The sequence below is a fragment of the Sphingomonas radicis genome, from assembly GCF_051400635.1.
Classification (GTDB): domain Bacteria; phylum Pseudomonadota; class Alphaproteobacteria; order Sphingomonadales; family Sphingomonadaceae; genus Sphingomonas.
Genome location: NZ_JBLFFG010000002.1, coordinates 1,077,036 through 1,134,706 on the forward strand (window position 1 = coordinate 1,077,036; position 57,671 = coordinate 1,134,706).

General features: G+C 67.4%; 46 protein-coding genes and 1 tRNA gene (2 of these 47 cut by a window edge). 17 read left to right on the forward strand and 30 right to left on the reverse strand.

The annotated features are described in order from the left end of the window. The 5 genes from ACMGDH_RS12035 to ACMGDH_RS12055 all read right to left on the reverse strand — a co-directional run. A protein-coding gene (locus ACMGDH_RS12035; RefSeq protein ID WP_436828163.1) for a M16 family metallopeptidase crosses the window boundary here: on the reverse strand, positions 1–36 show its beginning. It extends 1,383 nt beyond the left edge of the window; only the first 36 of its 1,419 coding nucleotides appear in the window; the start codon lies at positions 34–36; its stop codon lies beyond the left edge, outside the window. Beyond that, a complete protein-coding gene (locus tag ACMGDH_RS12040) occupies positions 36–1,445 on the reverse strand; it encodes a M16 family metallopeptidase (protein WP_436828164.1) in 1,410 nt (469 codons plus the stop codon). Before ACMGDH_RS12040 ends, ACMGDH_RS12035 begins: the two co-directional genes overlap by 1 nt. 75 nt (positions 1,446–1,520) lie before the next feature. Next, positions 1,521–2,387 (reverse strand): energy transducer TonB, encoded by an 867-nt coding sequence (locus tag ACMGDH_RS12045; RefSeq protein WP_436828165.1) that lies wholly within the window; start codon positions 2,385–2,387, stop codon positions 1,521–1,523. 66 nt (positions 2,388–2,453) lie between these two features. Next, positions 2,454–3,656: a S41 family peptidase gene (locus ACMGDH_RS12050; protein ID WP_436828166.1), complete on the reverse strand. Its 1,203-nt coding sequence runs from the start codon at positions 3,654–3,656 to the stop codon at positions 2,454–2,456. Positions 3,657–3,721: 65 nt separating this feature from the next. After that, on the reverse strand, positions 3,722–5,644 hold the full coding sequence (locus ACMGDH_RS12055; protein ID WP_436828167.1) for a CocE/NonD family hydrolase: 1,923 nt from the start codon (positions 5,642–5,644) through the stop codon (positions 3,722–3,724). 339 nt (positions 5,645–5,983) lie between these two features. On the opposite strand from ACMGDH_RS12055, the gene rpoB reads away from it, so the two are divergent. The 3 genes from rpoB to ACMGDH_RS12070 all read left to right on the forward strand — a co-directional run bounded on the left by rpoB (position 5,984) and on the right by ACMGDH_RS12070 (position 15,903). Next, positions 5,984–10,168 (forward strand): DNA-directed RNA polymerase subunit beta, encoded by a 4,185-nt coding sequence (gene rpoB, locus ACMGDH_RS12060; protein ID WP_436828168.1) that lies wholly within the window; start codon positions 5,984–5,986, stop codon positions 10,166–10,168. Between the two features lie 80 nt (positions 10,169–10,248). Continuing rightward, positions 10,249–14,532, forward strand: a complete 4,284-nt coding sequence (gene rpoC / locus ACMGDH_RS12065; RefSeq protein WP_436828169.1) for a DNA-directed RNA polymerase subunit beta' — start codon at positions 10,249–10,251, stop codon at positions 14,530–14,532. A gap of 339 nt (positions 14,533–14,871) precedes the next feature. Then, positions 14,872–15,903, forward strand: a complete 1,032-nt coding sequence (locus ACMGDH_RS12070) for an aldo/keto reductase (protein ID WP_436828170.1) — start codon at positions 14,872–14,874, stop codon at positions 15,901–15,903. Between the two features lie 13 nt (positions 15,904–15,916). Here the strand turns inward: ACMGDH_RS12070 and ACMGDH_RS12075 are convergent, their stop codons facing one another. The 6 genes from ACMGDH_RS12075 to lepA all read right to left on the reverse strand — a co-directional run bounded on the left by ACMGDH_RS12075 (position 15,917) and on the right by lepA (position 21,379). Beyond that, entirely contained in the window at positions 15,917–16,639 is a 723-nt protein-coding gene (locus ACMGDH_RS12075; RefSeq protein WP_436828171.1) for an SDR family oxidoreductase, read from the reverse strand. A 58-nt stretch (positions 16,640–16,697) separates the two neighbouring features. Continuing rightward, a complete protein-coding gene (locus ACMGDH_RS12080; protein ID WP_436828172.1) occupies positions 16,698–17,309 on the reverse strand; it encodes an ATP-binding cassette domain-containing protein in 612 nt (203 codons plus the stop codon). Next, the gene (modB, locus tag ACMGDH_RS12085; RefSeq protein ID WP_436828173.1) at positions 17,299–17,988 is read right to left on the reverse strand and encodes a molybdate ABC transporter permease subunit; all 690 of its coding nucleotides are present in this window, start codon (positions 17,986–17,988) and stop codon (positions 17,299–17,301) included. Before modB ends, ACMGDH_RS12080 begins: the two co-directional genes overlap by 11 nt. Before the next feature lie 2 nt (positions 17,989–17,990). Then, the gene (gene modA, locus ACMGDH_RS12090) at positions 17,991–18,743 is read right to left on the reverse strand and encodes a molybdate ABC transporter substrate-binding protein (protein ID WP_436828174.1); all 753 of its coding nucleotides are present in this window, start codon (positions 18,741–18,743) and stop codon (positions 17,991–17,993) included. Between the two features lie 126 nt (positions 18,744–18,869). Beyond that, complete coding sequence (locus tag ACMGDH_RS12095; protein ID WP_436828175.1) at positions 18,870–19,436, reverse strand: hypothetical protein; 567 nt, start codon at positions 19,434–19,436, stop codon at positions 18,870–18,872. 134 nt (positions 19,437–19,570) lie between these two features. Then, positions 19,571–21,379 carry a translation elongation factor 4 gene (gene lepA / locus ACMGDH_RS12100; RefSeq protein WP_436828176.1) on the reverse strand — a complete coding sequence of 603 codons (1,809 nt, stop codon included), beginning with the start codon at positions 21,377–21,379 and terminating at the stop codon, positions 19,571–19,573. A gap of 137 nt (positions 21,380–21,516) precedes the next feature. Here lepA and ACMGDH_RS12105 point away from each other — a divergent pair, with 137 nt between their 5' ends. From ACMGDH_RS12105 to ACMGDH_RS12115, 3 genes are all read left to right on the forward strand, one after another. After that, complete coding sequence (locus tag ACMGDH_RS12105) at positions 21,517–22,494, forward strand: beta-propeller fold lactonase family protein (protein ID WP_436828177.1); 978 nt, start codon at positions 21,517–21,519, stop codon at positions 22,492–22,494. A 13-nt stretch (positions 22,495–22,507) separates the two neighbouring features. Then, positions 22,508–23,812 (forward strand): FAD-dependent oxidoreductase, encoded by a 1,305-nt coding sequence (locus tag ACMGDH_RS12110; protein WP_436828178.1) that lies wholly within the window; start codon positions 22,508–22,510, stop codon positions 23,810–23,812. Between the two features lie 79 nt (positions 23,813–23,891). After that, a tRNA-Pro gene (locus tag ACMGDH_RS12115) sits at positions 23,892–23,968 on the forward strand. Positions 23,969–24,086: 118 nt separating this feature from the next. On the opposite strand, the gene ACMGDH_RS12120 is transcribed toward ACMGDH_RS12115, so the two are convergent. From ACMGDH_RS12120 to ACMGDH_RS12145, 6 genes are read right to left on the reverse strand one after another with little or no spacing between them, the layout of a single operon-like run. Continuing rightward, complete coding sequence (locus tag ACMGDH_RS12120; RefSeq protein ID WP_436828179.1) at positions 24,087–26,597, reverse strand: ABC transporter permease; 2,511 nt, start codon at positions 26,595–26,597, stop codon at positions 24,087–24,089. Between the two features lie 10 nt (positions 26,598–26,607). Then, complete coding sequence (locus ACMGDH_RS12125) at positions 26,608–29,067, reverse strand: ABC transporter permease (protein WP_436828180.1); 2,460 nt, start codon at positions 29,065–29,067, stop codon at positions 26,608–26,610. A 2-nt stretch (positions 29,068–29,069) separates the two neighbouring features. Further along, entirely contained in the window at positions 29,070–31,580 is a 2,511-nt protein-coding gene (locus ACMGDH_RS12130; protein WP_436828181.1) for an ABC transporter permease, read from the reverse strand. 40 nt (positions 31,581–31,620) lie between these two features. Beyond that, positions 31,621–32,301: an ABC transporter ATP-binding protein gene (locus tag ACMGDH_RS12135; RefSeq protein ID WP_436828182.1), complete on the reverse strand. Its 681-nt coding sequence runs from the start codon at positions 32,299–32,301 to the stop codon at positions 31,621–31,623. 20 nt (positions 32,302–32,321) lie between these two features. Further along, positions 32,322–33,611, reverse strand: coding sequence for an efflux RND transporter periplasmic adaptor subunit (locus tag ACMGDH_RS12140; RefSeq protein ID WP_436828183.1), 1,290 nt, complete (start codon positions 33,609–33,611; stop codon positions 32,322–32,324). A 17-nt stretch (positions 33,612–33,628) separates the two neighbouring features. Further along, complete coding sequence (locus ACMGDH_RS12145) at positions 33,629–33,874, reverse strand: hypothetical protein (RefSeq protein ID WP_436828184.1); 246 nt, start codon at positions 33,872–33,874, stop codon at positions 33,629–33,631. A gap of 147 nt (positions 33,875–34,021) precedes the next feature. Between ACMGDH_RS12145 and ACMGDH_RS12150 the strand changes: the two genes are divergently transcribed. The 3 genes from ACMGDH_RS12150 (at position 34,022) to ACMGDH_RS12160 (ending at position 37,179) form a co-directional block, all read left to right on the forward strand. Next, positions 34,022–35,413, forward strand: coding sequence for a sigma-54-dependent transcriptional regulator (locus tag ACMGDH_RS12150; protein WP_436828185.1), 1,392 nt, complete (start codon positions 34,022–34,024; stop codon positions 35,411–35,413). Further along, positions 35,403–36,728 carry a sensor histidine kinase gene (locus ACMGDH_RS12155; RefSeq protein ID WP_436828186.1) on the forward strand — a complete coding sequence of 442 codons (1,326 nt, stop codon included), beginning with the start codon at positions 35,403–35,405 and terminating at the stop codon, positions 36,726–36,728. Before ACMGDH_RS12150 ends, ACMGDH_RS12155 begins: the two co-directional genes overlap by 11 nt. Before the next feature lie 133 nt (positions 36,729–36,861). Beyond that, entirely contained in the window at positions 36,862–37,179 is a 318-nt protein-coding gene (locus ACMGDH_RS12160) for an endonuclease domain-containing protein (RefSeq protein ID WP_436828187.1), read from the forward strand. Between the two features lie 455 nt (positions 37,180–37,634). Here ACMGDH_RS12160 and ACMGDH_RS12165 read toward each other — a convergent pair whose 3' ends face one another. From ACMGDH_RS12165 to ACMGDH_RS12175, 3 genes are read right to left on the reverse strand one after another with little or no spacing between them, the layout of a single operon-like run. Further along, the gene (locus ACMGDH_RS12165; protein WP_436828188.1) at positions 37,635–38,513 is read right to left on the reverse strand and encodes a type II secretion system minor pseudopilin; all 879 of its coding nucleotides are present in this window, start codon (positions 38,511–38,513) and stop codon (positions 37,635–37,637) included. Beyond that, the gene (locus tag ACMGDH_RS12170; RefSeq protein ID WP_436828189.1) at positions 38,510–39,106 is read right to left on the reverse strand and encodes a PulJ/GspJ family protein; all 597 of its coding nucleotides are present in this window, start codon (positions 39,104–39,106) and stop codon (positions 38,510–38,512) included. Before ACMGDH_RS12170 ends, ACMGDH_RS12165 begins: the two co-directional genes overlap by 4 nt. Before the next feature lie 16 nt (positions 39,107–39,122). Continuing rightward, a complete protein-coding gene (locus tag ACMGDH_RS12175; protein WP_436828190.1) occupies positions 39,123–40,166 on the reverse strand; it encodes an ABC transporter substrate-binding protein in 1,044 nt (347 codons plus the stop codon). 23 nt (positions 40,167–40,189) lie between these two features. Between ACMGDH_RS12175 and gspN the strand changes: the two genes are divergently transcribed. After that, positions 40,190–40,882, forward strand: a complete 693-nt coding sequence (gene gspN / locus ACMGDH_RS12180; protein WP_436828191.1) for a type II secretion system protein N — start codon at positions 40,190–40,192, stop codon at positions 40,880–40,882. Here gspN and ACMGDH_RS12185 read toward each other — a convergent pair whose 3' ends face one another. From ACMGDH_RS12185 to gspL, 4 genes are read right to left on the reverse strand one after another with little or no spacing between them, the layout of a single operon-like run. After that, entirely contained in the window at positions 40,883–42,100 is a 1,218-nt protein-coding gene (locus ACMGDH_RS12185) for a type II secretion system F family protein (protein WP_436828192.1), read from the reverse strand. Next, entirely contained in the window at positions 42,100–43,593 is a 1,494-nt protein-coding gene (gene gspE, locus ACMGDH_RS12190; RefSeq protein ID WP_436828193.1) for a type II secretion system ATPase GspE, read from the reverse strand. Before gspE ends, ACMGDH_RS12185 begins: the two co-directional genes overlap by 1 nt. Next, positions 43,590–44,087 carry a type II secretion system protein M gene (locus tag ACMGDH_RS12195; RefSeq protein ID WP_436828194.1) on the reverse strand — a complete coding sequence of 166 codons (498 nt, stop codon included), beginning with the start codon at positions 44,085–44,087 and terminating at the stop codon, positions 43,590–43,592. Before ACMGDH_RS12195 ends, gspE begins: the two co-directional genes overlap by 4 nt. Continuing rightward, positions 44,084–45,193, reverse strand: a complete 1,110-nt coding sequence (gene gspL, locus ACMGDH_RS12200) for a type II secretion system protein GspL (RefSeq protein WP_436828195.1) — start codon at positions 45,191–45,193, stop codon at positions 44,084–44,086. Before gspL ends, ACMGDH_RS12195 begins: the two co-directional genes overlap by 4 nt. 45 nt (positions 45,194–45,238) lie before the next feature. Here gspL and gspG point away from each other — a divergent pair, with 45 nt between their 5' ends. The 5 genes from gspG to gspD are packed head-to-tail and all read left to right on the forward strand — an operon-like array spanning position 45,239 to position 49,408. Continuing rightward, on the forward strand, positions 45,239–45,709 hold the full coding sequence (gspG, locus tag ACMGDH_RS12205) for a type II secretion system major pseudopilin GspG (RefSeq protein ID WP_436828196.1): 471 nt from the start codon (positions 45,239–45,241) through the stop codon (positions 45,707–45,709). Positions 45,710–45,714: 5 nt separating this feature from the next. Further along, positions 45,715–46,197 carry a prepilin-type N-terminal cleavage/methylation domain-containing protein gene (locus ACMGDH_RS12210; protein WP_436828197.1) on the forward strand — a complete coding sequence of 161 codons (483 nt, stop codon included), beginning with the start codon at positions 45,715–45,717 and terminating at the stop codon, positions 46,195–46,197. After that, complete coding sequence (gene gspI, locus ACMGDH_RS12215) at positions 46,194–46,544, forward strand: type II secretion system minor pseudopilin GspI (RefSeq protein ID WP_436828198.1); 351 nt, start codon at positions 46,194–46,196, stop codon at positions 46,542–46,544. The genes ACMGDH_RS12210 and gspI overlap by 4 nt, the downstream gene beginning before the upstream one ends. Then, the gene (locus tag ACMGDH_RS12220) at positions 46,541–47,341 is read left to right on the forward strand and encodes a type II secretion system protein N (protein WP_436828199.1); all 801 of its coding nucleotides are present in this window, start codon (positions 46,541–46,543) and stop codon (positions 47,339–47,341) included. The genes gspI and ACMGDH_RS12220 overlap by 4 nt, the downstream gene beginning before the upstream one ends. Before the next feature lie 12 nt (positions 47,342–47,353). After that, entirely contained in the window at positions 47,354–49,408 is a 2,055-nt protein-coding gene (gspD, locus tag ACMGDH_RS12225; protein WP_436828200.1) for a type II secretion system secretin GspD, read from the forward strand. Positions 49,409–49,414: 6 nt separating this feature from the next. Here gspD and ACMGDH_RS12230 read toward each other — a convergent pair whose 3' ends face one another. From ACMGDH_RS12230 to ACMGDH_RS12240, 3 genes are read right to left on the reverse strand one after another with little or no spacing between them, the layout of a single operon-like run. Beyond that, positions 49,415–49,831, reverse strand: a complete 417-nt coding sequence (locus tag ACMGDH_RS12230) for a hypothetical protein (protein WP_436828201.1) — start codon at positions 49,829–49,831, stop codon at positions 49,415–49,417. Next, on the reverse strand, positions 49,828–50,292 hold the full coding sequence (locus tag ACMGDH_RS12235; protein WP_436828202.1) for a hypothetical protein: 465 nt from the start codon (positions 50,290–50,292) through the stop codon (positions 49,828–49,830). The genes ACMGDH_RS12230 and ACMGDH_RS12235 overlap by 4 nt, the downstream gene beginning before the upstream one ends. Beyond that, complete coding sequence (locus tag ACMGDH_RS12240; RefSeq protein ID WP_436828203.1) at positions 50,289–50,837, reverse strand: hypothetical protein; 549 nt, start codon at positions 50,835–50,837, stop codon at positions 50,289–50,291. Before ACMGDH_RS12240 ends, ACMGDH_RS12235 begins: the two co-directional genes overlap by 4 nt. Before the next feature lie 159 nt (positions 50,838–50,996). Between ACMGDH_RS12240 and ACMGDH_RS12245 the strand changes: the two genes are divergently transcribed. Next, on the forward strand, positions 50,997–53,462 hold the full coding sequence (locus tag ACMGDH_RS12245; RefSeq protein ID WP_436828204.1) for a PhoX family protein: 2,466 nt from the start codon (positions 50,997–50,999) through the stop codon (positions 53,460–53,462). A gap of 199 nt (positions 53,463–53,661) precedes the next feature. Here ACMGDH_RS12245 and ACMGDH_RS12250 read toward each other — a convergent pair whose 3' ends face one another. The 3 genes from ACMGDH_RS12250 to ACMGDH_RS12260 form a co-directional block, all read right to left on the reverse strand. Continuing rightward, on the reverse strand, positions 53,662–54,048 hold the full coding sequence (locus ACMGDH_RS12250; protein WP_436828205.1) for a hypothetical protein: 387 nt from the start codon (positions 54,046–54,048) through the stop codon (positions 53,662–53,664). Positions 54,049–54,143: 95 nt separating this feature from the next. Continuing rightward, complete coding sequence (locus ACMGDH_RS12255) at positions 54,144–55,451, reverse strand: amidohydrolase family protein (RefSeq protein WP_436828252.1); 1,308 nt, start codon at positions 55,449–55,451, stop codon at positions 54,144–54,146. Then, on the reverse strand, positions 55,451–56,872 hold the full coding sequence (locus ACMGDH_RS12260) for an amidohydrolase (protein ID WP_436828206.1): 1,422 nt from the start codon (positions 56,870–56,872) through the stop codon (positions 55,451–55,453). Before ACMGDH_RS12260 ends, ACMGDH_RS12255 begins: the two co-directional genes overlap by 1 nt. A gap of 218 nt (positions 56,873–57,090) precedes the next feature. Between ACMGDH_RS12260 and ACMGDH_RS12265 the strand changes: the two genes are divergently transcribed. Further along, positions 57,091–57,671: the 5' end (the start) of a PAS domain S-box protein gene (locus ACMGDH_RS12265; protein ID WP_436828207.1), read on the forward strand. The gene runs 2,179 nt beyond the window's last position; only the first 581 of its 2,760 coding nucleotides appear in the window; its start codon is at positions 57,091–57,093; the stop codon falls past the right edge of the window.

Below are 57,671 nucleotides of genomic sequence, written 5' to 3' on the forward strand. Positions count from 1 at the left end.
GATCGCGAGCAGCGTGCGGTTGATCGTCCGGCGCATCACTGGGCTCCCTGCGACTTGGCGGCGCCGGCAGCGGCGCCCGGCTCGATTGCGTAGATCGAGCGGTTGGTCTTGCGCAGATATTCCTGCGCGGTCTTCTGGATCAGCGCGGGCGTCACCTGCGCGAAGCCCTCCTCGATCCGGTTGATCGCCTGCGGATCATTGTCGAACAGCGCGTAGGAGGCGAGCAGGTTGACCAGGCCGATGCGGCCGCCCGAGTCGATCGTCGAATAGAGCTCCGAGCGCATCTTGGTGCGCGCCCGCGCCAGCTCCTCGGCGGTCACCGGCTTCGCGCGCAGCTCCTCGATCACGCTATCGATCGCGGCGGTGATCGCAGCGCGGCTGTGCTGCGGATCGTGGGTGAAGTTGACGCTCCACAGCATCGGGCCGTTATAGTCGAACATGTCGCCCAGGCCCCAGTTGATCCCGCCGTCCACCTCCCCGGCGATCCCCGTTTCCTGGACCAGCTTGGTGTAGAGCCGGCTGTCGTCGCCCTGGACGAGCATCTGATCGATCAGCCCCATCGCATACCATTCGGGGGTGCCGCGCCTGGGCACATGATAGCCGAAGGCGAAGCCGGGCTTGGGCGCCAGCGCGTCGACGCGGCTCCTGAACTTCTCCTCGGTCTGGCGCGGCTCGGAGATGTCCGGCAGTGTGACCGCCGGCTTCTTCGGCATCCAGCCGAAATATTTCTCCACCATCGCGCGGGTGGCGGCGTAATCGAGATCACCCGCGATCACGAGCACGGCGTTGCTGGGGCGGTAGAAGCTGTCGAAGAACGACTTGGCGTCAGGCACGGTCGCCGCCTCGATCTCCTTCAGGTCGCCGTAGAAATTGTGGCTGTTGTACCAGTTGGTATTGGCCAGCATCGGCAGGTCGATCCACGGCCAGGTGCTGTAGGGCTGGTTGAGGACGTTGACCTTCACTTCGTTGCCCACCACGCCCTGCTGGTTCTTGAGCACGGTCTCATCGATCACCGGATTGGCCATGCGATCGGCCTCCAGCCACAGCAACCGCTCGAGCGCGCCGGAGGGCGTGACTTCGTAATAATTGGTGAAATCGAAGCGGGTCGATCCGTTGTTCACCCCGCCCGAATTGGTGATCGTGGTGTCGAACACACCCTTGGGCGCGTGCTTCGATCCCTGGAACATCAGATGCTCGAACAGATGCGCGAAGCCGGTGCGCTCCCTGGGCTCGATGCGGAAGCCGATGCCGTAATAGACTGCCACCGTCACCGTTGGGGCGATGCTGTCCTTGGTGAGCACCACGCGCAGCCCGTTGGGCAGCGTGAAATACTGCATCTCGACATTGAGCTTGCTCGCCGCGGCGGCCGGCGGCGCGCTCTGCGCCACTGCCGGACCCGCAAGCGCAGTGGCCGCAAGCGCGAGCGCGAGGCTCCATTGCTTCATTGATCTGTCCCCCTCGGACTCAGGAGCTGTGTTGGTGGATTAGTACGGCAAATGTGGACGATGGCAAGGGGCAGGTCAGCTGCCCACCTGCCAGATCACCTTCTGGACATAGAAGGAGCGAACCGGCTTGCCCTGAGCATCGAGCGCGGGCTGGAGCTTCGCACGACGGGTGACGGCACGGCAGGTCGCGTCGGCGAAATCGTCCGGGCTGGTTCGCGCCAGGACGTGGCAACCGCCGACCTTTCCTTCGGCATCCACGTCGAGCCGGAACTGGACGATGCCGTTGTGCCCCATGCGAAGCGCGCCTAGGGGATAGTCGCTCGGCGAAAGCCATCGGAACGGCGGGGTGGTAGCGGAAGCGGGGCGCAGGAGCTCGGCCTGCACTTTAGGATCATAGCCCCAGCTTTCGACGAGCGTGTCCATGCAGTGGCGCATCTGCTCGAACGGCTTGCCGAGCGAACCAAATTCGAGGCGGAACGGACGCTTACCCTGAATGTCCACCGTCACCCCCTTGACCGCGGCCTCCTGCTCGGGCCGGACCTTGGGCGCCACGTCCATTTCCGACTGCCCCGCCCAGCCGTCGAGGCGCATGGACCGGAAGAACGCGGCGCGCATTTTTCCGGCGTTGCCGTACATCAGCGATGTCTCTGCCGGGGCGTCCGCGAGGCCGAAGTCAATCTCGCCCTCGGCTTTGAAATCATTGCCTTGGAACCGCTTGCCGTAGAGCGACAGGTCGAAGCCGTCGCCGGGCTGATAGCGCGTGAACCGCGCCACCACCTGCGCGTCTTCGCTGCCGAACTGAGCGAACAGATGGCAACCGTCACGGTCATAGTCGACCACCCATTTGCCCGTGCGCGTCAACACCTCAGGCTCGCGGTCCTTTGCGGCAGCAACCCCCGAAGCCGTGGCAGCCAGCGCCAACGCGATATGCCACATCTTCATTCCGATTCCCCCTTTCGGCCTCGCCAGCCTAGCGAGCCGGGAAATCCGACGGAAGGGCCTGCGGAATCACCGCAGCACCGACACCCGGCGCAACACCGCCTCCATCCCCCGTGCCCAGCTCCTGTCGTCCTCGGCCACGAGTGGGATGTCGGGTTTCTGGCCTTCGATCTCGTTGGTGCCGTTCGGCAGGAAGCGCGCGCAATTGGGCATGCGGATTTCCACGCCGGCATGTTCCAGGCGGACGCGGCCGCCGTCGTTCACATAGCCGCAGCCTGCGCCGAGCGTCTTCTCGCCGATCAGCACCGCAGCCTCGTTCTGGTGGAGCCAGGCGATGAAATCCTCGGTGGCCGAGGCGCTGCCGCGATCCGCATAGATCAGAAGCGGACCGCGCCACGCGTCTTTCCCCACGATCTCGGCGCGCGCTGGCGTGCCCCCCAGCACCGGGCAGACGCTGCCGCCGCTCCAGATCGCCGACCGGTCGCACTGCGGGGCGACGCGTCGCGCCTCGTCGCGCACCAGCCGGCGTGGAGTCATCAACGCAATGACCTCAGCCACCCATTCGCTGCCGCCGCCATTGCCGGTCACATCGACGAGCAGCCGGTTCGCGCCTTGCGCGCGGAGCTGCGCCATCGCTCGCACGATCTCCATGTTGAGCTGGCGCCGCGCTGCGCCATGCAGCGTCTCGGTATCCATTCCGGCACGGAAGGCGCGGCGGCATGCAGCCAGATAGCGAGCATCGTCGAAGCTGCCGATCCGCAGGATGCCGGTGTCGCCGACCATCGCGATCGGGAAGTCGTCGTCGGTATCGCCGCGCGGGCGCCAGCCGGTTACCCCGTCCCAGCGTTCGGCGAAGCCGTCGTGGTCCTCGCTGTAGCCCGCTGCTTCGCAGTCATCGATCGGCAGGCTCGCGGCCGCTTCCTGCTGCGCCTCGGGCGTCGCCGCGACCGTGGGCGACCCACGCATCGACAGCGCCAGGGTCAAATGCGGATCGTGAAACGCGCCAACGAAACGCCGTAGCGCGAGATACGCCTGGACACGCGACCAGGCGCCGTCGAGCGATGCCTGCGTCTCGGCATCCAGCCGGGCGAGATCGAGCTGGCGATGCTCGCGGATCCAGTCGAGATTGGCATAGCCCTGCGCCATCTCGCGCTTGAGCTTCGCATAGTCGCGCTGCCAGCCCGCGCGGTCGAACGTCGCCACGTCCCACGCGGCGACGCCGATCACAGCCAGCAATGCTAGCCCGACGATCCACTTGAGCACGCGGAGCATCCGCCCCTCCCCCGCATTACAAGCGCAATACGGTAACGGACGCCGCCGCGTGCCTCAAGCGCAGCCTATTTCGCGGCGGCTGCCGACTGATCGAGCGGCACCACCGGCAGCAGCACGCTGCTCGACTGCGCGCCGCCGTACATCAGCGTCACGGTCGCCTTCTGATAATCCTCCTTCTTCGCGAAGAAGATGTTGGGGACATATTTCTGCGGGTTGCGATCGTAGACCGGGAACTGGCTCGACTGGACCTGGACCATGATCCGGTGCCCGGGCTGGAAGACGTGGTTCACCGTCGGCAGGCGGAACTTGTACTGCTGCACCTTGTTCGCCGGGATCGGCTCGGGCTTGGAGAAGCTGTTCCGGTAGCGGCCACGGAAGATGTCCATCGAGATCGGCAGCTGGAATCCGCCCATCTCCTTCTTGGTCGCCATCTCGTCGGGATAGACGTCGATCACCTTGACGACGAAGTCGCCGTCGGTGCCCGTGGTCTTGGCGAAGAGGTCGGCGATCGGCGCACCCGAAACCCGGACCGGCTCCGTGAGCGGCTCGGTCATGTAGGTCATCACGTCGGGCCGGCCGTCGACGAAACGCTGGTCGGTGACGAGATAGGTCGACCAGCGGCCGTCCTGGAAGTTGACCGGGCGCGGCAGGTGCGGAACCGGCTTGGCCGGATCGGAGACGTAGGAATCCGAGCCCTGCCCCGGCTTGTCGAACCCCAGCGCTTCGGCTGGCTTGAGGTAGATCGGAGTGAGCTTGGCGCCGCACCCGCTCTCGCACGCGAGCGGCCACTGGTTGAGATACTCCCAGCGGTTCTCGCCGGTGTTGTAGAAGCTCGCCTTGGCGGGCGTGAAGGGCGGCGCGCCGTCCTTCAGATAGGCGTTGAAGAACGGCAGCAGGATGTCGCGACGCGCCTGGAGCGCGGTGTCGCCCTCGAACTCGAGGACGCCGAGCTTCGAACCGTTGTAGTTGAAGCCCGAATGGCGCCACGGGCCCATCAGCAGGAAGTTCTTGTCGGCCTGATTGGTCTTCTGAAGCTCCTCGAACGCGTGGATCGCGCCGTACATGTCCTCATGGTCCCAGATGCCCTGCTCCCACAGCGTCGGGACGTTCGAGGGATTGGCGGCGAGCAGCTTGTCGAGCGCCTGACCCTGCCAGAATTCGTCATAGGCGACGTGCTGGCTCATCTTGTTCCAGGCCGGGAGCTGGTCATAGCCGAACTGCTTCGCCCACTCGCCGGCCGAGCCGATCCGCCGGAAGGTGTCGTAATCGTCCCAGTCGGGGCGGTTGGGCGCCTTGCCGTCGCCCTTGTAGCCGGTCTGCGAGCCGATCCAGCCGATGTTGGCGAGGCGGAAGGCGCCGTGGTGGAACCAGTCGTCACCCATCCAGCCGTCGATCATCGGGCTCTCGGGCGCGGCGACCTTGAGCGCCGGGTGCGGGTTGAGCAGCGCCATGACCACCGTGAAGCCTTCGTACGACGAGCCGAGCATGCCGACCTTGCCGTTGCTCTCCGGCGTGTTCTTGACCAGCCAGTCGATCGAATCCCACGCGTCGGTGGTGTGATCGACCTTGGTCGGGTTGAGCGGGCCGACCGGCGGACGCGTGATGACGTACTCGCCTTCCGAGCCGTATTTGCCGCGGATGTCCTGGAATACGCGGATATAGCCGTCCTTGACGAAAACCTCGTCGCCTTCAGGCAAAGCGTTGAGCATTCTGGTGCTGTCGGTACGCTTGACCCGCCCGGCGGCGTTATAGGGCGTGCGGGTGAACAGAATCGGCGCGTTCTTCGCGCCCTCGGGGATCACGATCACCGTGTAGAGCTTCACGCCGTCGCGCATCGGGATCATCACTTCGCGCTTGATGAAGTCCGAGGGCTGCGCCGGGGGCGTGAACTTTGCCGGGATATCGTTGAAGGGCTGGGCCTGTTGTGCGGAGGCCGGTGCTGCCAGGAATGCGGTTCCGGCGAGAAGGACGAGCAAGCTGTTTTTCATTTTGCGACTATCTCCCTGAGAAGCAGCACCGTAGGCGCTTCGTCGCGCCGATGAAAAGAGCCGCTCCTTCGCCAGGCAAAGGCAGGTTGGCGTTTCCCGAATTTGTCGCCCGCGCATTTGACACAATCCAACAGCGCACCTATATCGCCGTCACACCGCAGCACCGGGAAATGATGCGCCGTCGCGCAGCGCATCGGTCGAATTGGAGTTGCGGTTTTACGAGGACGCCGGGAGCTGCCGAATTCCGAAAGGAAGTCGAGCAGCCTTTCTGCGTCTCTTCGCACGTCCCGGCCCCGGATCAGGGGCACCGAAATTACGGCTGACGAGGCAAAATCACCCATGGCAACCAAGGCGATCGAGGAAAGCGTGCAGACGCGCGCAGGCTCAGGCGGCACGCTGAAGCGCCGCATCCGCAAGGTGTTCGGCGACATCCACGAAGTGGTGGAAATGCCGAACCTGATCGAGGTTCAGCGCGAATCCTATGAGCAGTTCCTGCGGAGTGATCCCTCGATCGGCTATGTCTCGGGGCTGGAGAAGACTCTCCGCTCGGTCTTCCCGATCCGCGACTTCGCCGGCACCGCCGAGCTCGATTTCGTCAACTACGAGCTCGAGCCCCCGAAGTTCGACGTGGAAGAGTGCCGCCAGCGCGGCATCACCTATGCGGCGCCGATGCGCGTCACGCTGCGCCTGATCGTGTTCGAGGTGGATCCCGATACGGAAGCCCGTTCGGTGCTCGATATCAAGGAACAGGACGTCTACATGGGCGACATGCCGCTCATGACCGAGAACGGCACCTTCTTCATCAACGGCACCGAGCGCGTCATCGTCAGCCAGATGCACCGTTCGCCGGGCGTGCTGTTCGACCATGACCGCGGCAAGACCCACGCCAGCGGCAAGTATCTGTTCGCCGCGCGGGTCATTCCGTACCGCGGCAGCTGGCTCGACTTCGAGTTCGACGCCAAGGACATCGTCAATGTCCGCATCGATCGCAAGCGCAAGCTGCCGGTCACCACGCTGCTCTATGCCCTGGGGCTGAACAGCGAGGACATCCTCAACTATTTCTACAACCGCGTGACCTTCGTCCGTGGCCAGGGCGGCTGGCAGATCCCGTTCGCGCCTGAGAACTGGCGCGGCGCCAAGCCGATGTTCGACATCATCGACGCTAAGTCCGGCGAGATCGTGTTCCCGGCCGGCCAGAAGATCAGCCCGCGTGCCGCCAACAAGGCGCAGAAGGACGGGCTCGAGACGCTGCTGATCCCGACCGAGGAGATCTTCGGCCGCTACAGCGCCTATGATCTGATCAACGAGTCGACCGGCGAGATCTACATCGAGGCGGGCGACGAAGTGTCGGCCGAGAACCTCGAGAAGCTCGACAAGGCGGGCATCGATCGCATCGAGCTGCTCGACATCGATCACATGGCCACCGGCCCGTGGATCCGCAATACGCTCAAGGCCGACAAGGCCGAGGAGCGCGAGCAGGCGCTGTCCGATATCTACCGCGTCATGCGCCCCGGCGAGCCGCCGACGCTCGAAACGGCAGAGTCGCTGTTCGCTGGCCTGTTCTTCGATCCCGAGCGCTACGATCTGTCGGCCGTCGGCCGCGTGAAGCTCAACATGCGCCTCGAGCTCGACGCGCCGGATACGGTGACCACGCTGCGCACCGAGGACATCCTCGCGGTCGTCAAGACGCTGGTCGACCTCAAGGACGGCAAGGGCGAAGTCGACGACATCGACAACCTCGGCAATCGTCGCGTCCGCTCGGTGGGCGAGCTGCTGGAGAACCAGTATCGCGTCGGCCTGCTCCGCATGGAGCGCGCCGTGAAGGAGCGCATGAGCTCGGTCGACGTGTCGACCGTGATGCCGAACGACCTGATCAACGCCAAGCCCGCGGTCGCCGCGGTGCGTGAGTTCTTCGGTTCGTCGCAGCTCTCGCAGTTCATGGACCAGACCAACCCGCTCTCCGAAGTGACGCACAAGCGTCGCGTCTCGGCGCTCGGGCCGGGCGGCCTCACGCGTGAGCGCGCAGGCTTCGAAGTCCGCGACGTCCATCCGACGCACTATGGCCGCATCTGCCCGATCGAGACGCCGGAAGGCCCGAACATCGGCCTGATCAACTCGCTGGCGAGCTTCTCGCGCGTCAACAAGTACGGCTTCATCGAGACGCCGTACCGCAAGGTCGTGGACGGCAAGGTGAGCAACGAGGTCGTCTACCTGTCGGCGATGGAAGAGGCCAAGCACACGATCGCGCAGGCCTCGGCCGAGCTCGATGCGGAAAGCCGCTTCACCGAGGATCTGGTGTCGGCACGCCAGGCGGGCGAGTTCCTGATGGCGCTCCCCGATCAGATCACGCTGATGGACGTGAGCCCCAAGCAGCTCGTGTCGGTGGCCGCGTCGCTGATCCCCTTCCTCGAGAAGGACGACGCGAACCGCGCGCTGATGGGCTCGAACATGCAGCGCCAGGCAGTGCCGCTGGTGAAGGCGGAAGCGCCCTTCGTCGGCACCGGTATGGAAGAGACCGTCGCCCGCGATTCGGGCGCCGCGATCGGCGCACGCCGCGGCGGCGTGGTCGACCAGGTCGACGCGACGCGTATCGTCATCCGCGCCACGGGTGAGGTGAACGCCAGCGAGAGCGGCGTCGACATCTACACGCTGATGAAGTTCCAGCGCTCCAACCAGTCGACCTGCATCAACCAGCGCCCGCTGGTGAAGGTGGGCGATGTGGTCGCCGCCGGCGACATCATCGCCGACGGTCCGTCGACCGAGTTCGGCGAGCTGGCGCTGGGCCGCAACGTGCTCGTCGCGTTCATGCCCTGGAACGGCTACAACTATGAGGACTCGATCCTGATCTCCGAGCGGATCGTGAAGGACGACGTGTTCACGTCGATCCACATCGACGAGTTCGAAGTGATGGCCCGCGACACCAAGCTCGGGCCGGAGGACATCACCCGCGACATCCCGAACGTCGGCGAGGAAGCGCTGCGCAACCTCGACGAGGCAGGCATCGTCTACATCGGCGCCGAAGTGGAGCCGGGCGACATCCTGGTCGGCAAGATCACCCCCAAGGGTGAATCGCCGATGACGCCGGAAGAGAAGCTCCTCCGTGCGATCTTCGGTGAGAAGGCCAGCGACGTGCGTGACACCTCGCTCCGCCTGCCCCCGGGGGTCACCGGCACGGTGGTCGACGTGCGGGTCTTCAACCGCCACGGCATCGACAAGGACGAGCGCGCGCTGGCGATCGAGCGCGAAGAGATCGAGCGCCTGAAGAAGGACTCGGACGACGAGCGCAACATCCTCAACCGCGCGACCTGGTCGCGCCTGAAGGAAATGCTGCTCGGTCAGGTCGCGACCGCCACGCCGAAGGGCCTCAAGAAGGGCTCGACGATCGACGAGGATCTGCTCGACAGCGTCGATCGCCACGAGTGGTGGAAGTTCGCGGTGCAGGACGATGCGGTCCAGGCGAACCTCGAAGCGGTGAAGGGCCAGTATGACGAGGCCGTGAAGCGCATCAAGGACAAGTTCGAGGACCGCCGCGAGAAGCTCGAACGCGGCGACGAGCTGCCCCCGGGCGTGCTCAAGATGGTCAAGGTGTTCGTCGCGGTGAAGCGCAAGCTGCAGCCGGGCGACAAGATGGCCGGCCGCCACGGCAACAAGGGCATCATCTCGCGGATCCTGCCGCAGGAAGACATGCCGTTCCTCGAGGACGGCACGCCGGTCGACTTCGTGCTGAACCCGCTGGGCGTGCCGTCGCGCATGAACGTCGGCCAGATCTTCGAGACCCACCTCGGCTGGGCCGCGCGCGGCCTCGGCAACAAGATCGGCGAAGCGCTCGACGCATGGCGGGCAGCGAACCCCGATCCGAAGCCGGGCCAGGCGCCGGAAGCGGTGAAGGACATCCTCAAGACCGTCTATGGCGAGAACTATGTCGATGAGATCGAGCGGCGCTCGCCCGATCAGCTGATCGACCTCGCGCAGAACGTCCGCTCGGGCGTTCCGATGGACACCCCGGTGTTCGACGGCGCAGTCGAGGCCGACGTGACTGCCATGCTGAAGCTGGCCGGACTCGACGAATCGGGCCAGGTGACGCTGTTCGACGGCCGCACCGGCGACGCGTTCGATCGCAAGGTGACCGTGGGCTACAAATATGTCCTGAAGCTCCACCATCTCGTGGACGACAAGATCCACGCGCGTTCGATCGGGCCGTACAGCCTCGTCACCCAGCAGCCGCTGGGCGGTAAGGCGCAGTTCGGCGGCCAGCGCTTCGGCGAAATGGAAGTGTGGGCGCTGCAGGCTTATGGCGCGGCGTACACGCTCCAGGAGATGCTGACGGTGAAGTCCGACGACGTGGTCGGCCGCACCAAGGTCTACGAAGCGATCGTCAAGGGCGACGACACGTTCGAGGCTGGCATTCCGGAGAGCTTCAACGTGCTCGTCAAGGAAATGCGCTCGCTGGGTCTCAACGTCGAATTGAAGAACAACGAGGATCTCGGGTTCGACGAGGACGGCGTCGCGATCGCAGCGGAGTGACAGGTGGGGCGCTGCCTTCGGGTAGCGCCCTCCCCTTTCCGCTGCTGCCAGGAATTTGACCCTCCAGAGGGACACAAGATATGAACGAACTTACCAATTTCGCGAACCCGGTCGCCAAGCCGGAGACCTTCGACCAGATCCAGATCGGCATCGCTTCGCCCGACCGCATCCGCAGCTGGTCGTTCGGCGAGATCAAGAAGCCCGAGACGATCAACTATCGCACGTTCAAGCCCGAGCGTGACGGCCTGTTCTGCGCGCGCATCTTCGGTCCGATCAAGGATTACGAGTGCCTGTGCGGCAAGTACAAGCGCATGAAGTACAAGGGGATCGTCTGCGAGAAGTGCGGCGTCGAGGTCACCGTCTCGAAGGTCCGCCGCGAGCGCATGGGCCATATCGAGCTCGCCGCACCGGTCGCGCACATCTGGTTCCTCAAGTCGCTGCCGTCGCGCATCGGCCTGCTGCTCGACATGCAGCTCAAGCAGCTCGAGCGCGTGCTCTACTTCGAGAGCTACATCGTCACCGAACCCGGCCTGACTCCGCTCGAGAAGTTCCAGCTCCTCACCGAGGACGAGCTGCTCGACGCGCAGGACGAATATGGCGAAGACGCGTTCTCGGCCGGCATCGGGGCCGAGGCAGTCAAGATCATGCTCATGGACCTCGACCTCGAGGGCGAGCGCGAAGAGCTTCTGAAGGAGCTGGCTGAGACCAAGTCGGAGCTGAAGCCCAAGAAGATCATCAAGCGCCTGAAGGTCGTCGAGAGCTTCATCGACTCGGGCAACCGCCCCGAGTGGATGATCCTGGACGTGATCCCGGTCATTCCGCCCGAGCTGCGCCCGCTGGTGCCGCTCGACGGCGGCCGCTTCGCGACTTCGGATCTGAACGATCTGTATCGCCGCGTGATCAACCGTAACAACCGCCTCAAGCGCCTCATGGAGCTGCGCGCGCCGGACATCATCGTCCGCAACGAAAAGCGCATGCTGCAGGAAGCGGTCGATGCGCTGTTCGACAACGGCCGCCGCGGCCGCACGATCACCGGTGCCAACAAGCGTCCGCTCAAGTCGCTGTCCGACATGCTCAAGGGCAAGCAGGGCCGCTTCCGTCAGAACCTGCTCGGCAAGCGCGTCGACTATTCGGGCCGCTCGGTCATCGTGACCGGTCCGGAGCTCAAGCTGCACCAGTGCGGCCTGCCGAAGAAGATGGCGCTCGAGCTGTTCAAGCCGTTCATCTACGCCCGCCTCGACGCCAAGGGTCTGTCGATGACCCTCAAGCAGGCGAAGAAGTGGGTCGAGAAGGAGCGCAAGGAAGTCTGGGACATCCTCGACGAAGTCATTCGCGAGCACCCGGTCCTGCTCAACCGCGCGCCGACGCTCCACCGCCTGGGCATCCAGGCGTTCGAGCCGGTGCTGATCGAAGGCAAGGCGATCCAGCTCCACCCGCTGGTCTGCTCGGCGTTCAACGCCGACTTCGACGGTGACCAGATGGCCGTGCACGTTCCGCTGAGCCTGGAGGCCCAGCTGGAAGCGCGCGTCCTGATGATGTCGACCAACAACATCCTCAGCCCCGCGAACGGCAAGCCGATCATCGTGCCGTCGCAGGACATGGTTCTCGGCCTCTACTATCTCTCGATGGAGAAGACCGGCGAGCCGGGCGAAGGCATGCTGCTCGCCGACATGGCCGAAGTGCACCAGGCGCTCGACACGGGTGCGGTGACGCTCCACTCGAAGGTGATCAGCCGCGTCCCGCAGACGGACGAGGCCGGCAGCACCTATATGAAGCGCTTCGAGACGACGCCGGGCCGCATGCTGCTCGGCGAGACGCTCCCGAAGAGCCACAAGGTGCCGTTCGAAGTGGTCAACCGTCTCCTCACCAAGAAGGAGATCGGCGACGTCATCGACACCGTCTATCGCCACACCGGCCAGAAGGAGACGGTGCTGTTCGCCGACGCCATCATGGCGCTGGGCTTCCGTCACGCGTTCAAGGCCGGCATCTCGTTCGGCAAGGACGACATGATCATCCCGGATGCCAAGGTGGGCCTGGTCGACGAGACCCGCACGCTCGTGAAGGATTACGAGCAGCAGTATCAGGACGGCCTGATCACGCAGCAGGAGAAGTACAACAAGGTGATCGACGCCTGGAGCCGCTGCGGCGACCAGGTGGCGGCGGCCATGATGGACGAGATCAAGGCAGTGAAGCGCGACGAGAACGGTCGCGAGCTGCCGATCAACTCGATCTACATGATGGCGCACTCGGGCGCCCGCGGTTCGCAGGCGCAGATCAAGCAGCTCGCCGGCATGCGCGGCCTGATGGCCAAGCCTTCGGGCGAGATCATCGAGACGCCGATCATCTCGAACTTCAAGGAAGGTCTGACCGTCCTTGAATACTTCAACTCGACCCACGGCGCCCGCAAGGGCCTCGCGGACACCGCACTGAAGACCGCCAACTCGGGCTACCTCACCCGCCGCCTGGTCGACGTGTCGCAAGACTGCGTCATCATGGAGGAGGATTGCGGAACCGAGCGCGCTCTCGAGATGAAGGCGATCGTCCAGGGCGGCAGCGTCATCGCCTCGCTCGGCGAGCGCATCCTGGGCCGCACCACGGCCGAGGACGTGGTCGATCCGAAGACCAACGAGGTCGTCATCCCGTCGGGCACGCTGCTCGACGAGGCGATGATCACACAGATCGAGGCCATCGGCGTTCAGGGGATGAAGATCCGCTCGCCGCTGGTCTGCGAAGCGCGGATCGGTGTCTGCGGCAAGTGCTACGGGCGTGACCTCGCCCGCGGTACGCCGGTCAACATCGGTGAAGCGGTCGGCGTCATCGCGGCGCAGTCGATCGGTGAGCCTGGCACGCAGCTGACGATGCGTACCTTCCACATCGGCGGCGCGGCACAGCTCAACGAGCAGTCGAACCTCGAAGCGCCGGTCGACGGCACGATCGAGTATCGCGACCTGCGCGTCATCGTCGATCAGCGTGGCCGCCGCGTGGTGCTCAGCCGCTCGGGTGAGATCGCGATCGTCGATATGGACGGCCGCGAGCTGGCGGTGCACCGCATTCCCTATGGCGCATATGTGCTGATGGATGACGGCCACATCGTCTCTGCGGGCGACCGCATGGCGGAGTGGGATCCGTTCACCATGCCGGTGATCACCGAGACCGGCGGCGTGGTAAAGTACCAGGATCTGATCGACGGCAAGACCATGACCGAGCAGGTCGACGAAGCGACGGGCATCGCCCAGCGCGTCGTCACCGAGTTCCGCGGTGCGGGCAAGAAGGAGGACCTGCGTCCTCGCCTCACCCTCACCGGCGACGCGGCGAGCGAAGCTGCGCGCTACATGCTCGCTCCGGGCGCGGTGATCTCGGTCGAGGATGGTGCGACGGTGCAGGGCGGCGACGTTCTCGCCCGTGTCGCTCGCGAGTCCGCCAAGACCCGCGACATCACCGGCGGTCTGCCGCGCGTCGCCGAGCTCTTCGAGGCGCGCAAGCCCAAGGAGAATGCGATCATCGCGAAGGTCTCGGGCCGCGTCGTGTTCGGCAAGGACTACAAGGCCAAGCGCAAGATCGGGATCATGCCCGAGGACGGCGGCGAGGTCGTGGAGTATCTGGTTCCGAAGTCGAAGGTGATCGACGTTCAGGAAGGCGACTACGTCAAGCGTGGCGACAACCTGATCGGCGGCAGCCCCGATCCGCACGACATCCTCGAAGTGCTCGGTATCGAGCCGCTCGCGGAATATCTCGTGTCGGAAATCCAGGAAGTCTATCGACTGCAGGGTGTGAAGATCAACGACAAGCACATCGAGGTGATCGTTCGCCAGATGCTGCAGAAGGTCGAGATCATCGACTCCGGCGACACCACGCTCCTGGTGGGCGAGCAGCTCGACCGCGACGAGATGGACGAGCAGAACGCGAAGCTCGAGAAGGGCCAGCAGCCCGCACAGGGCAAGCCGATCCTGCTCGGCATCACCAAGGCGTCGCTGCAGACCCGTAGCTTCATCTCGGCAGCGTCGTTCCAGGAGACCACCCGCGTCCTCACCGAGGCGGCGGTCCAGGGCAAGCAGGACACGCTGATCGGCCTCAAGGAGAACGTGATCGTCGGCCGTCTCATCCCCGCCGGTACCGGTGCGGGCATGAACCGCCTGCGCGTGGCGGCCTCGTCGCGTGACGCGGCGCTCCGCGTGGCGCAGAAGCGGATGCAGGAAGCCTCGCTCATCGCTCCGGCCTCGGCCGAGGAGCTGCGCGCGGCAGAGAACGCCCGCAGCCCGCGCGACGACACCGGTACCGGTGACGATCCGCTGGCAACGGTGGTCGCCTCGGGCCACGGCACCGACGCGGACGCCGGCGAGTATCTGAATGAAGGCGAAGAGTGATCGCCTGAGTTCAGCCGCTCATCAGCGCTGAAATGAGAAACCGCCGCCCGGGAAACCGGGCGGCGGTTTTCTTTTGGAGGCTCTCCTCGTTGAGCCATCCCCGCTCGCCCTGAGCCTGTCGAAGGGCGCTTCCCAACCGCCATCCGCTCGAAGGTCGCCCTTCGACAAGCTCCGGGCGAACGGGGCGTTTCCATCTCGGCGAGATGGACACCGGGCCTGCCGCTGCGGCGCATGTCTGTCGCGCAAGCGTCGATGCAGGATTCCGTGCCGGCGCGGCGTTGATTCACGAGGCTGTGCGCTGCATCTCCGACGCGATCACCATCGGTTCGGAGAGTCTTCATGGAACATCGTCAACTCGGCCGTTCAGGGCTCAAGGTGCCCGTTCTCAGCCTCGGCACCGCCACCTTCGGCGGGACCAGCGAGTTCTTCGGCCGATGGGGCAAGACCGACGTCGCCGAGGCGACGCGTATGGTCGACCTGTGCCTGGAAGCCGGAGTGAATTTCTTCGACACCGCCGACACCTATTCGACTGGCGCTTCGGAGGAGATCCTCGGCCAAGCGATCAAGGGCCGACGCGACAAGCTGCTGATCTCGACCAAGGGCACCTTCTCGATGGGCAGCGGGCCCAACGACAAGGGGTCGTCGCGCTATCATATCGTCCGTGCTGCCGAAGCCAGCCTAAAGCGGCTCGGGACCGATCATATCGACCTGTATTTCATGCACGGCTTCGATGCGCTGACGCCGGTGGAGGAGACGCTGCGCGCGCTCGACGACCTGATCAGCGCGGGCAAGATCGGTTATATCGGCGCGTCCAACTTCTCGGGCTGGCACCTGATGAAGTCGCTCGCCACCTCCGAGAAATACGGGCTGGGCCGCTATGTCGCCTATCAGGGCTATTATTCGCTGATCGGGCGCGACTACGAATGGGAACTGATGCCGCTTGGGCTGGACCAGGGCGTGGGTCTGATGGTGTGGAGCCCGCTCGGCTGGGGGCGCCTCACCGGCAAAATCCGCCGCGGCCAGCCGCTGCCCGAGGGGCGCATCGCGGCTGGCGGGGATGTCGGGGGCCCGCCCGCCGACATGGAGCAGCTCTACGACATCGTCGATGTGCTCGACGCGATCGCAGCGGAGACGGGCAAAACCGTCCCGCAAGTCGCGCTCAACTGGCTGCTGAGCCGTCCCACCGTCGCCAACATCGTGATCGGCGCGCGCAACGAGGAGCAGCTCAAGTCCAATCTGGACGCGGTCGGCTGGACGCTTACGCCCGATCAGATCGAACGGCTCGACACCGCGAGCAGCAGGACCCCGCCCTACCCCTATTGGCACCAGATGGGCTTCGACGAGCGCAACCCCAAGCCGACACGCTGGTGAACCGACGGGCCGCTCACCAGATCTTCTGGTCGAGCGGCTCGATCCGGAGCGTGACCACGTCCACGCCCGGCGGCCGGGTGGCGGCGAACAGGATCGCCTCGGCCACCTGCGCCGGATCGAGCATCTTGTGCTCGGCGATCTGGCGGGCGCGCTCCTCGGGCGGATAGGGCTGCATCGCCGATCCGATCGCCCCCGGCTCGATCAAAGTGACGCGAATCGCCTCGGGGATCATCTCCTTGCGCAGCGTCTCGGCGAAGCTCGCGACGCCACCCTTGGCGGCGTTGTACACGCTCTCGCCCACTGCCTTGATATGGACGCTGATCGATCCGACGAGGATGATCATGCCCTCGCGCGTGCCGCCCGCCCGGATGCGGTCGATCGCGCCCTTGGTGCAGGCGACATAGCTGGCAAGATTGCTCTCGATCACATAGCGCCAGCCGGCATCGTCCATCTCCATCAGCGGCCCCGAGCCCACTCCAGCACAGGCGATCAGGATGTCGAGCCCGCCCAGCCACTGGTCGGCACGCGCGAACATCGCGTCCACGCCCGCGGGGCTGGCGAGATCCGCCGCAACCGCTTCGATCCTTCCGCCCAGCGCCTCGGTCGCCGCCGCGAGGTCGGCCTGCGGGCGATCCGCGATCACCACCCGCGCGCCGGCAGCGATCATTCGCTCAGCGACTGCGCGGCCGACCGCGCCGGCACCGCCGGTGACGAGCACGCGCTTTCCTTCGAGCATAGCCGGCTCCGCTGGTTGCAGTCGCTCAACTCGGGAGGGACGCTAGCGTTGCGCGGGCTTACATCTCGATGATGCGATTCCCGAGCCGTTCGGCTTCAGCGCGATCGTGGGTGACCATCAGGATCGGCAGGCCAAGTGAATCGCGCAACCGCTCGATCAGCGCCATGATTTCCTCGCGGCGGGCACGATCGAGCGAGGAGAGCGGTTCGTCGAGCAGCAGGAAGGCGGGATCGGAAAGCAGCGCGCGGCCGATCGCGACGCGGCGCGCCTCGCCGCCCGAAAGCGTGCGCGGCCAGCGGTCGAGCAGATGCGCCAGCCCGAGCAGCGCGATCGTCTCGTCGACGTCCACTGCCCCCGCCCCCGCACGCCAGCCGTAGAGCAGATTGGCACGGACTCTGAGATGGGGAAACAGCCGCGGCTCCTGGAAGACATAGCCGGCGCGGCGTGCCTCGGGGGGAAGATCGATCCCGAGCGCCGCGTCGAACAGCGTCTCGGTGCCCACACGAACATGTCCCTCATCGGGCTCGATCAGGCCGGCGACCATCTGGAGCACGCTCGTCTTGCCGACGCCGGACGGGCCGAACAGCACGGTGAGTCCGGGTTCGGGCACGATGCGGCAGGCGACCTCGGCGTCGCCGAGCCGCTTCGCGACATCGATGTCAAAGGACATGCAGCCCCCGCCCCGCTCGCCGCGCGATCAACTCCGAGGCGAGCAGCGCGAGCAACGACAGCAGCACCGAGATGCCGGCCAGCCGCAGCACCATCGCTTCGCCACCGGGCGTCTGGAGGGCGGCATAGATCGCAAGCGGCAGCGTCTGGGTCTGCCCTGGCACGTTGGACACGAAAGTGATCGTCGCGCCGAACTCGCCCAGCGCGCGTGCGAAGCCGAGCACCGCGCCCGCAATCAAGCCGGGCAGGCTCAGCGGCAGCGTGATCGACCAGAATGCGCGCCACCGGTCAGCCCCCAGCGTGCGCGCGGCTTGCTCGAGCCGCCGATCGACGGATTCGATGGAAAGTCGCATCGCGCGGACCATCAGTGGCAGCGCCATCACTCCCGCGGCGATCGCAGCGCCGGTCCAGCGGAACAACACGGTCGTCCCGAAAAACCGCTCGAGCAGCGCGCCCGCGGGCCCCGCAGGCGCAAAGGCGAGCAGCAGCAGCCAGCCCGTCACCACCGGCGGCACCACCAGCGGCAGATGGATGATCCCGTCGAGCAGCACCTTGCCCGGAAAGCGTCCGCGCGCGAGCAGATAGGCCAGGCCGAACGCGAGCGGCAGGCACGCCAGCACCGCCACCGCCCCCACCTGGAGCGACAACCTCACGATCTCCCATTCGGCGGGGCTGAGCACGGTCAGGGCGCCGTGAAGCCGAAGCGCCGCAGGATGCTCTGGCCCTCAGGTGCGAGCAAAAACTGGCGGAATGGCTCGGCATCGGGGCTGCGCGAGGCGGAAAGCCGCGCGACGGGATAGCGGATCGGCGGGTGGCTCTCGGCAGGCAGCACCTGCGCCACCTGCACCTTGTCCGAAGCGCGCGCATCGGTGGCATAGACCAGCCCCCATTGCGCCGCACCGCGCTCGACCAGCGCAAGCGTCGCACGCACATTCTCCGCACGGACCAACCGCGGCTCAGCCTGCTCCCAAAGCCCGAGATGTTCGAGCGCTGCCTTCGCATAGCGCCCCGCAGGCACCGCATCGGGATCGGCGATAGCGATGCGCCCGCCCCCCAGTACCGGCCCCTCCACAGCGGCTCCAGCGGGACGCACGATCACCAGCGCGTTTCCCGCCACTATGCTGCGCGTCCCTGCGACGATCCTTCCCGCGCGCTCGACTTCGTCCATCCACGGTTCGTCGGCGCTGACGAAGAGGTCGGCTCTCGCGCCGGCGAGTATCTGCCTGGCAAGCGCCGAGGATGCCGCGAACGAGCAGACCGGCGCCGTATGTCCCTTCGCCGCCCAGGCGTCGGCCGCGGCACGCATCGCGTCCTGCAGACTGGCGGCTGCCAGCACCAGCGGCGCCTGCGTCTCGCCCCGCCTCCAGCCCCACGCCAAAGCGCCGGCGCCCAGAGCCGCGAACCCCAGTCCGCCGAGCAGATAGCGACGATCCATTCGGGGCCCTTCGCGATTAGCCATCGCGCCCTCCTATCGCCCCGGCGCGCGGGCGTCGACATCTCCAGACACGCAAAGGGCGCGGCCGGATGGCCGCGCCCGCGTTCTTGGTATTGGCGAACTGCCTTACTGGGCAGGCGTGCTCGGAGTGGCCGCGCCGGCAGAAGCGCCAATGGCCGCATCGAACTGGGCCTGGCTCATGCCAATGAACACACCCTGCTCGTTCACGCCGAACCCGCTGAGCGGCACACGCGCCTCGGCATTGCCACTTGCGGCGGTGACGATGACATTGTCGCCCTCGACGGCCTTCACCTTGCCGAGCACCGCGCCGTTCTGGCCGCGCACTTCGGCGCCCGGGGTCAGTCGCGAGCGGACCTGCGTCGTCGCCGAGTTCTGCGACGCCGCGTCGAGCTCCGCCCGGGTCATGCCCAGCGTCGGCCCCTTGGGGCTCGTGCCGAAGCTGGTGAGCGGAATTGCGGCGCGGCTGGTGCCGGTGAACACGACGGCGGATCCGTTCGCGACGCTTTCGATCTTGCCTACTTCATTGCCCTGGGCGTCATAGACAGTCGCGCCGGCGGCGGGCTGCGCCGTAGCCTGCGCAGGCTGCGGCGCGGTGGCAGTCTGCGCATGGGCTGTCGCCGGCACTGCCATGAAAGCAAGGGCTGCGGCGGCAATCGATGCGGTATTCCTCATCCAAAAATCTCCTGTTGTGGCTTCCACAAAGAGATAACCATCCAACAGTCGATAGCCATGTGTCTGGCAGGACGAGACGAGCCACGGGCAAGACGAATCGACCCGCGAGCCCGTTTTGCACCCGCCGACTCGGCCTACTCCTCGCCCATCCGCAGCGCTGCGATGAAAGCCTCCTGCGGAATCTGCACCGAGCCATACTCGCGCATCCGCTTCTTGCCTTCCTTCTGCTTTTCCAGAAGCTTGCGCTTGCGGCTGATGTCGCCGCCATAGCATTTTGCGGTCACGTCCTTGCGCAGAGCCGCAATCGTCTCGCGCGCGATCACCTTGCCGCCGATCGCCGCCTGGATCGGGATTTTGAACAAATGGCGCGGGATCAGGTCCTTGAGCCGCTCGCACATCCCGCGTCCGCGGCTCTCGGCAGTCGAGCGGTGGACGATCATGCTCAGCGCATCCACCGGCTCATTGTTGACGAGGATGCTCATCTTGACGAGGTCGCCCGGCCGGTGGCCGATCTGCTCGTAATCGAAGCTGGCATAGCCGCGCGAGATGCTCTTCAGCCGATCGTAGAAATCGAACACGACTTCGTTGAGCGGCAGCTCATAGGTGAGCTGCGCGCGGCCGCCGACGTAGGTCAGGTCCCGCTGAATGCCGCGGCGATCCTGACAGAGCTTGAGGATCGAGCCGAGATATTCGTCGGGGACGTAGATCACGGCCTTGATCCACGGCTCCTCGATTTCCTCGATCCGGTTGGGATCGGGCATGTCGGCGGGATTGTGGAGTTCGAGCTCCTGGCCCTGCGCCTCCCCCGCGGCCTTGGTGAGCCGCATCTTGTAGACCACCGAAGGTGCGGTGGTAATGAGGTCGAGGTCGTATTCGCGAGTCAGCCGCTCCTGGATGATCTCCAGATGCAGCAGGCCCAGGAAGCCGCAGCGGAAGCCGAAGCCCAGCGCGGCCGAAGTCTCCATCTCGAAGCTGAACGAGGCGTCGTTCAGCCGCAGCTTCGAGATCGACTCGCGCAGCTTCTCGAAATCGGCCGCATCGACCGGGAAAAGCCCGCAGAACACCACCGGCTGGACTTCCTTGAACCCTGCCAGCGGCTCGGCGGCGGGGCGTTTCGCGTCGGTCAGCGTGTCGCCGACGCGTGCCTGGGCGACTTCCTTGATCTGCGCGGTGATGAAGCCGATCTCGCCGGGGCCAAGGTCAGGCAGTTGCTCGATCTTGGGGCGGAACGCGCCGACGCGGTCGACGAGGTGCGTGGTGCCAGCCGCCATGAACTTGATCTGCTGGCCCTTGCGGATCGAGCCGTCGATCACGCGGACGAGGATGACCACGCCCAGATAGGGATCGTACCAGCTATCGACGAGCATCGCCTTGAGCGGCGCGTCGGCGTCGCCCTTGGGCGCCGGGATCCGCTCGACGATCGCGTCGAGGATCTCGTCGATGCCGATGCCGGACTTGGCGCTGGCGAGCACAGCATTCGAAGCGTCGAGGCCGATGATCTCCTCGATCTCGTTCTTGACCTTCTCGGGCTCGGCCGAGGGCAGGTCGATCTTGTTGATGACCGGTATGATCTCGTGGTCGTGCTCGATCGACTGATAGACGTTGGCGAGCGTCTGCGCCTCCACGCCCTGCGCCGCATCGACCACCAGCAGCGCGCCCTCGCACGCGGCCAGGCTGCGCGAGACTTCATAGGCGAAATCGACGTGGCCCGGCGTGTCCATCAGGTTGAGGACATGCCCCTTCCACTCGAGGCGCACGGTCTGCGCCTTGATGGTGATGCCCCGCTCCTTCTCGATGTCCATGTTGTCGAGCACCTGCGCGCTCATCTCGCGCTCGGAAAGCCCGCCGGTGCGCTGGATCAACCGGTCGGCCAGCGTCGACTTGCCGTGGTCGATGTGCGCGATGATCGAGAAATTGCGGATCTTGGAAAGTTCGGTCGCCATGATCGCCGCGCGTTAGCAGCGGCGAGGCGGCTTGCGAAGCATTTCCGCGCGGCCGGAGTTTCTGGCGCAGGGCGGAAGCCGCTTGCTCCCGCGCCCGCGCACGCTACCATCGTCTCCTGAAGAGGGAGAGAAGCCGAATGCGCGCGTTCCTCATGTTCCTTGCCGTGGCCGCTGCCGCCTGCGCCACGCCGGCCGCAGCCGATCCGCCGACCGGCACGCTGCTGATCGGCAACAAGGGCGAGGACACGCTCAGCCTCGTCGATCTGGCGACCGGCGCCGAGATCGCCAGGCTGCCCACCGGCGACATGCCGCACGAGATCGCCGTTTCGCCCGACGGCAGGCAGGCGGCGGTCGTCGCCTATGGCGGCACCACGATTGACGTGTTCGACATCGCCCAGCGCACTAAGCTCCGGACGATCGATCTCAGCCCGAACAAGCGCCCGCACGGGCTGGTCTGGCTGGCCGACGGAAGGCTGGTGGCCACGACCGAGGGAAGCCAGTCGATCGCGGTCGTGGCGCCCGACGGCAAGATCACCAGTATCGCCACCGGCGCGATGGGTTCGCACATGGTCGCCGTCGCACCCGACCAGCGCCTCGCCTATGTCGCCAATATCGGTTCGGGCACGGTGAGCGTGCTCGACCTTGCCGGGGGCCGGAAGTTGCGCGACATCGCAGTCGGCGGAAAGCCGGAGGGGCTTTCGCTCGCGAAGGGCGGCGCCGAGCTTTGGGTCGGCGACCTCTCGGCGCCCAAGCTCCAGGTCTACGCCACCGCGAGCGGCGAGAAGCTCGGCGAGGTCGCGATCGACCCGGTCGCGATCCGCGTCGCCACCAGCCCTGACGGCAAGACCATCGCCACCAGCAACGTCGCCGCCGGAACGATCAACCTGGTCGACGTCGCCGCCCGCAAGCCCCTCCGCACGCTCACCGTCTCCGGAAGCAAGGAGGCGGGGCAGGTCACCATCCTCTTCTCCCCCGACGGCAAGCGCCTCTACGCCGCCGAAACCGGCCGCGATCAGGTAGCCGAGATCGACGTGGCGTCCGGGCGCGTGCTCCGCCGCCTACCCGCCGGCAAGAACGGCGATGGCCTCGCCCTTGCTCCTGCCCTGCCCCGCTGAGGTTATTTCCCCTATGCGCCATATCGCCGTCATCGGATCCGGCCCCGCGGGCTATTACACCGCCGAGGCCTGCCAGAAGCAGTTCGGCGAAGACGTGCGCGTCGACATCATCGATCGGCTGCCGGTGCCCTTCGGGCTGATTCGCAGCGGCGTCGCGCCCGATCACCAGTCGATCAAGGGCGTCTCACGCCGGTACGAGGCAGTGGCGCTCACCGAGAATGTCCGCTTCATCGGCAATGTGAGCGTAGGCAAGCATGTCTCGATCGACGAGCTGCGCACCCTCTACGATGCCGTGGTGCTCGCCACCGGTGCGCCTGTCGACCGTAAGCTCGAGGTCCCCGGCGCGGAGTTGCCGGGCGTGATCGGCTCGGCAGCCTTCGTCGGCTGGTACAACGGGCACCCCGATCATGCCGATCTCGCTCCGCCGCTGGAGGAGCGCGGCGCGGTCGTGATCGGCAACGGCAACGTCGCGCTCGACGTGGCGCGCATCCTCGCCAAGAGCGAGGAGGAGTTCGACGGGTCGGACATCGTCGGCCATGCGCTGGCGGCGCTCCGCAGCGCGCGGATGGAGACGATCGCGATCCTCGGCCGCCGCGGGCCGCACCAGATCGCAATGACCCCCAAGGAGCTCGGCGAGTTGGGTGAGCTCGCACGCGCGGTGCCGGTGGTCGATCCCGCCGACCTCCCTCCGGCAAGCGAGGACGCGCTGCTCGAGCCGGGTCAGCGCAAATCGGTGGCGCACCTGCGCAACTTCGCCGCGCGCGCGGACGGTGCCGACAAGCCCACTCGCATCGTCTTCGATTTCTTCGCCATGCCCGTCGCGATCGAGGGCGACGGCCGGGTCGAGCGGGTGATCGTCGAGCGCACTGCGCTGGATGCGGAGGGCCGCGCGCACGGCACCGGCGAAACCTATGTCGTGCCCGCCGGGCTGGTGGTGAGCTGCATCGGCTATCGCACGCCGCCGATCGACGGCGTTCCCTATGACGAGCGCGCCGGCCGCTTCGCCAACGACGAAGGCCGCATTCTCCCCGGGCTCTACGCCGTCGGCTGGGCACGGCGCGGCCCGACGGGAACGATCGGCACCAACCGGCCGGACGGCTTCGCGATCGTCGAGAAGATCGCAGGCGACATCGGCGAAGGCAACGGCAAGCCCGGCCGCCCGGCGCTCGACGCCCTGCTCGCCGAGCGCCGGGTAGAGGTGGTCACTTTCCGCGACTGGCAGAAGATCGACACCGCCGAGATCGCCGCAGCGCGCTCCGGCGCCCCGCGCGAGAAGTTCATCTCGGTGGAGGCGATGCTGGGCACGGCGAAAAGCTGATTCAGCGGCTTGCGCGACTCTGCGGGCGTGGGTATAGGCGCCCCCTCGCGGTTCGGGCGTTGCTCGAGGCCGCGCCGGTCGGGGAATAGCTCAGCCTGGTAGAGCACTGTGTTCGGGACGCAGGGGCCGGAGGTTCGAATCCTCTTTCCCCGACCATTTTCTCCCGCAATTTCTTATAGTTGATCCTCCGATTCGGCTGCGCGCACACCGGACAAGCGAAGCGGGCGGGAAGTCGCCTCCCGCCCGCCCGATGCATGCGCCCACGCTGACGCGCCTACTCGTAGCGAAGGGCATGCACCGGATTGGTTCGCGCCACGCGGAACGCATGGGCGCCGATCGTCGCCACGGCGATGACGAGCGCCAGCACCCCTGCGAGCGCGAAGGGTGTGGGGGTGAGGTCGATGCGGATGTCGAACTGGTTGAGCCAGTCGCGCATCACCCACCAGGCGACCGGCCAGGCGATCAGGTTCGCGATCAGCACCGGCCGGCTGAACTGCCAGACGAGCAGCCGTACGATGTCCTGCGTCCGCGCCCCCAGCACCTTGCGGATGCCGATCTCCTTGGTGCGGCGCTCGGCGGTGAACGAAGCGAGACCGAACAGCCCCAGGCAGCCGATCACCGCGGCCAGGATCGCAAACATCCCGAACAGCTGCGCGCGCCGCTCGTCCTGGTTATAGAGATCGTGGACGACGTCGGTCACGTAGCGCGAGAAATAGGGATGATCGGGCACCAGCCGCTTCCAGATCGCCTCGACCTGCGCGTTGATCGCCTTAAGATCGCCGTTGGCGCGGACGAGCAGCTGCTGATAGCCGGCCGTCTGGTAGAAATAGAGGATCGGCTGGAGCGGCTGGCGCACGCTGCGGTAGCGCACGTCGGTCACCACGCCGACGATCGTCGCAGGCACCCAGCTGCCGGCCTCGGGCACGGTGAAGCCGACCTGGATCGGCTTGCCGATCGCCTCCTGCGGCGTGGCGTAGCCGAGCCGCTTGGCGGCGGCTTCGGAGACGATCACGTTGGTGCCGCGCGCGACCAGCGCCTTCTCGGCCTCGATGTTCACCGGGGTCGGCGTGGTCGAGTCGTCCATTGCGATGGTCTCGTTGAAATTGCGGCCGGCGAGCAGCTTCATGCCCAGCGCATCGATCACCCCCGGATCCATGCCGTAGACGCCGATCTGGACCGATTGGGTCTGGCCCAGGCGGCGTGCGCTGGTCATCGAGTTGTTGCCGGGATTAACTGAAATTGAAGTGCGGCCGGCGGCGGTGACGCCGGGGATGCGGCGCACTTCCTCGACCAGCGTCTTGGCGACCGGCTCCACCGCGGGAGCGTTCAGGTTATAGACCTGGAACAGGCCCTCGCGCTTGTAGCCCGCATCCATCGTTCGCGCATAGATCGTCTGCGAATAGACCACCGCGGTGCAGATGATCAGCCCGATCGAGACCGCGAACTGCCCGACCACCAGCAGGTTCCGCAGCCGGCCGCTGCCTTCGGCCTCGGCGCCCGACTTGTTCGCCTTGAGCACGCGCGCGGGCTGGAAGCGCGAAAGATAGATGGCGGGATAGACTCCGCCCGCCAGCCCGACGATCAGCGCAAGCGCGATCACGGGCAGCAGGATGCCGTCGCTGCCGAGATAATGGATGCTCATCTCGGCCTCGAGGAAGGCGTTGAGCGGCCGGATCGCCAGCTCGGCCAGCGCGAGCGCGATCACCATTGCGATCCCCGCGACCAGGATCGATTCGCCGATGAACTGCGTGATCAGCTGGCGCCGTGTCGCGCCCAGCACCTTGCGCAGCGCCACTTCGCGGGCGCGCTGCGAGGCGCGCGCTGTGGCCAGATTGGTGAAGTTGATGCACGCCATGGCCAGGATCATGAGCGCGATCACCGCGAAGGTGAGGATCGTCTGCTTGTCGGCGCCCGGCACCATCGACGCGGCCTGACCTTCGCCCAGATGCACGTCGCGGATGTTGACGAGGCGCCAGTCGCCGTAGGAGCCGGGATTTGAATGGGGCCCGGTTTCGCCGGGATCGTCGGGGATGTTGCGCTTCTCCCAGGCCGGGAATTGCGCCTCGATCGCCTTCGCGTCCGTGCCGGGGCGCAGCTTCACATAAATATAGCCGCCCTGATTGTTCCACGATGTCAGCATCGTGGGCACCTTCTGGAAATAGGTCTGCGGATCGAAACGCGCGACCACGCTGAAGCGCAGGCTGGTGTTCTTGGGCAGGTCCTTGAACACGCCGGTGACGCGATAGTCCTGCTTCATGTCGCCCGACGTGACGGTGAGCGTCTTGCCGACCGGATCGGTGCCGGGGAAATATTTCTCGGCCTCGGCCTCGCTCAGCACGAGCGAGCTGGTGTCATCGAGCGCGTGCGCCGGATCACCCTTCACGAAGGGGATTCGCAGGATCTCGAAGATGTTGCCGTCGACGAGCACGCCGCGCTCGGGCGCGGTCGGCTGGCCGTCCTTCTCGATCACCATGCCCTGCGAGGTGAGATAGACGCGCTTCTCGATCTGCGGGAAATCCTTCTGCAGCGCCGTGCCCGAAACGAAGCTCGTCATCTGCAGCTTCATCTCCTCGCCGCCGCGCTCCGTGGGCAGGTAGAAGTTCTGCAGCTGATAGGCCCGATCCGCCTCGGGCATCCAGCTGTCGTAGCTGAATTCGTAGCGCACGAAGGTCAGGATCAGCAGGCACGCCGCGATCCCGAGCGACAGCCCGAAGATGTTGATGAAGGCATAGACCTTGTTCTTGGTGAGGGCCCTCAGGCCGACGGTCACATAGTTGCGCCACATGGGTCAGATCCTACTCGTAGCGAAGGGCATGGATGGGGTTGGCACGCGCCGCGCGCAGTGCGTGGCTCGACACCGTCGCCAGCGCTATTCCCAGCGCCAGCAGGCCGGCGAGCGCGAAGGGCGTGGGGGTGAGCGCAATGCGGATGTCGAAGCTATTGAGCCATTCGCGCATCGCCCACCACGCCGCCGGCCAGGCGATCAGGTTGGCGAGCACCACCGGCTTGGAAAACTGCCAGGCGAGCAGCCGCACGATGTCGCGCACCTTGGCCCCCAGCACCTTGCGGATGCCGATCTCCTTGGTCCGCCGCTCGGTCGCGAACGAGGCGAGGCTGTAGAGACCCAGGCAGGCGATCAGCACCGCCAGCGCCGAGAAGCCGGCGAACAGCGCCCCGCGGGCGCGATCGGCGGCGTAGAGCTCCGCAACGATATCATCGACGAAGCGCGCCTCGAACGGGATCTCGGGCTCGAACTTGCGCCAGACCTTGTTCAGCGCCGCCATCACCTCGCCCGGGCGGACGGCGGCGAAGCGGACCAGGACCACCTCGGTCGCGTCCGGATCGACAGCATAGAAAGCCGGTTCAATGGCCTCGCGCGCACTGCGAAAGCGCATGTCCTCGACCACGCCGACGATCGCCGAGGGGACCAGAGGGCCACCGCGCATCGCCCGCACCGTTTGCCCGATCGCTGCTTGCGGGGTGCGGAAGCCGAGCTTACGCGCCGCGGCACGGTTGATCACGACGTTAACGCCCCGCGCGGCGCGCGCCTGATCGTCGCCCGTCGGAACCCGATCGAGCGCGATGCGATCGTCGAACCGGCGGCCGGCGAGCAGGTCGATGCCCGTCGTCTGAAGATATTCGGCATCTACGCCATAATAGCTGAGCGACTGATACTCCTCGGCGCCGGGGGCCTTCACCAGCCATACCGGCCGCGTGTCGGAAGCCAGCGGGACCGAGATCCGCGTCGTACTGGTGACGCCGGTGATCGCCAGCATCTCGGCGTGGGCGGCGTCGTATTCGCTTCCCTTGGCGAAGCGCCAGGCATTGACGATCTGGATCAGCCCGTCGCGGCGATAGCCGGGATCTACCGTCTCGACATAGCGGGTCTGCGAGAAGATCACCCAGGTCGAGGCGATCAGCCCGATCGCGATGGCGAACTGGATCATCACCAGCCCGGTGCGGAACCGGCCATTGCCCGGCGTCTCGACAGAGGACTTGTTGGCGCGCAGCACCTCGGCCGGGCGGAAGCGGCTGAGATAGAAGGCCGGGTAGAGCCCGCCGAGCAGCCCGGTCGCGAGAAACAGCCCCAGCGCGGGAAGCAGCATGCCCGTCGGGCCGAGATAGGCAACGCGGATGTCCGCGCCGATCGCGGCGCTGATCCACGGCGTCGCCAGCTCGACGATGGTCAGCGCGAGCAGCATCGCCACTGCTGCCATCACCACGCTCTCGCCGAGGAACTGCGCGATCAGCTGGCCGCGCGAGGCGCCGAGCACTTTCCGCAACGCCACTTCGCGGGCGCGCTGGGTAGCGCGCGCGGTCGAGAGGTTGACGAAGTTCATCACCGCCATCGCCAGCGTGAGCAATGCGACGACCGCGAAAGTGGCGAGCGCACGAGGATCGCCTCCGGGCGTGAGCGCCGCGTCCTGCGTGGCGCCGAGATGGACGCCGGTCAGTGGCACCAGCTTGAGATCGACGGCGTCCGACATGGTCGCAGGCTTTCCGTCGATGGCGGTATTGCCGATATTGCGCTTCTCCCAGCCCGGGAGGCCCGCATTGACCGAAGCGGCGTCGGCCCCGCGGTGCAGCTTGACGTAATGCTGCTGACCGAAATTGTTCCAACTGCGCTGCTCGGGTGGGATCACGCCCAAGTCGCGACGGAAGAGCAGGCCCAGCCGCAGGCTGGTATTGCGCGGCAGATCGCGCAGCACGCCGGTGACGCGGTAGTCGCGCTTGCCGGGCCCCGCGCCGAGGCTCAGTTGTTTGCCGAGCGCATCAGCCGTGCCAAGATGGCGGATCGCCTCGCTCTCGGTGAGCACGATCGAATTGGTGTCGGGAAGCGCGGTTGCCGCCCCGCCCTGCGCGAAGGGAAGGCCGAGCACGTCGAAGAAATTGGCGTCGACCGTGGCCACATCGATGAAGACCGGCTGGCCATCGCGCTCGGCCACGGTCTTGCCGGGCGCGAGCGAGGTCACCGCTTCGACCTGCGAGAAGCCGCCGGGCAGCTTCTCGTAGACGATGAACGGGCTCATCTGAACATTGCGCGCGGGCTGGCCGGGCAGATTGAACTTCGTCTGGACCTGATAGATGCGGCCGCTGTCAGGCAGCCAGCTGTCGTAGCTCCGCTCGTAACGAACATAGCCAAGGATCAGCAGGCAGCCGGCCAGCCCCAGCGCCAGCCCGCCGATGTTGATCGCGGCGTATACGCGGTTGCGCACCAGCAGCGTCAGCGCGATCGTGAGATAGTTCCGCCACATGGTTATTCGTACCGCAGCGCATGGATGGGGTTCGTCCGCGCGACCCGCAGCGCCTGACCGCAGACGGTCGCGACCGCGATCAGCATCGCGAGCAACCCGGCCACCGCGAACGGGACCGGTGTGAGCGCGATCCGCGTGTCGAAGCCGTTGAGCCAGTCGCGCATCACCCACCAGGCGATCGGCCAGGCGATCAAATTGGCGATCAGCACCGGCCGGCTGAACTGCCAGACGAGGAGCTGGAGGATGTCGCGGGTGCGCGCGCCCAGCACCTTGCGGATGCCGATCTCCTTGGTTCGCCGCTCGGCGGTGAATGCGGCGAGCCCGAACAGCCCCAGGCAGCCGATCGCCACCGTCAGAATCGAGAAGGCGGCAAACAGCGCGCCCCGCGCGAGTTCCTGGCGATATTGTTCGCGCACGAGATCCTCGGCGAAGTCGGCGCTGAAGGGCACCAGCGGCACCGTCTGGCGCCACACCTGCTCGATACGGTCGCGGATCTCGGCAGGCCTTACTCTGGAATAGCGCACCGCAATCTGCGCAAAGCCGATGCGCTGCATGACATAGACCGTCGGCTGGATCGGCTCGCGCAGCGAACGGAAGCGGGCATCGGAGACTACTCCGACGATGGTGCTGGGGATCAGGCCGGCCTCGGGAAGGCTCACCTCCCCCTGCATCGTCTTGCCGATCGCCTCCTGCGGCGAACGGAAGCCCAGACGCCGCACGGCGGACTCGGAGATCACCACGTTGATCCCGCGCGCCGCAAGCGCCCGCTCCGCCTCGATCTGGACCGGGAAGGGCGTGGTCGCGTCGTCCTTGCCCTGCGAATCCTGGAAGAAGCGCCCGGCGACCAGCCGCATCCCCATCGCCTCGAAGAAGCCTGTCTCGATGCCGTACAAGCCCAGCGAGACCGAACTGGTCGCGCCGCGGAGGAAGAAGTCCGCGGCCGAATTGCCGTCGGGCGAAACCCCGATCTGCGTGCGCGCGGCTGCCTGCACGCCCGGCACCCGACGGATGCGTTCGACAAGCTGCCGCGACTGTTCCTGCGAGACGCCGCGGAAGTTGAGGTTGGCGACCTGGAGCAGCCCGTCGCGCTGATAGCCCGCGTCGAGCGTCTGGGCGAAACGGGTCTGGCCGTAGATCACCGCGGTGCAGACGATGAGCCCGATCGAGATCGCGAACTGCGCCACGACCAGAAGGTTGCGCAGCCCGCCCGACCCCGCCGCATCCGCGGTCGACCTGTTGGCCTTCAGTATCTTCGCAGGCTGGAAGCGCGAGAGATAGAAGGCGGGATAGAGCCCGCCCGCGGTGCCGACGACGAGCACCAGAAGGATGGCTGGGACCCAGATATTCTCACCGCCCCAATAGTGCAGCGCTATATCGGCATCGAGGAAGCTGTTGAACGCGGGCAGCAGCAACTCGACGAGCGCGAGCGCCACCAGCATCGCGAGCAGCGTGATCAGGATGGATTCGGTGAGGAACTGCGCGATCAGCTGCCCGCGCGAGGCGCCGAGCACCTTGCGCAGCGCCACTTCGCGGGCGCGCTGGCTCGCGCGAGCGGTGGCCAGATTGGTGAAGTTGATCGAAGCCATGCCCAGCACGAGCAGCGCGATCACTGCGAAGGTGGTCACCGTGCCGCCGTCGTTGCCCGGCGTGAGCGGGTACATCTGCGCCTTGCCGAGGTGCACGTCGCGAATATTGACCAGCCCCAGGTCTATATAGTCGCCCGGGTTGGTGCGCTCGCCGTTGGTGACCTCGTCGGGGATGTTGCGCTTCTCCCAGGCGGGGAATTGCGAAGTGAGGTGGGCCGGATCGGTACCCTTGCGCAGCTTGACGAAGTTCCAGCCCTGCTGGCTGGTGAAGCGCGTCACCTGCCACATCCGATCGGCTAACTGCGTGCCGAGATCGAAGCGCGCGACCATGTCGGCAGAGATGCTGCTGTTCTTGGGAATGTCCTTGAAAACCGCAGTGACGCGATAATCCACGTCGCCGGCGTTATCGACGATGGTGAAGGTCCTGCCGATCGGATCGGCATCGCCGAAGCGGCGCTTTGCCTCGCTTTCGCTGAGCGCAACCGAGTGCGAGTCGGGAAGCGCAGTGGCGGCGGAGCCGCGAACAAACGGCAGATCGAACACCTCGAACAGATTGTCGTCGACCATTCGCAGCGTCTGCACCTTTGCCGGCTGGCCGTCCTGGATCACGATGGGCGAGAAGGAGCGCATCCACACCACCTTCTCCACCTGAGGAAAGTCCTTCTTGAGCGCGCGCGCCGCGGCGATCGAGCTCAATTGAATGTCCTCCTGCTCGCCCCCGCGGGCGTTCGCCGAATAATAAGTCTGGAGCTGGTAGACCTGATCGGCGTTCGCGAGCCAGCTGTCGTAGCTTCGCTCGTAGCGGACGTAGAGCAGGATCAGCAGGCACGCCGCCAGGCCGACGGTGAGCCCGACGATATTGATGAACGCATAGACGCGGTTCTTCAGCAGCGCGCGAACCGCGACCTTCAGATAATTCCACCACATGCCCCGGTCCTCCCAGAACCTGCCTCGCTTTCCGAGCGCTTCAGGCGGCGCGGCGCCGCTCCTGCAGGATGCGGCCGTCGAGCATGCTGACGATGCGCCCCGCATAATCGGCGTGCGCGGGCGAGTGCGTGACCATCACGATCGTCGATCCCTCGCGGTTGAGCGCCTGGAGCATGCGCATCACTTCCTCGCCATGGTGCGTGTCGAGGTTGCCGGTGGGCTCGTCGGCCAGGATCAGCTTGGGGCTGGCGACGAGCGCGCGCGCGACCGCGACGCGCTGCTGCTGTCCGCCCGAAAGCTGGCTGGGCCGGTGCTTGGCGCGGTGCGCGACGCCCACCTTGTCCATCACTTCGTCCACCCGGCGCTTGCGCTCGGCGGCCGGAACATTGTGATAGAGCAGCGCCAGCTCGACATTGTCGCGCACGCTCAGCTCGTCGACCAGGTTGAAGCTCTGGAAGATGAAGCCGATGTTCTCCTTGCGGACATCGGCCAGCTTGCTCTCGGAGAGGCCGGCCACTTCCTGGCCGTTGAATACATAGCTGCCGCTCGACGGGCTATCGAGCATCCCGATCATGTTGAGCAAAGTCGACTTGCCGCAGCCCGAGGGGCCCATGATCGCGACGAACTCGCCATCGGCGATCTCGAGGTCGATCGCGTCGAGCGCCGTCGTCTGCACCGTGTCGGCGCGGTATACCTTGGAGAGTTCGCGCATCGTCAGCATGGATTTTCCTTCCTTGTCCATCACTTCTTCAGGTCCAGGCGCGTCTTGTCGGTGTATCCGGTGTAGGGTGAGGTGATCACTTTCTCGCCTGCATCGAGCCCCTCCAGGACTTCGATGAACTCGGCGTTGCGGCGGCCGAGGCGGACGGTGCGCTTCACCGCACTTCGTCCGTCGGGAGTGACGACGAAGATCCAGCTCCCGCCGGTCTCGTTGTAGAAAGCCCCGTTGGGCACCAGCAGCGCCGGCGTGGGATCGCCGAGCGTCAGTCGTGCCTGCATCGTCTGGCCACGCTGGATCTGCGCGGGCTCGTCGCCCAGGAACTGCAAATCGACCTGGAACTGGCCGTTCTGCACCTGCGGATAGATTTTGGTGACGCGCGCCTGATAGCGCTTGCCGCCCCAGTCGAGCACCGCACGTTGCTGGAGCTGGACGCGGCCGAGGTAGAATTCGTCGACGCCCGCGATCAGCTTGTTGCGCCCCGGGCTGTCGATCTGCCCCACCCGCTCGCCCCGCTGGAGCGACTGGCCGACCTGCACCGAAAAGCCCGAGAGCTGCCCCGCCACCGGCGCGCGAAGCTGAAGCGCGTCGAGGTTGGCGCGCGCGATTGCGAGGCCCGATTGCATCGATTGCGCCGCGGCCTGCTGCTGCGCGAGCTGGCTCCCCTGGAGCCGCGCGTCGGTCGCCTGGCTGCGCTTCACCGCGGCGAGCCGGCGCTGCTCATATTCATATTGATCCTGCGTGTCCGCGAACTGCCGGGCGGTGACGAAGCCACGCGCCGCGAGCGGCCGTTCGCGCTCATATTGGCGCTTGGCCTTGTCGAGCGCGAGCTCGGCCTCCAGCACCGCGCGCTCGTTGGCGAGCCGGGTCTGCGCGAGCGCGAGTTCCTGGCTGCGCATGTTGTTGATCTGCTGCTCGACTTCGGTCTGGCGCGCGAGCGTCGAAAGCTGGAGCTCGGCGTTGGAGAGCAACGCGATCGGCTGCCCTTGCGCCACCGTCGCGCCGTCCTCGACCAGCATCTTCTCGACCCGCCCGCCCTCGACGGCGTCGATATAGACGGTGAGCAGCGGCGTGACGCGTGCGCGCAGCGGGATGAAATCGTCGAAGGTCCCGCGCGTGACGGTGGAGACAGTGACGTTATCGGCGCCCACCGTCTGGCTCGATCCGCTCGGTGCGAACCACCAGAAGAGGAGCGCGGCCGCGAGGACAACCGCGCTCCCCAGGGCGATCTTGACGCGCAGGGGCAATTTGCGCGTCTCGACCACCCGATCCATCCCGCTTCCCGAGGCGGGCTGATCCCCCGATTTCTGCATGCGAACGACACCCATGTTCATGACGTAGCAACCGCCGTGCCAGCCGGTTCCGGTAAGGCATCGGCAAGCGATGGCGGCAAAAGCGGAGCCGTGCATCTGTCCGATTTCGAACACTCCTGTCCGGAATCGAACGCGATCCGGATCGATGCGAAGCCGATGCGGAGCAGCGCCCAGGCGCCGCTCTGCGTCACCGATATGTCGAGCGCCGCCGGAGGGGCGCGGAACAAGGCCAGCGCGATGCAGCCGGCGGCGACGAGCAGCAACGTTCTTCCCCATTTACGTGAATGTCCCGGCACTGACGTCTTCCTCCCTGCACGGATGTCAGCACGAGCCATGCCAATTGATGTGGCACGCAATTTGATTGTCCGGAATCGCACAGTCGCGGTACGGGCGCGGTACGGGAGGAGCGCATGGGGAGCACGGAGTTCGACTATTGTGTCGTCGTCGATGATGATGATGACATCCTCACCGCCTCGCGGCTGCTGCTGCGACGGTTGTTCGCCGATGTCGCCACCGCGCGCTCGCCCGACGAGGCGCTGCCGCTGATCCGCGCGCGCACGCCCGACGTGGTGCTGCTCGACGCCAATTTCGCGCGCGGCGCCACCGACGCGGCCGAGGGGCTCGCCTGGCTCGACAAGCTGCTCGCGGTCGATCCCGAGATGGTGGTGGTGATGATCACTGCCCACGCCGGCATCCAGATCGCGGTCGCCGCGATGAAGCATGGCGCGACCGACTTCGTCTCCAAGCCCTGGTCGAACGAACGGCTGCTAGCGACGGTGCGGACCGCCGCCGCGCTCCGGCGCTCGCGCAAGGCCGTCAAGGGCGGCGCCCCCGCTCCCACCGCTGCCGCCCCGCTCGGCAACGGATCGGCGATCCTCGGCCATTCGCCCGCGATGGCACGCATCCATTCGCTGATCGGGCGCGCCGCCCCCACCGACGCCAATGTGCTGGTGCTGGGCGAGAACGGCACCGGCAAGGAGCTGGTCGCGCGCGAGCTCCACCGCCAGTCGCTGCGCGCCGACAAGGTGATGCTGACGGTCGACTTGGGTGCCGTATCCGAGGATCTGATCGATTCCGAGCTGTTCGGCCATGTGAAGGGCGCCTTCACCGACGCGCGCACCGATCGCGTCGGCCGCATCCAGGCTGCCGACGGCGGGACCCTGTTCCTTGACGAGATCGGCAATCTGCCGCTCAGGCTCCAGCCCAAGCTGCTGACCGTGCTCGAACAGCGCCAGGTCACCCCCGTCGGCGCGAACAAGCCTGTGCCCGTCGACATCCGCGTGATCGCCGCGACCAACCTCCCGCCCGAGAAGCTGCGCGACGAAAGCCATTTCCGCCAGGATCTGCTGTTCCGGCTCAACACGGTGGAGATCGACCTTCCGCCGCTCCGCGAGCGCCGCGAGGACCTGCCCGAGCTGATCGACCATTATCTCGGCCACTACGCCCGGCGCTACGGCCGCGAGGTCCCTGACCTGAGCCCCGCCGCGCGGGTGGCGCTGCTCGGGCACGACTGGCCGGGCAACGTCCGCGCGCTGCGCCACGCGCTCGAACGCGCAGTGATCCTCGCGCGCGACGTGCCGCTGGAACCCGAGGATTTCGCGCTGATCTCCGCAAGCCCGCGCATCTCGCCCCAGGCCATCGTGCCGCCCCACCCTGCGGAGGACCTCAACCTCGATCGGGTCGAACGCCGGCTGGTCGAGGAAGCGCTCAGGAAGCACGGCTACAACATCTCGCTCGCCGCCGCCGAGCTCGGGCTTTCGCGCGCTGCCCTCTATCGGCGAATGGAGAAACATGGGCTTTGACCGCCGCTTCACGCTCGGGCTGATCGTCTGGATCCTGGGGCTGACTGCCGCGCTCGCCGCCTGCGTCGCCGCCTTCCTAACCCCGGGATTGGGCGCGGCGCGGATCGTCGCCGCGATCATCGTCGCCAGCCTGTTCGCCGGGCTGCTCCACCACGTCACCCGCACCAACCGCACCGTCGGCCGCTTCCTCGAAGCCGTGAAGTTCGGCGATACGGCGGTGCGGTTCGATACCACCGGCGGAGCCGGCTTCGGCGAGCTGGGCTCCGCGCTCAACGACGCGCTCGCGCGCTTCCGTACCGAGCAGGAGCGGATCTCGGGCGAGCTTCGCTACCTCGATGCGCTGGTGGACGACATGCCCGTGGCGGTGCTCACCGTCAGCGGCAGCGGCCATGTCGCGCTCGCCAACAAGGCGGCGCGGCGGCTCTTCGGCGGTGAACACGGCACCCTCCCCCAGGACTTCGCTCCCTATGGCGCGACCTTCGCCCGGCGTCTTGAGAGTGGTTCGCAGCAAGAAGAGATATTGATTCTCAATATCCAAGGCCGTGCGCAGCGGATGCTGGTGCGCTCGGCTACGCTCGAGCGGCTCGGCCAGCGCACGCGTGCGATCAGCGTCCAGCCGCTTCAGGGCACGCTCGACGCGGTGGAGATGGCCGCGCAGAACGACCTAGTGCGGGTGCTCACCCACGAAATCCTCAACTCGATGACGCCGGTCACGTCGCTCGCTGGAACCGCGGCCGAGCTGCTTGCCGATCCCGATCTCTCCGCCGATCCTCGCGTCGGCGATGCGCGCATGGCCGTGGAGACGCTCGCCCGCCGCGCGCGTGGGCTCAGCCATTTCATCGAAGCCTATCGCGCCGTCGCCCGCACGCCGGAGATCAAGCGCCAGAGCTTCGCCGCGCGGCCCTGGGCCGAGGAGTTGGCGCGGATCTTCGCCACCAAATCACCCGAGGTGCCGCTCACGCTCGAGATCGCGCCCGACACGCTGGTGCTCGACGCCGACCCGGACCTGCTCGCGCAAGTGGTGATCAATTTGATGCAGAACGCCGCCCAGGCTATGACCGGCACCGATCGCCCTCCGCGGCTGGCGCTGCGGATGCTGGGCGACGCCCGCGGCACCGCGATCGAAGTCGAGGACAACGGCCCCGGCATCCCCGCATCGCTGCGGCAGGACATCTTCCTCCCCTTCTTCACCACCCGCGCTACCGGCACCGGCGTCGGCCTCAACCTCGCCCGCCAGATCGTCATCGCCCACGGCGGCGCGATCGACGTCACCGACGCACCCGGCGGCGGCGCGCTGTTCCGGATCGTGCTTTAGCGCGAAGCTGGGGGAGCGGCCGCTATCGGGTCGGAAGCGGACATTGCATCAGGGCAGCGCATTTGCTGTCTTCAATCCTCCCCCGGAGGGGGAGGGGGACCAGCCGTAGGCTGGTGGAGGGGTAGATTGCCGCATGCTGCACGGCCCGAAGCTAACGCAAAGACGCGCCGCAAAGCTGCGCCGGGAGATGAGTCTGCCGGAGGTGCTGCTGTGGCAGCAATTGCGCAAACGCCCCGGCGGATTGCGATTTCGGCGCCAACACCCCGCCGGGGCATATTCGCTCGATTTCTTCTGCCCGCGGTACAAGCTGGCAATCGAGGTCGATGGCGAAGCCCATGAACGCGGCGATCAACCCGAACGCGACGCTGCTCGCGACGCAGGCTGCGTTCACAAGGCGTGCGTGTACTCAGAATACCTGCCGCCGAGGTCCTCTGCAGTCTTGAAGGCGTAGTGCTCCACATCACCAACATCGCTCGGGGAGAATACCCCTCCACCGGCTTCGCCGGTCCCCCTCCCCCCTCCGGGGGAGGATTAGAGAACCTCCGCTATTGGGGCGCTAGCCACCGTTCAAATTTGCTGGAAATGTAGGATTTGTTCTGTTTCCGTTCGCATATGTGTGCGCAGAAGAATTCCCCTTCCCCGCTTGTCGCCGCACCGGCGCCGCGTACCCGTCGCGCAGGTGCCGCTTCGCTGCTGCGTCGGTGCCGCGTAGGTGTAGCTTCGGTGCTGCGTCGCTGTAGCGTTGCTGCCGCGTGGGCGGCGCGTCGTTGTAGCTTAGCTGTAGCGCCCGTGGCGCGTCCCTGTAGCGTCGGTGTCGCTTCGTTGGCGCTTCGCTGGCGCGTCGCTGTCGCTTCGGCCGAAAAACACGCGATCGAGTCAACCGGAGCCAACCAAACAGCGGCTTCCCTACCCGTTCGGTACCGGCAACGGCGGCGCGCCGGGCGGGACGGCGGCGTTGCGCCAGCGCTCGACCGGTATCGCTTCGAACCGGCCGTCGGGCGTGCGGCGGCGCTGGATCAGCGTCGCGGCCTGCTGGCTGGTGCCGCCGATCGTCGCCCGCGTGCGCACCCAGAAAGTATTCGAGCGGAAGCTGGTGCCCCAGGGGAGCGTGACATTGTTGTCCGCCAGATCCTTCTGGGTGAGGAAGCCCTGGCGGTCGCGAATCTGCGCCAGCCGCGCCCCCACCAGCGGGTCGCGAAAGAGCACCGCCAGCACTTCCTCGCTCGCCGCGTTGAGGTTGAGCGTGGTGCGCCCGGGAAGCGCCGTCACCAGCCGCTCCAGCCGGTCGGCAACCTTGGGATCGATCCCCGCGAGCCGCAGCGGACGCAGGTCGGTGACCGGCCCCTCGAGCCGCACATATTGGATCGCGGCGACGATCTGCTCGGGCGTGAGCCCCGCCGCCTCGCCCACGCCCATGAACAGGATCGTCGATGCCGCGTCGCCCCGCCGCACCGAATTGATGTTGAAGCGCCCCTCGGCATCGGCGATCGCCAGGTCGAAGCTGCCACCCTCGATCGGCGCGCCAGCTTCGGAAAGCCGTGCCCAGGGCTCCCCGACATGGTCGGTGTCGGGCGCGGTCTCCCCGTCGCGGCGCAGCGCCACCAGCGCCGAAAGCTCGCCGCCGCGCACCACCGCCATCGCCCGCGCCGCCTCCCGCGCCCGCAGCGCGCGGTCGAGCGCCAGCTCCTCGCGGTTGATCATCAGCACGACCAGCCCTGCCGCGATCGCCACGAACATCAGCACGTTGACCAGGATCATCCCCGATTCGTCGTCGCGCGCGCTCATGGCTGCGGCTGCCCCGGCTGCTGTTCCTGCTCCTCGTCCTCCTGCGGCCGCACCGGCAGCGCGATCACGCGGCGGAGCGTGGCTGGGGTTCCGCCCGGGCCGGTCGCCTGCATGCTTAGCTCCACTGCGCCCGGCCAGCGATCGGCATCCTCCTCGCGCAGCGGCCAGCGGTCGACCCATGCGCCGTCCCAGAAGCGCCACCGGGCCCGCCCCACTCCCGCCAGCACGATCTGCGGAGCCGGGCCGATCCGGCGGACGAGCGCGCCTCCTGCCGCACCATATTCCAGCTTCACCGCCGCGCCGCCGATTCCCGGTGCCGCACGCGTGAAGACAAGGCCGCTGCCGCCGCCGCTGAGGGGTCCGGAAGCGATCTGGTCGAGGTCGTTCGTCACGACGAACATCGCGCGCTGCAGGTCTGCCAGCCGATCGAGCCGCTTCTCGGTGCGCCCCTGGACGCTAATGATCCCATCTACCAGCGCCAGCCCCGCGACGGCGATCAGCGCGAACAGCCCGAGCGAGATCATCAGCTCGATCAGCGTGAAGCCGGCCTCGCCGCCGGCGGGCGCGGAACGATTTCCGGTGCGGGGCGGCATCGATCGGTTCGCGGGCTCAGGCGCCCGAACTCACCGCCACGGGCTCATAGCCGTGGGCACGCGCGAGCAGGATCGCGAAGTCGCGCGCGACCGAACCGTCGGTGCGGAACTGCACCGGGCCGGTGACGCAGCGAAAGCCCTTGCTGTCGAGCAGCCCTTCCGGACCCAGCGTGCCGGCATCGCGCAGCGAATTGGCGATCCCCGCGGCGTCATAGGCCAGCGCCGCGATCGTGCCCGGGCGTCCGCCGTTGCGCGCCGCGAATTCGCTCGCGAAGGTCCCGAACGCAGCCGGATCGGGACTCGCGATCCAGGCGCCGTCGAGCGCTTCCAGCGCCTGCGGGCGGTGGTCGAGCCCCTGGAGCGTGCCGAGCAGCTGGATGCCGGTCTGCTTGAGGTTGCGCGCCGCGGCGAGCACTGCCTCGCCGCTGCCGGGCAGCAGCACGGCGTCGGGCGCCTCGCCCGCGGCGGGAAGCGGCTGGCCGTCGCGCACTTCGAGCACGCGCACACTGATGCCGAGCTCGCCTTCGTGCTGGCCCGCGGCGACCGATGCGGCGGCGCTCCACGGCGTGCCGTCGTCGATCACGGCGATGTCCTTCACGCCGCGCGAACGCGCATAGCGCAGGATCGCCCCGGTCACTTGCCCGGGGGTAATCCCGAAGATGTAGGTGCCCGGCTGGCGCAGAACCGTATCGTTGCTGAACGCGATGATCGGCACGCGGCCGGCCACCGTACTGCTCACCGCCGGCACTTCCTCGGCCGAAAGCGGCCCCAGGATCAGCGCGGGGCGCTTCTTGAGCGCGCTCGCCGCCGCTGCCGCGGCCCCCGCCGCGGTGCCGCCGGTATCGAAGCTCTGCACATAGGCGCTGTTTTCCGCGAGCAACGCCGCCTGACGCATGCTAAGGCCGATCCGCGCTCGCGGGCCCGTGAGCGGCACCAGCAGCGCGACCGGACGCTTGTCCTTCTTCGCCGCTGCGGCAAGCGCAGATTGGGGAAGCACGACCGATGCCGCTGACGCGACCAGGCCTGATTGCAGCAACCTCAGCAGGGACCGCCGGTCCATTGCCGACTCCAGGTACGGGGGGTGTGGCACGCCGGCGTATTATCGTCTTCGCGGTGCTGGGCATAGCCTCCTATGTGCTGGCGATGCTCGCGACGCTGCCGGCCAGCGTGGTGGTGAAGAACCGCCCGTGGCGCACCGGGGTGGCAGGGACGGTCTGGAACGGCGAGGTCGGCGTCGCCGGCGGCTCGAAATTCGAATGGCAGATGGCGCCGCTGCGCTCGCTGACGTCCCTCGCTTTCGCCGCGGACTGGAAGGCGACAGGGCCGGACACCGACATGGGCGGCCGTCTGCTCGTGCACCCGGGCGGGCGCGTGGTGATCGACAAGGCGAGTGGATCGGCCGACGCCAGCCTGCTCCAGGCGATCCAGCCCAACCTGCCCTTCACCTGCGACCTGACCATGCAGGTCGAAATGGATCGGATCGCGGTCGGCGGCGGCACGCAGATGCTGTCGGGCACCGCCACCAGCGATCCGGGAAGCTGCCGCCCCAAAGGTGCAGGGCCTGCCTCCCCCCTCCCCGCGCTGATCCTCACCGCCGAGCACATCGGCAACCGCACGACGATCCGCATCGCTCCCATGGCGCAGCGCCGCCGCGTGCTGGTGTCGGCCGAGCTCGCCGAAGACGGCACGCTCGATTTCGGAGTCACGCCGGATGGCGCCGCGATGATGCCGTTCCTCGGAATGCCCGCAGGCGCGCGGATCCAGGGGCAGATGTGATTACAGCGTAACCAGATTGTTGAGGTTGATGATCGGAAGGAGGATCGCGAGCACCATCATCAGCACCAGCCCGCCCATCACCAGCAGCACCAGCGGCTCGACCAGCGAGACGAGCGTCGCGACCAGCGCATCCAGCTCGCGTTCGAGCTCACTGGCGGCGCGGCCGAGCGCGGGGGCAAGGCGGCCGCTGGACTCGCCCGAGGCGACGATCGCGACGAGCATGGTGGGGAACACCCCGGCTTCCTGCATCGCCGCGCGCAGCGAGATGCCTTCGCGTACCCGCTGCGCCACCCCCAGCGCCTTTTCACGGACCCAATGGTTGGGCGTCACGGCGGCGGCGGCGTGGAGCGCTTCGACGAGCGGCACAGCGCTCCCCACCAGCGTCGCGAGGCTCCCGGCGAAGCGCGCGGCGCTGAGCTGGCGGCTGAAGCGGCGGAACGGGCGGCGCTCGGTGAAGAAGCGATGCAGCCGCAGCCGGTTGGCGGGCACCCGCACCCAGCGCCCCGCCACCAGCCCCGCCACGGCGACCGCGAGGATCAGGTACAGGCCGAAATTCTGGAGGAACCAGCTGATCGCAATCAGCACCCGCGTGAGCAGCGGCAGGTCCGCGCCACGCGAGACGAAGACGCGAACGATGTCGGGCACGACATAGACCATCAGCAGCGCCATCATCCCGAAGGAGACGCAGGCCAGCAGCGCCGGATAGAGCAGCGCGAGCTGGAGCTTCTGGCCGTTGGCCTGGCGCATCTCGACGAACTCGGCGAGATGGTTGAGCACGTCGGGAAGCTGCCCCGACGCCTCGCCCGCCGCAACCGAGGCGCGGTAGAATTCGGGGAAGGCCTTGGGATGCGCCGAAAGCGCCGCAGCGAAGCTCCGCCCGTCGAGGATCGCGCCGCGCACGTCGAGCAGCAAGCTGCTGACCGCGGGCGCCTCGGACTGAGTGGCGACGAGGCGCAACGCCTCCTCGACCGGGATGTCAGACCCGACCAAAGTCGCGATCTGGCGGGTGAGCGTGGACAGTGCACGCGGCGAGATGCGATTGCGGCGGAACAAGTCGATGCGGAAGCCCTGCCCCCGCTCCGACGCCGGCTCGACCGAAAGCGGCAGCAGCGCCTGCTCGCGCAGCAGCGCCCGCGCCGCAGCGGGGCTCGACGCCTCGATGATCCCGCGCTTCGCCGCACCGGCGCGATCCGCGGCACGATAGGCGTAGGCGGGCATCAGGCTTCTTCCCGCGTGACGCGCGCGACTTCCTCGACGGTGGTGAGCCCTTCCCGCAGCTTGGTCACGCCATCCTCGAGCAGGCTGGGGCTGACCTTGCGCGCTGCCTTTTCGAGGTCGGCTTCGGACGCCCCGTCATGAATCAGCTTCTGCAGCCGCTCATCCACCGGCACGACTTCGTACAGCCCGGCGCGACCGCGATAACCCTCGCCGTGACAGGAATCGCATCCGCCGCGCCGCCAGATCTTCTTGCCGGGCTTGAGCGCCCCGCCCAGCAGTCGCGAATCGGCCTCGGTCGCTTCGTCCTGCCAGCGGCATTCGGGGCACAGCCGCCGCACGAGCCGCTGCGCTACCAGCCCCACGAGCATCGGTGCGAGCAGATAGCGCTCGACGCCCATGTCGATCAGGCGCGTCACCGAACCGATCGCGCTGTTGGTATGGAGCGTCGAAAGCACGAAATGGCCGGTCATGGCGGAGCGCACCGCAACCTCGGCAGTCTCGTGGTCGCGAATTTCCCCGACCATGATCACGTCGGGGTCCTGCCGCAGGATCGCGCGCAGCCCACGGGCAAAGCTCATGTCGGTGCGCGGGTTGACCTGAGTCTGCGCGATGCCCGCCAGCTCATATTCGATCGGGTCCTCGACCGTCATGATATTGCGCTTGCGATCGTTGAGCCGCGTCAGCGCGGAATATAGCGTGGTGGTCTTGCCCGACCCGGTGGGACCGGTGACGAGCATCATCCCGTGCGGTCGATCGAGCAGCCGCGCAAACACCTCACGGTCCTTTGCACTCATTCCCAGCGATTCGAGGTCGAGCCGCAGCGAGCCCTTTTCGAGCAACCGCATCACCACCCGCTCGCCGTGCTGGGTCGGGATGGTCGAGACGCGCGCGTCGACATCGTGCCCGCCAATGCGCAGCGTCACACGCCCGTCCTGCGGGATGCGGCGTTCGGCGATGTCGAGCTTGGCCATCACCTTGATGCGGCTGACGAGCAACGGTGCCAGCGCCCGCGGCGGCTCGAGCATGTCGCGCAGCACGCCATCAATCCGGAAGCGCACCACGAGACGCTTCTCCTGCGTCTCGATATGGACGTCCGAGGCGCCTTCCTTGACTGCCTCGAGCAGCAACGCGTTGATCAGCCGGATGACCGGGGCGTCGTCGCGCGTGTCGAGAAGGTCGTCGATCGAGGCGACGCTGTCGGCGAGCGCGGCGAGGTCCATGTCGCCGATGTCGAAGTCCGCGGCGACGCCGGCACGCTCGCTATAGGCCTGGCTCAGCGCGGCGTCGAACGCCTCGTCGGCCACTGCTACCAGCGGCACGCCCGGCGCGATGCGCTGGACTTCGAGCAGCCCATCGAGTCCCGCTCCCACACGGTGGAGACACTCGAGCCCCGCCGGCCCCGCGCGCAGCAACACCCCATGCTTGCGCGCGAAGCTGTAGGGGAGCGTGCGCGGCGGCGGCGCGTCCTCCACCAGGATCAGCTCTTCGCTCATGCGCCGAGATCCACGGTGGCCGAGACGTGCCCGGCAGCCGGGCGGCGCTGGATCTCGAGCCGGCGGACGCGCAGGTCGCTCGTCGCGCTCAGATCGGCGAGCCAGGCCATGAGCGATTCATATGTGGCGTCGGCCACGGTCACGCGCACGCCCCCGCCCACCGCTTTGGGCACGACTGTGAGCCCGAAGCTCTGCGCCGAACTGATCGCGACATCCCGAGGTGCACCCTGGCGGCGCGCGGCAGGCGTGGCACTAAGCGTCCCGGCAGCGCGGATGCGTGCGGTGAGCGTCTCGTGCGTTCGGATATCGGCGATCGCCTGCGCGCGCGCAGCCTGGAGAGGCTTCACCACGCCGAAGATCAGGATCGTCAGCGCCAGCAGCGCCCCGAAGATGGATACGAGCACCCGTTCGCGCGACGAAAGCGTACTCCACCAGCCATCGAAGCGGGCGAGCGCCGCATCGAGCGCGGGCATGCGAGAGATGACGAGCCTCATGCGGCGCTCGCCGTAACGCGGATCGAGCCATCGGGCGAGCGTGTGACGCTGCCGGGCACGCGCGCACCGCGCAATGCGGCGTCGATCCGGCCGGCAAGCCCTGCATCGGCCCCGTCGAGATCGAGCGTGAGCGTGTTGGCCTGGAAGGTCATGCTGCGCACGGTGAGCCCGCCCGCCAGCGGCCCCAGCGCGCCCGAGACGCGCGTCAGAAGCGGCAGGAACGCATCGGGCGCGGCCGTGCCCGGTGCGGGAAGCATGTCGGTGACGGTCGCGGCGAGATCGGCACCGGGCGTCGCTCCCGGCGCGGCGGCCGCGAAAGCCGCGCGGGTTTCCTCGGCACGACGATCGACGATCCGCTGGAGCATCAGCGTGTCGGCGGCGGCGATCACGACATGCGCGGCGGCGCCGATCGCGACGATCCAGCCGAGCCGCCGCCAGACGTTGGGCAACGCAGGACGGCGGCGCGCATAGGCACCCTGGCGCAAATCAAGCGCGGGTTCGAGCAGCCGTTCGGAGAGCGCTGCAATGCTCGCGGCGCTCTCGATCGCCTGCATCGCCTCCGGCAGCGGCGCGCCATAGGAAAGCACGCCCGGCCTGCCTGCTGCTTCCCAGGCGGGCAGCAGCATTGCCGCCGGACAGGCGAAGCCCGTCCCGTCGCCCGAACGCACTGTCGCGCGGTCACCGGCGAGATCGACCGCCCATTCGCCCTCGGCCGGACGCGGCACCGCGAGCGCGTCGGGCACGAGCGCGGCATGATCCAGCCCCGCCTCTTCGGCGATCTCGATCCAGGCCGCCATCATTTCGTGGCGCACCACCCCCACCAGATAGCGTTTGGGGGCGACTTCCATGCCGAGCGCGAGATGGACCGATTCGGGCGGCTCGGCGATCGCTTCCTCGATGGCGAAGGGCAGCGCCTCGAGCCTCTTGGCCTTGTTCGGCAGCGGCAAGTCGACCGCGAGCAGACGCACCTGCTCGCTGGGCACGAGGATGGTTGCAGGACCACCCCGCTCGGCTATGATCAGCCGGCCGCTCGCCAGCGTCCAGACGCCCGCGGCGCGCGGTTCCGGCGCATCGGGCGCACCAAGGGCACGGCCGGAGGCTGTCACATTTGCTTCATGGGAAGGACGCATGGGGCGGGGATGCGCATAGTTTTGAAACAGTTTAGTGACATCGCACTGCTTAGGCAGAACAGCAAGCGCCGCACAACTCCGAAGGGCGAAGAAGGACTGACTCTCGTCGAGATGATCGTCGTGCTGGCGATCATCGCACTCGTGGCGGCGCTGATCGTCCCCAACGTGATCGGCCGGCCCGATCAGGCGCGCGTGACCACCGCGAACACCGATATCGCCACGATTGCCAGCCAGCTCACCACCTATCGCCTCGACAACGGCGCCTATCCTACCAGCGAGCAGGGCCTCAAGGCGCTGGTCGAGCGCACTGCCGTGCCGCCGGCTCCCACTGCCTTCCCGGATGGCGGCTATCTCTCGACGATGCCGCAGGACCCGTGGGGGCGGGACTATGCCTATACGTCGAATGGCCAGACCTATGAGATCAAGTCGCTCGGCCGAGACGGCCAGCCGGGTGGCGAGGGTGTCGACGCGGACATCGTGAGAAAGCGCTGACGCCCATGGGGGGGACCGGCAGCACCGCGGCAAGGCGGCACGGCGAGGCCGGACTCACGCTCGTCGAAATGCTCGTGGTCCTCGCGATCATCGCCGTGATGGCGGGCGCGGTGTCGATCGGCGTTGGGAGCATCACCCGAGCGCCAAGCGCCGAGGCCGAGGCACGGCGCCTCGCCACCCGCCTCCAGGCGGCGGCTGACGATGCGATGCTGGGCGATCGAATGATCGCGTTCACCGCCGCCAAGAACGGCTATGGCTTCGCCACGATCGGCGCAGACGGAACGCTGCTAGCGCGCACCGACGATGCTTTCGGCTTCCACCGGCTCCCGGGCGGGATGGTCGTGACCCTCGACGTGAGGCCGCCCGTGATCCTCGGTGTCGACGGCGGCGGGCGTCCGCTCTCGGCGCTCATCGAGTCGGGCGACCAGCGCTGGCGCGTCACTTATGACGGGCTGACTGCAACGGCTTCCCCGGCACCCGCGGCATGAACGACGAGGGTTTCTCGCTGATCGAAGCGCTCGTTGCGCTCGCCGTCCTCGCGATCGCCACGGTGGGGCTGATGCGCACGGTCGAATCGCACATCGATTCGACGCGCGGAGTCGAACGCCGGACCGCGGCAATGTGGGCGGCGGAAAACCGGCTGGCGGAACTCGAGGCGCGTATTCCGCCGGCGTCCGATTCCGTCGATATGCTCGGCCAGCAATGGCGTGTCGCAGTCGAGCGGCGCCGCACCGACGATCCCGAAATCGATCGCGTCCGCGTCGCCGTTACCGCGGCCAATGAAAAAGCACCTCTTGCATCGCTCGACGGGTTCGTGGACGCACGCAGACGATGATCGGGGGTTTCAGCCTAACACCGCGCCAAACGCGCACTGCGCTCGATTTGCTGACCGGGACGGTAGTCGTCTCGGCCGCAATCGCGCTCGCCGGGCTCACCTGGCGAATCGCCGGCCACGCGGGAATGGGGGCGATCACGATTCCTTCAGGCCGCAGCGGCCCCGCCGTGCCGCCCGACATCGCCCCTGCCCTCGCGCTCGCGCCGTTCGGCAAGCCGCTCGTCGCCGAGTCCGGCCAGCCGACGACGCTGCCGCTCGAGCTCAAGGGCGTGATCGCAGCCAACCCGGCTACGCTCTCCACGGCTTTCATCGCAGTGAGCGGCGCAGCGCCGGTCGCGTTCCACGTCGGCGAGAGCGTGAGCGGCGCGACGATCCAGTCGATCCTGCGCGATAGGGTGATCCTGGCGATCGGCGGACGCACCGAGTTCCTGGCCTTTCCCGATCCGTCGCTCACGCCCGAGGAGCGTCAGGCAGCCGCGCAGGCGGCGCCACCGCCTCCGCCCGGCGGCGCGCCGAACGCTGCGCCTCCGGCTCCAGCAAATCCGCCGCCGGCCGCGGGCACCGCGGCGATGCTCGAGCGCTTCGGTGCTTCGCCCGGGCCGGGAGGTTATCGCATCGGCGCAAATGCTCCCGCCGGGATGATGGCCGGCGACGTGATCCAGTCGGTCAACGGCACGCCGCTCAACGATCCCGCAGCCGCCAACGCTGCCTTCGCTGCCGCCCAGGCGAGCGGCTCCGCCCAGATTCAGATCCTTCGCGACGGGAAGCGGCTGACGCTTACCGTTCCGCTCCGCTAGAAAGTACCTCCCGTGAAGATTCGCTCCACCCTCGCCGCTCTTGCCCTCACCGGCATCGCGCTGGACGCCGTGGCGGCGGCGCAGCTCCCGGCGGCGCAGGAGGAGACTGCCGACGTCGTGGTCAATATGCGCGGCGTCGAGATCGCCGATGTCGCGGACCAGATCTCGCGCATCACCGGGCGCACGCTGATCCTCGATCCCGCAGTGAAGGGCGTCGTCACTGTCACGTCGGCGACTCCGCTCACGCCCAGCGGCGTCTGGGAGCTGTTCCAGTCGGTGCTGCGCGCCAACGGATTCGCTGCGGTCCGATCGGGCCGCGCCTGGCGCATCGTCCCAGCCGCCAACGCGGTGCGCGACGGGGGCGTGCCCAGCCGCGGCGCATCGGGGCAGGAGCTGGTGACGCGCATGGTGCGCCTCTCGAACGTGCCCGCAGCCGATGCCGCGCGCATCGCCCGGCCGCTGGTCGCGACTTTCGGCAGCGTTGAACCCCTCACCAGCCCCAATGCGGTCGTCATCACCGACTATGCCGACAATGTCCGCCGGATCGAGGCGATCGTGCGCCAGCTCGACGGCGGCGGCGGCGCCAGCTTCGCGACGATCACGCTCAAGAACGGCAACGCGGCGGACGTCGCCGAGTCGCTCCAGGCGGTGCTCGGTGACCAGGCGGGCGCCGGCGCACGCGTGGCAGCCGATGCGCGCAGCAACACGGTGATCATCCGCGGTACGCCCGCCGCCGTAGCCGAGGCGCGACGCATCACCGCCTCGCTCGACCAGCCCGGTGGCGCAACGCCGATCACGCGCATGTTCCGGCTCAACTATGCCGATGCCGAGACGGTGACGGACGTGCTGCGCGGTATCCTCGGCCAGGGCGAGTCGGCCGATAATCCGGTGGCGCGCAGCCTTTCGGAGAACCAGAATCCGTTCGCGCGGCCGAACCAGTCGCAGATGCTCGCAGGGCTGGCGAACGGCAACAGCGCTTCGACGCTCGCCAACGGCCAGGCGAGCGCGCCCACCCAGCCGGTGATGCAGTCCCCAACGGTCGAGACTCCGCAGGGTTTCTCGACCCCCGAGCTCACCGTCCAGCCCGCGCCCGAGCTCAACGCGGTGGTGGTCCGCGGAACGCCACAGGCGATCGCCTCGATCGAATCGCTCATCACCGATCTCGACGTGCGCCGCCCGCAGGTGCTGATCGAGGCGGCGATCGCCGAGATCACCGGCGACGATGCCGAGGCGCTGGCGGTACAGCTCGGCACCGGCGGCGCCGTGCTGGGCCAGGAAGGCGCCGGGACCTCCTTTTCGCAGAGCGACAGCGGCTTCGCGTCGCTGGGGCAGATTCTGCGAACGCTCGGCGTGCCGCTCGGCGCCCTGATCGGCGAAGGCTTCACCGGCAATGTGGCGATCGGCGACGATTTCTCGATCCTGGTCCAGGCGCTCGGCGTATCGACCAAGGCGAACCTGCTTTCGACGCCGCAGATCACCACGCTGGACAATGTCGTCGGCGAGATCGTCGTGGGTCAGAACGTGCCGTTCGTCACCGGCTCGGTCCTCACCGACAGCACCAACGTGCGCCCCTACAACACGATCGAGCGCAAGGACGTGGGCATCACGCTGCGCATCCTGCCGCGCGTCAACGCGGGCGACACGATCCGCCTCCAGGTCAATCAGGAAGCCTCGTCGATCGCCGCGAGCACGGTGCCCAACGCATCGGACCTGATCACCAATCGCCGCGCGATCAACACCACCGTGCTCGCAGACAACGGCGAGACGATCGTGCTCGGCGGACTGATCAGCGACGATTATCAGGACGTCCGCCGCCAGGTGCCGGTCCTCGGCGACATCCCGATCGTGGGCGAGCTGTTCAAGAGCCGCCGCGAGACGCGCCAGAAGCGCACGCTCTTCATCTTCCTGCGCCCGCGGATCCTGCGGGACGGCGCCGATGCGGCGGCGGCGGCAAAGGAGAAATACGCCAAGCTGCGCGCCGACGAGATGGAGAACAATCGCCGCTCCAGCCTGTTGCTCGCGCCCCCCACGCCGCGGCTGACGGTGGAGATCGAGGGCATCTACTAAGCGAGGCTATTCCGCCTGCAGGGGTACGCGGATACGCTGCGCCCCTCGCGTGAAGAAAGCCGCGTCGATCGCGAGCGACGCCAGTTGCCAGCCGTCGACGCTCTCGCCGATCGCCAGCGTGCGTGTGGCGCCGTCGGCGCCGCGGACCAGCGCCACTGCATCGGCACCCAGCCTGCCGGCCACGCCCACCAGTACGGGCGCATCCTGCGGCAACGCCTCTGCTGCGACCCCTTCGGGCTGGCCGAACAGCGCGCGCTCATAAGCCGCTGTCAACGTTGCGGGCGCCGCGGCAGTCAGCGGCGGAAGCGCGCGACGGACAGGGATGGGTGACCTGCGCTCGGCCGACGCGAGCAGCACCAACGGAGTCAGCACGGCAAAGGCGCCCGCCAAACCCAGCGCGATGGCATCGCGGCGCGCGATCATCGCCATCCCGCCACCAGTTCGCCCGAGAGCCGGACGCTGCCACCCGGAAGCGCCTCGATCTGCCAGCCGCGCAGACGCAACAGCGGCTTTTCGCGTTCGAGCGCATCGGCGAACTCGAGCACGGCCTTCTCGGCACCCGAGACGCGCAGCCGCAGTGCAATGACTCCCGCCGGAGCCGCCAGCGCGCCGCTGTCCTCGACCAGCAGACCGCCTGCCTTGGCACGCGCCTGCACGCGCGCGGCAGCGAGAGTCCGCGCCGCGGCAGCGTCTCCGGCGCGCAGGGCAAGGCCGGGAGCGAGCAGCGGCTGGCGCGTCGTCGGAGCATCGGCCTCGGCGCGCAGCGAATCCCGCTCCGCCCGTGCCGACGCGAGCTCCCCCAGCGCCGAACCGGCGAGGGGTGCGATGAGTAGCGCGCCGATCAGGCCGGCGCCGACACCAAGCAGGAGCGGCGGGACCTTCACGGCGCCGCGATCCTGAAGCGGCTGATCATCTCGCCATCGCCCGCACGCTGGCCCGCATCGCGCACCCTGGCAAATTCCGGCGCGCGGCGCAGCGCCGAGCGAAGCCGGTCCGGATCTGGCGCGGCGACTTCGAGATCGATCGCGCCACCCGGCTCACGCGCAAGCCGCGCAATCTTCGCCTCGGCCGGCAGCGTTCGCGCCAATGCTTCGATCGTTCCACTGGGCCCGGGACCACGCAGCGCATCGGCGAGCCGCTGGTGCGCGGCCTCGGCTTCGCGCTGTGCAGCAATGCGCGGCGCAAGCTGGGTGCTGAGCGCCGAAGCCTCCCGCTCCGCTCCGCCAGTCAACAGCTTGGCACCCACGATGGTCAGCAGCGGCGCCGACAGGATCAGTCCGGCGATCGCCAGCGCAACCCGCCAATCGGCCGGTGGAGCGGTTGTCGGCGCACGCGCAGCACGCGTGCGGGCGCGCTGCACGAGCCGCTCCGCCAGGCTGCTGGGCGGCCGCGTGCCCGCAAGGTCGTCTGATGCCGGCTCCGGTGTCACGCGTGCTCGCTTACCCCGTCGCAGGGATCGGAGCAAAGCGTCACGCGATCGACGCGAAGAAGTCACACGCGTGTCACGGCTGTTCCATCACCCCGTAAACCGCACCTCCCAAAGCAACCGGAACCGGACCGCGACTGGCCCGGATGCTTGGGGGTTTCCATGAACGATCTGACCGAAACCGGCTTCGGCTATTCCGACGGCGACGTCGACACCAATCGCAGCACCACCACCACGCTCAACGAGCTGGCAGCGCAGCGGCTCTCGCGCCGCCAGACGCTCCGCGGCGGCTCGGCGATCGTCGCCGCCACGCTCGGCGCATCGGTGCTCGCGGCATGCGACGACAACGAAGCGAACGCCACGCCGCCGCCTCCCACCGCCGAACCCGGCACCTCCGTCACTGCCAGCTCGGGCCAGATGGTGACGCTCACCGGCACCGGCACTACGGGCGGCCAGAGCTGGGTCCAGGTTTCCGGCCCCGCAGTCACGCTGAACGGCGCCCTCACTTCCACCGCAACCTTCATTGCGCCTGCGGTCTCGGCGGCGACGCAGTTCGTCTTCCGCTATGTGAACAACACCACCAGCACCACCTATCGCGACACCACCGTCACCGTGAACCCGGCGACGCTGAGCTTTGCCGCGGTCGCGAAGAACTTGAACGACGTGGTTACCGTGCCGACGGGTTACACCGTCCAGATCGGCGCCCGGCTCGGCGATCCGATCGCCGCGGCCGTTCCCGCGTACAAGAACGACGGCACCGACACCAATTTCGCCCAGCGCATCGGCGATCATGGCGACGCGCTCTACTGGTATGGTCTCAGCACCACCGGCACCCGCGACGACAACAGCTCGACGCGCGGCCTGCTCGTGCAGAACCATGAGAACGTCACTGAATCCTACCTGCATCCGGCAGGCCCCACCGGCATCGGCGCCGGCCAGGCTCGCCCGGAAGCCGAGGCGATCAAGGAGATCGAGTGCCACGGCGTCAGCGTCGTCGAATATCGCGAAGGCGCGAACCGCAGCTGGGCCTATGTCCAGAACAGCAGCTTCAACCGCCGCATCACGCCGAATACCCCTATGGTATTCAACGGGCCGGTGCGCGGCTCTGACCTGATCAGGACCGCCTATTCGCCCGACGGAACCACCGGCCGCGGCACGATCAACAACTGCGCCAATGGCGTGACCCCCTGGGCCACCAACCTGACGTGCGAGGAGAATTGGGCCGGCTATTTCCGCCGCAGCGGCGACAATGCGGCGCGAACCGCCAAGGAGCTGACCGCGCTCGGCCGCTACGGCGTATCGAGCAGCTCGGGCAGCTACAGCTGGTCGACCGTCGTCCCCGCCGATGCCGCCGACACGCGCTTCCGCCGCTGGGACGCGCGCGCGACGGGCGCTTCGGCGACTGCGGACTTCCGCAACGAACCCAACCAGTTCGGCTGGATTGTCGAGATCGATCCCTATGATCCCGCCTCCACGCCGCGCAAGCGCACTGCGCTCGGCCGCATGGGCCATGAGGGCTGCTGGCCCGGCCTGTTCGTCGCCGGCCGCAAGCCCGCCTGGTACATGGGTGACGATTCGCGGCGCGAATATTTCTACAAGTTCGTGTCGGCCACTGCCTGGGCCGCAGCGGATGCCAACTCCGCCAACCGGCTGGCGATGGGCGACAAGTACCTCGACAACGGCACGCTCTACGTCGCCAAGTTCAACGCCGACGGCACCGGCAGCTGGACACCGCTGGTGTTCGGCCAGAACGGCATCGACGCGAGCAGCACCGTCTATCCGTTCGCGGACCAGGCCGATGTGCTGGTGAACACGCGCCTCGCGGCGGACGTGGTCGGCGCCACGCCGATGGATCGGCCGGAATGGACCGCGGTCAATCCGGCGAACGGCGAGGTCTATCTGACGCTCACCAACAACAATGCCGCCGGCCGCCCGCTCAACGGCACCGATTCCGCCAATCCGCGCCACTACAACGATCCCAAGGGCGCCAGCAATCAGTTCGGCAATCCCAACGGGCACGTCATCCGCATCCGCGAGAACGACAACTCGACCGAGGCGACTGCCTTCACCTGGGATATCTATCTGTTCGGTGCGGACTCGGCGCAGGCGGACGCCGCCAACGTCAATCTGTCGGGCCTCACGGCCGATCAGGACTTCTCCAGCCCTGACGGTGCCTGGTTCAGCCGCGCCACCAACCCGGCCGGCCAGGTCCGCCCGCTACTCTGGCTCCAGACCGACGATGGCGCCTTCACCGACGTGACCAACTGCATGATGCTCGCGGCGCTTCCGGGCACCGTCGGCGACGGCGGAGCGCGGACGATCACCAACACCGGCACCGGTGGCGCCACCGCGACTCAGGCGACCCGCGTGGGCGCACCCGCGACCGCCGCAACGCTCAAGCGCTTCCTCGTCGGCCCGGTGGCCTGCGAAATCACCGGCGTCGACTCGACCCCGGACGGGCGCACGCTGTTCGTCGGTATCCAGCACCCGGGCGAAGGCGGTTCGCCCGCGGCGCCGAACAGCCACTGGCCGGACAGCCAGGCGACCGGCACCGCCGGTGCCACCGTCCGCCCGCGCTCGGCGGTGGTGATCATCACCAGGAACGACGGCGGTGTCGTCGGCCTCTGATTTTCCCCTCCCGGAAAACACTGGGGAGGCTCTTTCCGGAGCCTCCCCATTTTTTCTGGCTTAGCCCCTCCCCTTCAGGGGAGGGGTTGGGGTGGGGCTGTCCACACGCACGTCGGCAGCGATGAAGCTACATGCCCCAAACCCCTCCCCTGAAGGGGAGGGGCTTTAACGTCCGCTATCAAGTTTCAGCGCGCTCCTGTCAGCGGTCGGTACGGCTGGCGATATTGGCGGTGCCGTCGGGCGAGATGCTGATCAGGTGGCTGGTGCCGCCCACGCAGGTAGCGCGCCACGCGGGCTGGCCGTTCAGGTCATCCACGCGCTCGGACGAAGTGACGCCTTCGCACGGAAGGCCTGCATCGAGCAGCGCGCGAATGAACACCACGTTGCGCTGCCGGTCGTTCATCTCGAGCACGGCGGCCAGTGCATTCTCAGGTCCCGCCGCATTGCCGATCGCGTTCGCTTCCGCATCTGCATTGATCGGCTCGGCCGTGTTGACCGGAACGGCAGCATTGTCCTGCGCCGGCTCGGATTGGCACCCGGCCAGCGCCAGCGCTGCAACCGCGGGCAGCAGAATGCGCTTGGTCATGTCATTTCTCCCATCCAGGCCCGCCGGCGGCGTGGCCACGCGTTCAGCCGCAGCAATGCCACAGCATCATGAAGGTTCCGCAACGACCCGCCGGCTCAATGCTGATAAGCCTTGGGCAACGCGCCTTCCTTCGGATCCCAATAACGCTCGCGCAGCCGCGTCTGGCGGCTCGTCATCGGCTGTTCGACGCCGTCTATGAATACCGACACGGCCGAAGTGCCGATCTCGAGCGGGTCGCCGTCCCAGATCACCACGTCGCCACGCCGGCCGGGCCGAAGCGAGCCGAATTCGTCGCCCATGCCGAGCGCCTCCGCCGGGCGCGCAGTGATCGTCGCGAACGCCTCGCCCCAGTCGAGCCCGGCGGCCCCCGGGATACGGCCCAGCGCGACGAGATTGCCGGCGAACTGCTTCTCCCAGCGCGCCTGCCGGGCCTCGTCCTCGTTGATCGTGCCGATGCCCACCGTCACGCCGGCGGCCTTCATCCGGCCGATGTTCGACTGGGTCGCCGCGAGCGATTCGAACGACGCCGGCAGATCCGCGAGCGCGGAAGCGATCACCGGCACGCCTGCCGCCGCGATCTCGCGCGCCACCGTCCAGCCTTCGGTCGCGCCGACGAGCACGAGCTTGAGCGCGGGAATCTCCTGCTTGAGCCGCAGCACACCGAGAATGTCCGACGCGCGCTCGACATGCGCGAGCAGCGGTACCTTGCCCTGCACCACCGGCACCAGCGCCTCGGCGTCGGCGCGGGTGAGCAGCGCGTCCTTGCCGCGATCGGCGAAGCTCGCCGGGTTGCGGACATAGTCGCGCACTTCGAACAGCGCATTGCGCAGCATCGCATAGGCTGCCGGCCGGCTGCCCCCGGCGCTGCGGGCGCCCACCTCGCCGAATTCCATGAACTGGAACGCGCGCGGCCGCGTGACTGCTTCCATGTCAGGCGCGAGATCGATGATCGCGCCCTGCCCGGCGAAGATCGATCCGTTGCTGTTGTCGGGCGCGACCACCGCGCGGGTGACGCCTTCGAGCCGATTGACCGCGAGCGGGCTCGACTTGGGGTTCACCGCGGGCGCGACATCGAGCGCGGCATTGAAGGGCGAGCTGCCCGCGCTGCTGTCGTTGGTGCCCTGGACGGCGTCGACCTCGACGATGCCCATGCGAGTGAAGCCGGCGAAGATGCCCGGAGTCACATAGCGCCCGCCGGCATCGACCGTGCGGACGCCCGCAGGCACCGCGACACCCGGGCCGGCCGCAACCACCCGCCCGCCGCGGACCACCACGGTTCCGCCCTCGACCGGGCCGGCGCCGTCGCCGATCACGAGCTTGGCATTGGTGATCGCCACGTCCTGCGCGGCGGCGGGCGCCGCCAGCGCGAGCGCGGCGGCGGTGCAGAGAAGTAGCTTGTCGATCACTTCACATCCCCCTCGCCCGGCTGGCCGAGCTCGAAATCGGAAACGGGCCGCAGCTTCGGGTTCGCCGCATCGTAGAGAAGCGCGCCGTCGACCCACACCATCTGCGGGCGCGTGTAGACGCTGAACGGATTGCCGTTCCATAGCACCACGTCCGCCATCTTGCCGGGCTTGAGGCTGCCGGTCTCGTCCGCGATGCCGAGCGCCTTGGCCGGGTTGATTGCCAGCCAGCGCCAAGCCGCTTCCTCGGAGATGTTCAGCCCGCCCTTGAGCGCCGCGGAGCGCGCCTTGGCGACTTCCTGGTTGAGCCGCTGGATGCCGTTCGCGTCGTCCGAATGGATCATCGCGCAGGCGCCTTCCTTCTCCAGGATGGCGAGGTTCTCGTTGATCGCGTCATAGGCTTCCATCTTGAAGCCGTACCAGTCGGCCCACACCGCCGCGCAGGTCTGGTTCGCCTTGAGCAGATCGGCGATCTTGTATGCCTCCACAGCATGGTGGAACGCCGTGACCTTGTAGCCGAACTCCTTGGCCATATCCATGACGACCGCCATTTCGTCGGCGCGGTAGCAATGGTTGTGGACCAGGATCTCGCCCTCGATCACCCCGCGCAGCGTGTCCATCGCGATGTCGCGCGCCGGGGGCTCGCCGCCCTTGTCCTCATATTTGTCCCAGCGGCGCTTGTATTCGGCCGCGCGCGCCCAGGTCTGGCGGTCGACCGCGACATTGCCCATCCGCGTCGAGGGCATCCGCCCCTTGGCGCCGTAGACGCGCTTGGGATTCTCGCCGCACGCCATCTTGAGGCCATAGGGAGCGCCCGGGAACTTCATCCCCTGCATCGTGCGCGCATAAACGTTCTTCACCGTCACCGAGCGGCCGCCGAACAGATTGGCCGATCCCGGCAGGATCTGGAGCGTGGTCACGCCGCCGTTGGTCAGCGCGCGCCCGAAGCCCGGGTCCTGCGGCCAGACGCTGTGCTCGGCCCAGACTTCCGCGGTGACGGGCGAGGTCATCTCGTTGCCGTCCGAATGCGCCTCCACCCCCGGGGACGGATAGTCGCCCAGATGGCTGTGGACGTCGATCACGCCGGGGGTCAGATATTTGCCGCGCCCGTCGATCACGGTCACGCCGTCCTCGGCCGCGAGCCCCTGCCCGACCGCGACGATCTTGCCGTCGCGGAACAGCACCGATCCGTTCTCGATCCGCGCACCTTCGCCGTCGAAGATGGTGACGTTGGTAATCAGCGTGGCCCTGCCCGGATAGGGCCGATAGGTCGAAGGAAAGGGATCGTGGCTATAGCCCTTGCCCTTGCCGGGCCCGTTCGCGGACGCCGGCTCGGACGCGCTGCTGCGCGGCTCCCCGGCGTTGGCGGCACACCCGCCCAGCGCCACTACGGCGCCGAGAATTAGGACCGAACGGTTCAAGCGCGACTCCTCCTGTTGATATTCTGGCAGCGCCCCCCGGCGCAGGCGCCTGTGATCGCGGCAAGCGGGGGCTTTGGCAAGCGCGCGGGATGCGCCTCTTCAGAAATCCTTAGTGCCTGCAGGGCAGCTTGTCGGCGCCGCCGGACCCCGCGGAGCCTTCCGCACCCGGTTGTGTTGTGCTGTCTTGGGGCTGTTGGCTCGTTCTGGGGAAGATCGGCGTGCAGAGAGATCACCGGGCACCCGTTTCCACAGCTACGCACGCCACGCGGTTCGATGCTGCCACGCTGGCTTTCCTGGGCGCCCTTTGCGGCGCGCTCGCGCTTTCGGGTTGGATCTTTGATCAGCCGCACCTGCGTGGTTTCGGCATTGCCTATTTCCCGATCTGGCCGCTGACCGCGATCGGCTTCACCGCGCTTTCGCTCGGCCATCTCGCCGCGATCCTGGATCAGCGGCGCATCGCGGCCGCGCTCTGGATCGTGCCGCTGGCGGTGGCGGCGACTTCCGCGCTCCAGGCTGTCACCGGCAGCGACTTCGGGATTGATCGGCTGTTGTTCGGCGATCTCCTGGCGCAATTCCCCGCCGCACACCCCGGCAGGCCGGGCCTCAACCCGGTGACGCTCCTGGTGCTGCTCAGCCTCGCCGGCTATTTCTCGATCGCCCGCCAGCGCGGCTCGGACGAAGCGCATGGCGTAGTGATCGCCGTCGCAGTGGGCGTCACCGCAGTGGCTGCATTCCTCGCTTTCTCGACGCTTCCCGCGATCGCCGTGCTCTCGATCCGCCCCGGCGACCCGGTCGCCTA

Bases quoted from the DNA above. Each gene is read 5' to 3' on its own strand.
- ACMGDH_RS12040 (WP_436828164.1), bottom strand. From the start codon at position 1,445: ATGAAGCAATGGAGCCTCGCGCTCGCGCTTGCGGCCACTGCGCTTGCG.
- ACMGDH_RS12045 (WP_436828165.1), bottom strand. From the start codon at position 2,387: ATGAAGATGTGGCATATCGCGTTGGCGCTGGCTGCCACGGCTTCGGGG.
- ACMGDH_RS12050 (WP_436828166.1), bottom strand. From the start codon at position 3,656: ATGCTCCGCGTGCTCAAGTGGATCGTCGGGCTAGCATTGCTGGCTGTG.
- ACMGDH_RS12055 (WP_436828167.1), bottom strand. From the start codon at position 5,644: ATGAAAAACAGCTTGCTCGTCCTTCTCGCCGGAACCGCATTCCTGGCA.
- rpoB (WP_436828168.1), top strand. From the start codon at position 5,984: ATGGCAACCAAGGCGATCGAGGAAAGCGTGCAGACGCGCGCAGGCTCA.
- rpoC (WP_436828169.1), top strand. From the start codon at position 10,249: ATGAACGAACTTACCAATTTCGCGAACCCGGTCGCCAAGCCGGAGACC.
- ACMGDH_RS12070 (WP_436828170.1), top strand. From the start codon at position 14,872: ATGGAACATCGTCAACTCGGCCGTTCAGGGCTCAAGGTGCCCGTTCTC.
- ACMGDH_RS12075 (WP_436828171.1), bottom strand. From the start codon at position 16,639: ATGCTCGAAGGAAAGCGCGTGCTCGTCACCGGCGGTGCCGGCGCGGTC.
- ACMGDH_RS12080 (WP_436828172.1), bottom strand. From the start codon at position 17,309: ATGTCCTTTGACATCGATGTCGCGAAGCGGCTCGGCGACGCCGAGGTC.
- modA (WP_436828174.1), bottom strand. From the start codon at position 18,743: ATGGATCGTCGCTATCTGCTCGGCGGACTGGGGTTCGCGGCTCTGGGC.
- ACMGDH_RS12095 (WP_436828175.1), bottom strand. From the start codon at position 19,436: ATGAGGAATACCGCATCGATTGCCGCCGCAGCCCTTGCTTTCATGGCA.
- lepA (WP_436828176.1), bottom strand. From the start codon at position 21,379: ATGGCGACCGAACTTTCCAAGATCCGCAATTTCTCGATCATCGCGCAC.
- ACMGDH_RS12105 (WP_436828177.1), top strand. From the start codon at position 21,517: ATGCGCGCGTTCCTCATGTTCCTTGCCGTGGCCGCTGCCGCCTGCGCC.
- ACMGDH_RS12110 (WP_436828178.1), top strand. From the start codon at position 22,508: ATGCGCCATATCGCCGTCATCGGATCCGGCCCCGCGGGCTATTACACC.
- ACMGDH_RS12120 (WP_436828179.1), bottom strand. From the start codon at position 26,597: ATGTGGCGCAACTATGTGACCGTCGGCCTGAGGGCCCTCACCAAGAAC.
- ACMGDH_RS12125 (WP_436828180.1), bottom strand. From the start codon at position 29,067: ATGTGGCGGAACTATCTCACGATCGCGCTGACGCTGCTGGTGCGCAAC.
- ACMGDH_RS12130 (WP_436828181.1), bottom strand. From the start codon at position 31,580: ATGTGGTGGAATTATCTGAAGGTCGCGGTTCGCGCGCTGCTGAAGAAC.
- ACMGDH_RS12135 (WP_436828182.1), bottom strand. From the start codon at position 32,301: ATGCTGACGATGCGCGAACTCTCCAAGGTATACCGCGCCGACACGGTG.
- ACMGDH_RS12140 (WP_436828183.1), bottom strand. From the start codon at position 33,611: ATGCAGAAATCGGGGGATCAGCCCGCCTCGGGAAGCGGGATGGATCGG.
- ACMGDH_RS12150 (WP_436828185.1), top strand. From the start codon at position 34,022: ATGGGGAGCACGGAGTTCGACTATTGTGTCGTCGTCGATGATGATGAT.
- ACMGDH_RS12155 (WP_436828186.1), top strand. From the start codon at position 35,403: ATGGGCTTTGACCGCCGCTTCACGCTCGGGCTGATCGTCTGGATCCTG.
- ACMGDH_RS12160 (WP_436828187.1), top strand. From the start codon at position 36,862: ATGCTGCACGGCCCGAAGCTAACGCAAAGACGCGCCGCAAAGCTGCGC.
- ACMGDH_RS12165 (WP_436828188.1), bottom strand. From the start codon at position 38,513: ATGAGCGCGCGCGACGACGAATCGGGGATGATCCTGGTCAACGTGCTG.
- ACMGDH_RS12170 (WP_436828189.1), bottom strand. From the start codon at position 39,106: ATGCCGCCCCGCACCGGAAATCGTTCCGCGCCCGCCGGCGGCGAGGCC.
- ACMGDH_RS12175 (WP_436828190.1), bottom strand. From the start codon at position 40,166: ATGGACCGGCGGTCCCTGCTGAGGTTGCTGCAATCAGGCCTGGTCGCG.
- ACMGDH_RS12185 (WP_436828192.1), bottom strand. From the start codon at position 42,100: ATGCCCGCCTACGCCTATCGTGCCGCGGATCGCGCCGGTGCGGCGAAG.
- gspE (WP_436828193.1), bottom strand. From the start codon at position 43,593: ATGAGCGAAGAGCTGATCCTGGTGGAGGACGCGCCGCCGCCGCGCACG.
- ACMGDH_RS12195 (WP_436828194.1), bottom strand. From the start codon at position 44,087: ATGAGGCTCGTCATCTCTCGCATGCCCGCGCTCGATGCGGCGCTCGCC.
- ACMGDH_RS12210 (WP_436828197.1), top strand. From the start codon at position 45,715: ATGGGGGGGACCGGCAGCACCGCGGCAAGGCGGCACGGCGAGGCCGGA.
- gspI (WP_436828198.1), top strand. From the start codon at position 46,194: ATGAACGACGAGGGTTTCTCGCTGATCGAAGCGCTCGTTGCGCTCGCC.
- ACMGDH_RS12220 (WP_436828199.1), top strand. From the start codon at position 46,541: ATGATCGGGGGTTTCAGCCTAACACCGCGCCAAACGCGCACTGCGCTC.
- ACMGDH_RS12230 (WP_436828201.1), bottom strand. From the start codon at position 49,831: ATGATCGCGCGCCGCGATGCCATCGCGCTGGGTTTGGCGGGCGCCTTT.
- ACMGDH_RS12245 (WP_436828204.1), top strand. From the start codon at position 50,997: ATGAACGATCTGACCGAAACCGGCTTCGGCTATTCCGACGGCGACGTC.
- ACMGDH_RS12250 (WP_436828205.1), bottom strand. From the start codon at position 54,048: ATGACCAAGCGCATTCTGCTGCCCGCGGTTGCAGCGCTGGCGCTGGCC.